Consider the following 57,671-nt stretch of genomic DNA (forward strand, 5'->3'; position numbering starts at 1 on the left):
AATTTCTTTTCTCCCTGCTCCAAAACCCATTCCTGCATGGTTTGACGTGTTAAACTATAAATTGACGGTTTCATTTCTTCTCCTTATTCTCTACTCACTTCTGACGAATGACAAAATGACGTTGTCCCTTGTCCTCTTTCTGAGAATGCTGGTCTTTCTGACGACGTCTATTTTTCTTATCTGCATTCGGTTTTCGTTTGGTTTGAGTCGGTTTCTTTCCTTTTTTAGAAGGTGTTTCTTCTTCCTTCTTACGCATTTTCTTGTCAAATGATGCTCGCTTAGGGGCTTCATTTTCTAGGACAAAATAGGCACAACCATAACTACAATACTCTAAAAGGTAGTCTTGTAAACGACTGATTTTTTCAAGTTTTTCTTCTGTTCGGTCATCCTTGTAAAAACCTCGTAGGCGAAGCTGTTCATTGCTCCAATCTCCCACGATATAATCAAACTTGGTTAAGACTTCTGAAAAACGCTGATTAAAAGCCGTCACATCAAAGGCATCCTTGATATTTTCCACCAAGGAAAAAGCTATCCCTTCCGTTTCAACCTTGTCCCCGTGTAAATGGAACTCAGGACCAGGAAACTTGTTATAGTTGTATAATTCAGGTGCAATTTCTTTTCGCATAGATATCCTTTTTTCACGATTACTTAATACTTTATTCTACCATAATTTCTAGCACTTAGCACGTTTCTCATAAAAATGAAAAAAGTCTGACGATTTTGTCAGACCAAAATAATATAACCTTAAAAAGAGAAGAACAATTCTTCCCTCCAACTATCATTATTTAGCAGCTGCGTACAATTCATCTACTTTGTTCCAGTTGATTACTGAGAAGAAAGCTTTGATGTAGTCAGGACGCACGTTGCGGTATTTCACGTAGTAAGCATGTTCCCAAACGTCCAAGCCCAAGATTGGTTTTTTGCCTTCTGAGATTGGTGTGTCTTGGTTTGCTGTTGAAGTCACTTCAAGCTTCCCTTCTTTGTTGACAACCAACCATGCCCATCCTGAACCGAAACGAGTTGTTGCTGCTGCAGTGAAGGCTGCTTGGAATTCTTCAAATGAACCAAATGTTGCATCGATTGCTGCTGCCAGTTCTGCTGAAGGAGCTGTTTTCTCAGGAGTCATCAATTCCCAGAAAAGAGCATGGTTCAAGTGTCCACCACCATTGTTAATAAGTGCTTGACGGATATCAGCTGGGATAGATTCTACATCAGCAAGCAAGGCTTCAAGGTCTTCACCGATTTCAGGGTGTTTTTCAAGAGCTGCATTGGCATTGTTGACATAAGTTTGATGGTGTTTGTCATGGTGCAAATGCATTGTTTCCGCATCGATGTATGGTTCCAAAGCGTCGTATGCATATGGAAGATCTGGTAAGATAATAGCCATCTGTAATACCTCTTTTTCTTTCTATATGAAAATGATAACGCAAACATTCACTTTTTTCAAGTTTTTTGCTTATAGATAAGGAAATCACTGAAATACTTTCTAATAAAACAAGCAAATCAGCAAGAAACCCACGACAAGATAATTTTGACGCGGGTTAAAAAAATTTTCAGATAGGATTAATTTGCCTGACTAGCAATCTGTAAGAGTGCCTTTTCAAAAAGGAAACTCTTTTCATAAAGACCTGTTTTAATCTGATAGTCTGTCTCAATCAAATAGGAAATAGCTTGCTTCAAAAAGCTCAAGGAAAGTCCTCGTGAATCCCTAAGCGCAAACTTAATCTGATAGGGATTTGGATTGCGTCCTAGATAACTGCCTAAACTATTTGCAATCTGCGCTTCTGTTTGACCAGACTCTGCCAAAATCTTCACCTGAGTAAAAGTCCGAAATTGTCCCAGCATGACTGCAATCAGTTTGATTTCATCTTCTCCTTGCAAGGTTAAGTCTCTAACCAAATCGCGCGCCTGGTCCATCTTTTTAGTCAGAATAAACTGAGTTAAATCAAAAATATTATCCTGTATGGTCTTAGGAATAGCATTGACAATATCTTCTTCCTCGATAATAGAATCTGCCTTATAAGATTGTAAAAAGAGGAGATTTTTCTGGATTTCGCTAAATTGAAAACCAGATTTGATAAGGAGATTTTCAAAAGAATGATTGGCAAACTGCAGACCTTGTTTCTGACTCCACTTTTGGAAATACTGGCGCAATTCTTGCTCTTTAGCTTCTACTGCATCAAAAACCTTGGCATCACGCTTAAGTAATTTAACCAACCGTCTTTTGCTATCCAGTTTTCCTTCTGCAAAGATTAACAACTTGGTTGTTGGAGAAGGATTGTCAAGGTATTCCTCAAATGACTTGAGCTCATCATCTGTCAAAAAGCGTTTCTTGGCAGTTGTGATATCGACAAAATGGTCTAATATCACGATTTTCTCATCCGCAAAGAAAGGAAGGCTGACCAGCTCCAGTTCAACATCCTTGTAAACTACTTCTTTCATATCAAAGTAGGCAAAGTTGAGGTCAGCAGAATCATAGCCAATCTGTTTCAACACTTGACTCTTCATCACTTCAAACTGACCCTGGTCTGTCCCTGTAAAAAGGCTCAGGCTCGATAAATTTGATAAAGTCAACTTCTGGCTTTCTTCAATGGCTAGCATCTTCTCTCCTTTCTTCTGATTTTTTAATGAATTTAGTCGATATAGCGTAATTTCCCACGGAAATCTTCTAGGCTTTCGTACCCTTTTTCCGCCATGATTGCTTTCAGTTCATTGGTAATACGATCAAAAGCACCAACTCCTTCTTTGTGAAGGGTGGTCCCCACCTGCACCATACTTGCTCCACAGAGGATATGTTCAAAGGCATCACGACCAGTCAAAACGCCACCTGTTCCGATGATTTGGATTTGAGGATTTAAGCGTTGATAAAAGGCATGAACATTAGCTAGAGCAGTCGGTTTGATGTACTCTCCACCAATCCCACCGAAACCATTTTTAGGACGAATAACGACGGACTCATCTTCTAAATATAGGCCGTTTCCGATAGAGTTAACGCAGTTGACAAACTTGAGCGGATATTTGTTGAAAATAGCTGCCGCTTGGTCAAAGTGAACAATGTCAAAATATGGTGGCAATTTAATTCCAAGAGGTTTGGTGAAGTAGGCAAACACCTCTGCCAAAATCCGGTCGGTTGTCTCAAAATCATAGGCAATCTGAGGTTTTCCTGGCACATTTGGACAAGAAAGGTTTAGCTCAGTCAGACCACAAAATTCACTCTCTTGGACTTTTTTCAAGATAGTATGGGTTTCCTCTGGAGACATACCGACCAGAGATAAGAAGAAAGTTCGGTTTGGCTCCTTTTCCTGCAAATCCAAAAGGTAGTCCAAATAATAGTCTAAGCCATTATTCGGCAAGCCCATAGAGTTGATAGAACCAAGTGGAACATCTTGATAACGTGGTTCAGGATTTCCCTGACGAAAGTCCAAGGTCGCTGTCTTTGTGACAAAGGTTCCTGCAACTGAGTTTTTAACCCCTTCTAGCTCCTCTATCGTCATACAAGCCACACCCGCCGCATTCATCAAGCAGTTGTCAAACTCAAAACCAGCAATTTGTGTTTTCGTTGATACCATGATTCTGATCCTCCAGATTCCTTTTATTGCTAATATTATACCATATTTTCAGATTTTCTCTTTAAGAAAGGCATTTATAAGAAAAACGTTCGTTTTTTATCTACTTTCAAAAAATCCCAAAAACTAAATTGAAAGAATTTTTAGAAAATTTTTGTTTTTTCTCTTTACAGTTAAAAAAAATTCTGCTATAATGACACACATAATTAAATTAGAATTTAAGGAGAACGATATGACATCTGCTAAAGAATATATCCAAAGCGTGTTTGAAACTGTAAAAGCTCGTAACGGGCACGAGGCTGAATTCCTCCAAGCTGTTGAAGAATTTTTCAACACTTTAGAACCTGTATTTGAAAAACACCCTGAGTATATCGAAGAAAATATCTTGGCACGTATCACTGAGCCAGAACGCGTGATTTCTTTCCGTGTTCCTTGGGTTGACCGTGATGGAAACATTCAAGTAAACCGTGGTTACCGTGTTCAATTCAACTCAGCTGTTGGACCATACAAAGGCGGACTTCGTTTCCACCCAACTGTTAACCAAGGGATTTTGAAATTCCTCGGATTTGAACAAATCTTCAAAAACGTCTTAACTGGACTTCCTATCGGTGGAGGTAAAGGTGGATCAGACTTCGATCCTAAAGGTAAAACAGATGCAGAAGTGATGCGCTTCTGCCAAAGCTTCATGACTGAATTGCAAAAACACATCGGACCATCACTTGACGTACCTGCTGGTGATATCGGTGTTGGTGGACGTGAAATTGGTTACCTTTACGGTCAATACAAACGCCTTAACCAATTTGATGCTGGTGTCTTGACTGGTAAACCTCTTGGATTTGGTGGTAGCTTGATTCGTCCAGAAGCAACTGGTTATGGTTTGGTTTACTACACTGAAGAAATGCTCAAAGCTAACGGTAATAGCTTTGCTGGTAAGAAAGTCGTTATTTCAGGTTCTGGTAACGTAGCTCAATACGCTCTTCAAAAAGCGACTGAACTTGGTGCAACTGTTATCTCTGTATCTGACTCAAATGGTTATGTCATCGATGAAAATGGTATCGACTTCGATCTTTTGGTTGATGTTAAAGAAAAACGTCGCGCTCGTTTGACTGAGTATGCAGCTGAGAAAGCAACCGCTACTTATCATGAAGGTTCTGTATGGACTTACGCTGGAAACTATGATATCGCGCTTCCATGTGCGACTCAAAACGAAATCAACGGTGAAGCAGCTAAACGTTTGGTTGCTCAAGGCGTTATCTGTGTATCTGAAGGTGCCAACATGCCAAGCGACCTTGAGGCCATCAAAGTTTACAAAGAAAATGGTATCTTCTATGGACCTGCCAAAGCTGCCAACGCTGGTGGTGTAGCCGTTTCAGCTCTTGAAATGAGCCAAAATAGCCTTCGCCTTTCATGGACTCGTGAAGAAGTTGATGGCCGTCTCAAAGACATCATGACAAACATCTTCAACACAGCTAAAACAACTTCAGAAACATACGGTCTTGATAAAGACTACCTTGCAGGAGCTAACATTGCTGCCTTTGAAAATGTAGCAAACGCTATGATTGCACAAGGTATTGTTTAAGATTCATTTGCTTAATCCTCAATCGCTTCGATTGGGGATTTTTATGTTGAGTTAAACGGTTGGGAATTTCTAATTAAATGAAATAAAACCTGGATAAATTGATTGCGGAATTCAAACCAATTTCTAACATATTTCTAGAAATTAATTTGACTTTCCTAATCGATTTGTACACATTTATTTCAATTTACTATACTTACTTGACCCTTTTTATACTCAATGAAAATCAAAGAGCAAACTAGGAAGCGAGCCGCAGGCTGTACTTGAGTACGGCAAGGCGAAGCTGACGTGGTTTGAATTTGATTTTCAAAGAGTATTAAACAAAAAGAAAAACCGCTAATCCTAAAAATAGCGGTTTAATCATGTTTTTAAGCTACTAATGTAGTCACTCTAATATCTAGTTTTTTTAATACCTTATACTATACGTTTTATTGATTTTAAAGATTTTTTACCCAACCTCTCTAATTCTAATAAAAATTAGTTTGTGTTTATATATTTAATATCATCAAAAATACTTTCAATATTTTCTAATATACTTTCTTGTAAACTACAAATATAAATTACATGAAGATTTAATTTAGCTCTGGAACAAGCAACGTAAAGCAAATTACGAACTTCACTAAAGCGTTTATCCAAGCAATCTGGATTCCCATAATTTTCAAAATAATATTTACAATAATCATTTTTTCTAGCAAAATTATCTTGTAATACAACAACTACATTATCAAATTCTAATCCCTTAGAACCATGCAAGGTATAGTAACTAATACTCTCTTGTTTCGTATCATCAAAAATATAATTATACCACTTGATAAATTGAGAAATATCTAGATTAAAAAATTCATCAATAACTGTCATTTCTCTTTCTGATTCCTCCGAATCTTGAGAATAGTAAAAATAATCATAAGCACGATTCTTTATATTCAAAAAAATGTTCTCAGCAATATCATCTAATGAAAATATTTTTTTAGAATATCATTACCTGAGATTGGTTCCTGAATATTTGCAATTTCATCAATGCATCTATCAATTGTTAATGTAGATAGGTTAGGCTCTCTCAAATTACCAATAAATTGCTTCATTACTGCAAATGTTAGTTTTGGTTTATTCGATGTTATAAACTGAATAATCTCCCTAACCGTTGAATTATCATCCCTTACCTTTTGAATGAAGTCTATGAAAGTTAAAATCTCTCTCAAAAACCATCCCATATGCTGTAAATTTTTCTGTAAAAATTCATTAGACACATTCTCAAAGTTAACACCACTAAATCGAGGGAACTTTTTCAATACTGATAATATTTCATCAAAACCTCTTGCTTTGGAAATATCATCATTTTTCATAAGAAGACAGGCCGTATTATTAATCAGGTGATTTTCCTGTAAAAAAGTATCTATATTAAAATCATCACCTGAGATATAAAAATTATAAGATCCATTATCAAAATCAGTATATATAGATTGCTGCCCAAAATTGTCGTTTCTAATTTTTTCAATCAACTCTACTATTTGCATAGAAGAACGCCGATTGAAGACTTTCTCAATACTCTTATACTCTTCTTTTTTGGGAAGAATCCCCACTCCCGAACCATAAATATTTTGCAAGGAGTCGCCAAAAAATCCTACTACTAACTTTTTCCTAGAATTTGAATATTCCCTGATACTATCAATAATAGCAACAACTTTTTCATCTGTATCTTGGTACTCATCGATTAAAATATATGGATACCTATCCGAAAATAATCTCTTTAATATATCTTTATTAGTAATTATATTTTTACAGTAAAGTAATAATGTGTCATGACTAATGACATAATTTTCAAGTTTATCACGGTTTTGAACTGGATTATAAATAATTTTTTTAGATTCTTTATCCTCAATATCCTTCAATGTTTTTGATAATCTACTCTTTTTATTAATGTCCTTAACCAGATTTTTAAAATTAGAAATATTACTGAGATAAGTCTCAAAGTAAGTATCATAATTTTTCATTGCATCTCTAAAATCTCTAGCAGAAATACCGTAATAACTATAAAAAGTTTTTATAAAATCATCCTTACAAACAACATTTTGAAATTCAGGCAGAACCACATTACTAGAAAGAGAATTTTCATTTATTTTACAATCAATAGCATGGAGTTCATCAATTATTTTATTCTTATGTTCTATAGTTAGTGACTCTTGCTGAATAGAAATAAATTCCCATAGAAATTCATGAATTGTAGAGACCAGTATAGCAGAATTTTTACCAAGCCGACTAAGAATCTCATCTTTTGCGGCATTAGTGTAAGTGATACATAAGATTTTTTGATTTCGTAATTTTAAATTTTCTCCCTCCGTCTTCAAAATATGTTCAATTGACTTTTGTAATGCATAGGTTTTCCCTGCACCAGCACCGGCATCAAAACAAAAACTCTCAAAGTTATCTAAACATTTATTAATTTTTTCCTGAATATCTAACTCTAGTTGTTTATTTTCTGGACTAATCGTATATGTCATAGTTTACTCCTTAAAATAACTACAAAGTGAGTTCAAACCTGATTCAATATACTGAGGTTGTTTGAGGCTAAAGTCGTCATCAGTTTCAGATAAATATACAATCCCAGTAGAAAATCTTGATTTTCCATCAGATAATTTAACTTGATACATATAAGATTTATCGGCTATTTCTGATGTTTCATCAATATCACCAAAATACTTCATATTAGGATGGACATATTGTAGTGCTTTAATCAAGGATTTCTTGTATTTATTTTCATCTTCGTTTCCTGCATTTGTTAAAACAATTGCCTCCTCAAAACTAGTCGCGTAATATCCATTTATTTTACCTTGAGAATACATTGAAATATTTTCACAAATAATAACTAACTCATCTTTATCAGCAAGCATTTCAATTAACTTTGGATTAATTTTGTCATATTTTGCCTTTTTATCATTTAGTTCTTTTTTTATAAAATATTGTAGAGTACCATTTGTAGTCAAACACTCCGTTGAATTTGCATATTGAATATTTAAATCATTAATATTGTATGAAAGGATCTCAATCTTTTCCCCGTCTTCATCTTTCTCTTTTCTTTTCAAATCCATATCTGTAAAAATAACAGTTTTGATTCCTAACAAATCTAATAAACTCACGAACTGATGAGCATAGGCGCCATCAATTCTATAAACTTTAATATGATGATTTTTTAATATTGGATGTTTATCAATTTCATATCTTAAATAGGTTTCTTCTGAAACACCTTCAACTAAAATGGCTGCATCAGCAAAGAAAATGTCTGACACCTCTAGCCTTAAATATTTCTTGATATATTCATAAGCTTTTTTGTCAATATCTACACCAGATACTATTGCGTCATCACTTATGTTTTTTATAATATTATTTACACCTGCTTGACCTAGATAACTAATATTATTTAGAGTGTTTCCTGATTGAATCTTACTGTTTAAAATATGGGTTGAGTGAGTTGTGATGATAATTTGAAAGGTATCTAGTTGTTGTTTTTTGCCTAGTAATGTCGCAATTGCTTTTGAAATATTTTTTATAAATAACTCTTGCATCTGTGGATGCATAAATGACTCTGGTTCTTCAATACAAAGAATATTTACTGAACCATTAATATCTTTCTCACTGTATAGCTCAATATAATCAACAATCTTTGCGATAATTACCATCAAATTTGTATACCCCATACCAAACTGGCTCTCAGGTATGTTGTTATTTCCCTCTTGGTACTCATAAATAATACTATTTGCAAAAATTTTCTCTAAAGTTACATCTGGATGTAAATTCATCTTTAGATTCTTAGTTGATTCAATACTAGACACGGCGCTTTGAAGAATATCCTTTATATTGGCATCAACCATCCCCTTTACTAGATAATTAATACCACCAACTAAACTATTAATCTCTTCAATATCATTATTTTTTATATAAGTTGAAACTATTTTGTTGTAAGCTTGCGAAAGTGTCTTGTCATTTTTAACCGTATTCGCTTCTATTGTATCCACCTTAAACAATGAAGATAGAGAAAACTCTTTAGCTGGCTCCTCTCTTCCTATAGGATAAAAATTTAATACAAAGTAATTACTGCTAAATAAAGCTAAAAATTGTCGATATTGAAGCTCTTTTTTATATAGTTCATCGTACTGTTGACTATCATTAAAATAGCTAGTCTTAATTTTAACCAGATCTTCTAAAAAAGCTACTTCATCCACAACTTCATACTTAACATCGATAGTCACTTCAGAGATCTCTTGATTTTCATGAGTTTCAACTGCCTCTATACCACTTAAAATTAATATATCTTCAAAATTTGAAATCAAATCATTGCCATCATCAATTCCTAATATCAACTGAAATTCTAGTTTAGGAAAATGAGATTTATCAATATTTTTTATCTCTTCTTCAGATTTATTGACAATATTTTCATGATACCAATCTGATAATATTTTTAAATTAAAATCGGTGTATTTGAAAATACTACGACTACCTGACTTGCTATTTTGTAGTGTATTTAATAATTTGACAATTGTACTTTTACCAGAATTATTTTTACCTACAATTAATGATGAACTTTTTGATATATACTCTTCTGTTATATTTAACTTTTGCATTTCATCTTCATCGCCTGACATTTCTGGCCATTTGCTATGAGCGAAGTTAATTACCTGAACCTCTTCGCCATATTTTCTATAATTTTTTATTGATAAACTTTTTAAATACATAAAAATTCTCTCCTATTTTGGGGTTCTCATACTTAACTCTCTCAACCGTTCCTGTCCCACCTTCAACATCTCTTCCTCAACTTTACTCCATTTACCGAAGAGAGATTCTTGAAGTACTTCTGCTGCGGAGCCTTTAGCCATTTCGAAATCGTAGATACAAGTCCTATCTCTTTGATAAATTTGAATACGGTCAAAGAGATGTTCGCCTTCTAACTCTCTTAGGTTATCAACCAAATGCTCTACAATACCATCATGATGTTCTTTTGGAGTTGCGCGTGCTTGAGTTGGATTGATAGAGTACAGTTCTTCGTACCGGATAAGGGTACTCAGATAAGACAGCTCAGGCTTTGTCGCAATTAAGGCTAATTGTACTTCATATCCCTTATTTTTCAATAGTTGTGCTGTTTTCTTTGGAACATCAATAGTACGTAAAGTTCCCTCAATCAAAAGATTGTATCTCAAATGACTCAATTCTCTTACTAAAGACTCCACCATTTTTCCTGCAAAATCTTTGGTGTATTCAACACTGTCTTTGCCATATTCTTGCTGAAGTTCTAAATAGTGTGGATGCTGAGAACGAAAACTATCGCCATCTATGATAACAATATTTCCTTGAAATTCTTTCTGTTTAATACGATGAATTGTAGTCTTGCCAGCACCACTTTGCCCTCCAAGCAAAATCGCTACAGGTTTCTTACTGGACTTTTTTCCTCTTGTCAGAGAACGAAGATTCCGTGCTAAAGCATGTTTGAATTCACTATCAGTATAATCTTGGATTTCCATTAAGCTACCATCCGCTTTTCAGATATCTCTAACATACGTTCAATTCCATCCAAATAGCCGCTATATCTCTCTATTTCATCAAAAGTTTCTACTAAATAGATATTCGTATGAATCAAGTCAGATAGATCATCACTCATTAAAATCCAAGGATTAGATTCATCATCAACGCTAATTCCCTGACTATCTTGATAACGATAGAGTCGAGATAATAGATTAGCACCTCTTTCTTTCACAATTTCAATTTTTAAAGTCAATTCATAATCTTCAACAGGATTGAGCATTTTATCTTCTCCTACGATATCGACATAAGATACATTAAACTTCTGACAAATGATGTCTATTAGTTCCGTAGAGACTGAACTCGTTCCATTTTCATACCGACTCAAACTATTACGTGAAATACCTACAATCCGTGCAAATTCGGGTTGGGTTAAGTCATGTGTTTTACGTAAGGATTTTATGTTCTTTCCAATCATAGCAAACTCCTTTATTTTCATAAATCCATTATAGCATAAAAAAGCAAAACGCACCAAAAATGGTGCGTTATTTCTTGTTTTTCTAGCCTAAACTTTACTTCTAAAAAAGCCACCTTAAAGAGTAATTCCTTTTTCGGTGGCTTTTCAAAATACTATACATTAAAATACTCTTGTTTAATTTTTGTAAGCAAATTGTTAGCAACAGAAGTTACACCAACATGCATCAGTTCAGGATCAGAATAATCTAGATTACGAGCATAGCCTTCTGCAACAGTCTGAGCAATACGCTCATCCAATTTATAATTGGAGTCTTCTAATAGCGCTTGAAATAATTCTGAACTATATAGTTTAATACTATTTTCCAATGATACTACTGCCATTTTTGTAACTCCTCTCCTATTTTTGATTGATAAACCTTCTTTATTTTCATTATATCACAAAAAGATTGGTTGTGAATGGATAATTGTTTAAAAGAATAGGGTTTTCTAAACTCAGCAAGCATTTCTTCTTTTGTAATTTCATTCTGACGAAAACGAGCTAAAGCTTGGGTTGTATTGTCATCAGTCTGGACACCATAGATAAAAGAAAAACCCTGCCAAATTAATTTTTGGTAGGGTTTTTGGTAGGAAACTAAATTAATTTATCAGTTTCTAAAATGTGTTCACGATTCTAAAAGGCTGATACTATAGTATTCCGAATGCTAATTGGTATATGCCTCTTATTATTTAAGAGTAACTGAAGCTCCAGCTTCTTCCAATTTAGCTTTGATTTCTTCAGCTTCTGCAGTTGCAACACCTTCTTTAACAAGTGCTGGTGCACCGTCAACAAGTTCTTTAGCTTCTTTAAGACCAAGACCTGTGATTTCACGTACAACTTTGATAACGCCAACTTTTTTGTCGCCTGCAGATGTCAATTCAACGTCGAATGAATCTTTAGCAGCACCAGCGTCAGCAGCACCAGCTGCAGCAACAGCTACAGGAGCAGCTGCAGTTACACCAAATTCTTCTTCGATAGCTTTTACAAGGTCGTTCAATTCAAGGATTGAAGCTTCTTTAATTTCAGCAATAATGTTTTCAATGTTCAATGCCATTGTTATTTCCTCCAAATATGTTTTAAATTTATAATAGATTTTCGTAGCTAGGCTACGCTGCGTAGCTTAAGATTAAGCTGCGTCTTCTTTGTTGTCTGCAACCGCTTTGACTGCAAGAGCAACGTTGCGCACTGGCGCTTGAAGTACAGAAAGGAGCATAGAAAGAAGTCCTTCGCGGTTTGGAAGAGTTGCAAGTGCAAGAATCTCTTCTTTAGATGCGACAGCGCCTTCGATTGCACCACCTTTGATTTCAAGTGCTTCAGCGTTTTTAGAAAAGTCGTTTAAGATTTTCGCTGGTGCGATAACATCTTCGTTAGAAAATGCTACTGCAGATGGTCCAACAAATACTGATGCAAGTTCTTCAAGACCAGCTTTTTCAGCTGCACGACGCAAAATTGAGTTTTTAATGACTTTATACTCAACTTCGCTTCCACGAAGCTCACGACGAAGAACTGTATCTTGCTCAACTGTTAAACCACGAGCGTCTACAACGACGATAGATGCAGCAGCTTTCATTTTTTCAGCTACTACGTCAACTAGTTCCGCTTTTTTAGCAATAATTGCTTCACTCATTAGTGTGTTCACCTCCGTTATTATTTTGCTTGGGGAAATTTTTCAAAAGAAAAACGCGCCCAAACCTAGACACGAAAGTACAATACGCTTCTTTTTACATGATACGTTTTGTCCTCGGTAGGATATTTATGAGTCGAGCTCCCCTACTGTCTTAGGCAGTTTTTTCAAACCGTATATAAGTATAGCATAGTCAAAAAAAGAATGCAAGATTTTTGCAAACTTTTTTAAACTTTTTTCGTAATTTTTCTTTTAAAGTTCTACTGTCAGTACTTGGCCTTGCTTAACAACCTGTTCTCCAGCGATATAAACATCATCAACATCACTGGATTTAACAGCATAGACTAGGTGAGAGAGCATATTTTCCTGAGGTTGGAGATGAATTTTGCCTTGTGGTTGAATAACGAGAAAATCTGCTTGCTTGCCGACTTCTAGACTTCCTATCTGATTTTCCATTCCTAGGATCTTAGCCCCTTCGATTGTCAGAGCCTTGAGGGCTGTTTCGATTGGGAATTGGCTGGCATCCCCACTTTTCATCTTCTGAAGAAGGGCTGCAGTCCGTCCTTCCTCAAACATATCTAGATTGTTATTGGAGGCAACCGAATCCGTCGCAATTCCGACTGCTACTCCTGCTTTTTGCAGTTGAATGATAGGAGCAATCCCTGATGCCAGTTTGAGGTTACTAATAGGATTGTGGGCAATAGACACTTGAGAAGTTGCCAAGCGTTCAATTTCTCTCTCGTTTAATTCGACCCCGTGAGCAAAGACAGACGGATGATCTAAGTAACCCAGTTCTTCAAGAAAGGCGAGGGGGCGTTTGCCGTATCGTTTCAGGATAATGCCTGACTCCTCCTTGGTCTCCGCCACATGGATATGGATTGGAATAGCAAGCTCTTTTGCCATTTCCATGCTCTCTTCCAGCAAATCTTTACTACAGCTGTAGGGAGAATGTGGGGCTACCATCACCTTGAAATTTGGATTTTCATATCCTATGATTATCTCAATAATAGCTCGTGTTCTGCTTATAGTTTCAGCAGTCGTCTCTGCCTCTGAAGAAAAAAGAGTCGGTGAGAAATAACAACGCATCTTGGAATCTTTCACGGCCTGATAAATCCTCTCAATATCCACACCATTGGGATTATACATATCATTAAAGGTTGTTGTTCCTGACTGGAGCATCTCTGTCAGAGCTTCTTTAACCGCCTTAGTAGTCATGTCGGGAGTAAACTCAGCTTCTGCTGGCCAGATATAGTCATTGAGCCATTCATGAAGATTACTATCATCTCGGACTCCTCTCAATCCTGTCATAGCAGAATGGGTATGGCAATTAACCAAACCAGGCATAATCCAGGCTCCCTGATAGTCTATAATCTGCTCAGCTTGCTCTAAAATCTCTGACTTCTCTTGACCGACATAGACGATTTGAGAATCCTTAACTGCTAAGATTCCATTCAGATAAACATGGAAATCTTTGTCACAAGTCACGATATTTACATGCTGAAAGACTTTCATTATAGGCTCCTTTTCTAAAAGACAATTTACAGTGAATAATTTTTCTAGCTATTGTAACAAAAAAGTCACCCGAAGGCAACTTTTTTCGTCCATAAACTTTCAAAAGAGAATGGCTTATTCAGAGATAAAAACTGCAGCTTGCTGCATTTGGTAATACTTGCCCTTCTTAGCCATAAGGGCATGATGGTTCCCATACTCAACAATGTCGCCATCCACCAAGACAAGAATCAAATCTGCATCCTGAATGGTTGACAAGCGGTGGGCAATGATAAAGCTTGTACGCCCCTTCATGAGTTTAGCAAAGGCATCCTGAACCAGCACTTCTGTCCGCGTATCGATGGAAGAGGTTGCTTCGTCTAAGATAAGAATCTTAGGGATAGCTAGAAAGACTCGGGCTATGGTCAAAAGCTGGGTTTGACCGACAGAGAGAGATTCTCCAGCATTTTCCAACTTGGTATCGTAACCCTGCGGTAACTGTTGGATGAAAAAGTCTGCATTGGCTGCTTTGGCAGCAGCAATCACTTGCTCCCGACTGGCATCAGGATTGCCAAAGGTAATATTGTCATGTATAGTCCCTTGCTTGAGCCAGGTTTCTTGAAGCACCATGCCAAACTGCTGGCGTAAGGAGACACGACTATAGTCATAAATGGATTTCCCATCTAGCAAGATATCTCCTGAGTTAATAGGATAAAAACGCATGAGGAGATTGATAAGGGTTGACTTGCCAGCACCTGTCGGACCAACAATAGCCACCTTGCTACCAGCTGGAATATCAATAGATAAATCCTTAATCAAAATCTTTTCAGGATGGTAGCCAAAAGAAACCTGGTTAAAGGAAATAGCTCCCCTAACTTGGTCACTGGTCAAGACTTCCTTACCACTTTCAGCCACCTCAGGACTTTCTAAGACAGCATAAACACGCTCTGCGCAAGCGAGAGCACTTTGCAACTCAGCTAGCACTGAAGAAATATCGTTAAATGGCTTAGTGTACTGTTGGACATAGTTCAAAAAAGTCACTAAACGCCCAATGGTCAAGGTGGACCCCATCATGATACGATAAGCTCCTACTCCAGCTAGAAGGGCATAAATGAGCGCATTGACAAAGCGAGTCGAAGGATTAACCGTTGAAGAATAAAAGATAGCTGACTGCGAATAACCTGCGTAGTTGTCATTAGCCTCACGCAGCCTTTGGATAAAATCTTCTTGAGCATTGAAGGACTGGATAATGGTCTGCTGGCTAAGCGATTCTTCAATCAACTGTGTCTGAATTCCCCTAGTCTCTGTTTGCTTTTGGAAGAGATGATAGGATCTCTTGGCAATAAAGCGTGAGATGACCATGGATAGTGGAGTCAACAGCAAGACCAAAAGAGTCATGAGGAGATGAATTTGAAGCATGGCTAGAATGCTGACTAAAATCATCAAGACACCAATGAAAAATTGGTTAAAAATCATGGTCAAACCAGCTGATAACTGTTCTATATCCGTAGTTACACGACTAACCATCTCTCCACTGCCTTGCTGATCCACAAAAGCAATCGGTAACCGATGGAGCTTCTGGATGATTTGCTCTCGCAAGTCTCTGGTATAAGAGAAGATTAGGCGATTATAGAGAAGAGGATTGACCCACTGTACAAGGGTATTTCCTATGACCACCAAGATCATTTGGAGAAAAATCTGCCAAAAAACTGGTGAAGAGCCCGTCACTAGGACTTGGTCGATGACCTGCCCAATCAGAATAGGTAGATAGATCGATAAGCCAACTTGGGCAATAGTTCCTAGAAAGGCTAGGAAAAGGAGGAAAGGATGACTTGCTAAATCTATGGCTAAACGTTTGAGCGTCTGGTTTGCGTTTTGTCGTCTCATATTAGTCCTCCTTTCCATGTTGGGATGCATTGATTTCACGATAGACTTGACTGGATTTCATCAAGTCCTCGTGCTTGCCGATAGCTAATAGATCACCTTTTTCTAAGAGGAGAATCTGGTCAGCCATCTGTAAAGTCGAGGTTCGTTGAGAAATCAAAATTAAGCTCGTATTTGGCAGGTTCTCTCGAATAGCTTTCAAGAGTTTGGACTCAGTGATAGTGTCCAGTGCCGAGGTAGCATCATCTAAGATGAGAAACGGAGCCTGGCGCAAGACTGCCCGTGCGATAGACAGCCTTTGTTTTTGACCTCCCGAGAAATTTCGCCCTCCTGCCTCAACTAGAGCATCCAAGAGTTCTTCCTTATCACTAACAAAATCCTTTGCTTGCGCAATTTCCAAGGCCTGCCAAAGTTCTTGGTCCGTTACTTCGTGATTGAAACCTAGAGTCAAGTTGGAACGAATGCTTCCCTTAAAGAGTTCGACTTTTTGAGGCACATAGGCAATCCAAGACCGCCACTGCTCCAAATTAAGAGGACTACGTCCATTTCGATAAAGGTCAATGCTCCCCTTGTCTGCTGGGTAAAGTCCAAGTAAGACTTGCACCAAGCTTGATTTACCAGAACCTGTTCCCCCAATGATACCAAGGATTTGCCCTTGCTGCACATCAAAGGAAATGTCTCTCAAAGAAGGCTGGGCTGCATCAGGATAGGTAAAGGTCAGTTCTTGGACTTGTAAAACCTGATCACTGCTAGCTTGCTTTTGTTCTAATTCTGAATGGATGTCTTCTGGAGCTTCGGCAAAGACTTCCTCGATTCGCTTGGCTGAGATGTAGGACTGGTTGAGGGAATTGATCAGCATGGCGAGCTTGACCAATTCCACCAAGATCTGCAAGAGGTAGTTGATAAGGGCAATAAGAGCACCTTGACTGAGTAAACCTCCTTGAATTGAAATATAGCCTTGCCAGATAATGACGAGGAGAGTTCCATTGACAATCAGATAGGTCAGAGGTGTTAATAAACTAGACCAGAAACCTGTCTTTTCTTGTAATCTAGCATAGACTTGGTTAAGGGTTTGAAAAATTTGTAACTCTCGTTTTTCTTGACCAAAAGCACGGATAACTCGCATCCCTTGTAATTGCTGGCGTGTTTCCTGAACTAGTTGGTCCGTTTTCTTTCTGAGACTACTGTAGAGAGGATTGACTAGTCGAGAGAGCCCTACAATGACAATGGTCAAAATGGCAACCATGACTAAAAACCAGAAAGTCAGCTCAGCTGAGATTCGATAAGCCATAAAGATAGCCCCAAAAACGATAATAGGCGCTCGCAAAAAGAGACGCAGGAATTGATTGATACCAGTCTGAATCTGGTAAGTGTCCGAAGTCAAGCGAGTCACCAAACTAGAAGTTGTCAAACGGTCTCTACTGTCCTTAGGTAAGGAAAGAATATGACGATAGAGATCATCTGTCAGTCCTTTGGCAAATCCAACCGCAGCCTTAGCTGAGTAGAACTGGGCTATTAAAGCCACTACAACACCAATTACTGCAAAGATAAGGAGCAGGCCAATCTGCATCCAGAGATGACCTTGATTTCTTTGGGGCAAGGATTGGTCAACAATCCCAGCAATCACCATAGGAACTAAGAGCTCAAACACAGCTTCTAGTAGCTTGAACAAGGGTGCTAAAATTGATTCCTTGATGTAGGGTTTAAAGTAAGATAATAGGTGTTTCATAAATCCCTTCTATTCGTATTCTAGAAATGAAGAAAGTGGGAAGCACCCACCATCTCTGTTTTATTTGTTTAAGTAAGGTAATAGATAGCCATATCCTGCTTCTTCCATCTCATCCTTGGCCACAAAGCGCAAGGAAGCAGAATTGATACAGTAACGGAGGCCACCAAACTCACGCGGTCCATCTGTGAAAACATGACCCAAGTGAGCATTGCCTGACCGAGAACGAACCTCGATTCGCTCCATTCCATGGCTCATATCCTTGTAATAATGAATCAATTCCTTGGAAATCGGACGGCTAAAACTTGGCCAACCACAACCTGAGGCAAACTTATCCTTGGCAAAAAAGAGTGGCTCACCTGTCGTGATGTCTACATAAATTCCCTCTTCAAAGGTTTGGTCATAGGCATTGGTAAATGGAGCCTCTGTAGCAGCTTCTTGGGTAACACGATAGGATTCTTCAGATAAACTGCCCTTTAACACCTCTTGACTAGGCTTTTCATAGTTAGAGGCATCAATAAATGGCTTCTCAGCATCGGTCACATCGATATGACAGTAACCTGAAGGATTCTTCTTAAGATAGTCTTGGTGGTAATCTTCAGCCAGAATATAGTGGCGAAGTTTCTCCACTTCTACTGCAATCTTTCGACCTAGCATGCGCTCCTGCTCCTGCACCACTGTGTAGATAGCTGGCAAGTCTGCTTCATCTTGGTAATAAATCCCAGTACGATATTGACGACCACGGTCATTCCCTTGTTGATTGATGGATAAAGGGTCGATAACTCGAAAATAATAGAGCAAAATTTCTCTAAGTGACACTGCTTTCTCATCGTAAATCACTTGAACCGTTTCTGCATGGTCTGTTTCCTTGAGCAGCTGGTAATTGGTTATTTCGACTTGCCCATTAGCGTAGCCGACACTGGTTGCTAGCACTCCAGAAATTCGTGAAAAATACTCCTCTAAGCCCCAAAAACAACCTCCTGCTAGATAAATTTCTGCCATCTTTATTTCTCCTTTATCAAGTTTTTAACTAATACTCTTCGAAAATCTCTTCAAACCACGTCAGCTTACATCTGCAACCTCAAAACAGTATTTTGAGCTAACTTCGTCAGTTCTATCCACAACCTCAAAACACTGTTGTGAGCTGACTTCGTCAGTCTTATCTACAACCTCAAAGCAGTGCTTTGAGCAACCTGCGGCTAGCTTCCTAGTTTGCTCTTTGATTTTCATTGAGTATAAACTTCTTTTCAAAAAAAGGATAGGAAGCCCTCTGGTCAAGAGTTTCCCCATCCTATCTTCTATTCTTTATTTTGCTTCGACACGGACACCTTGGGTATCAACCTTCAAGTCATGAAGTTTTCCTTTGAAGGGTTGCTTTTCCAATTCTGCCTTAATCGTTGGCATCTTGTCATGAGAAGCCAAAACCATAACTGTCGGCCCAGCACCAGAGAGGTAGGTTGCATAGGCACCATTGTCTTTGGCTACTTGCTTAATCGTCTCAAACTCTCTCACTAAGTCCTGACGATAGCGCTCGTGGAAGAGATCCCCCTCGATTGCTTGCCCAGCTGTCACCATATCTCCTGCCAACAAGGCCGCAACCGCCACATTGGCGATAGAACTAGCTGCAACAGCTTCCTTGTAAGACAATTTCTTAGGCAAGACGCCACGGCTGTCTCGAGTACGCAATTCATAGTTTGGAATGTAGGCTAGGAAATCACATTCTGGGAAGTCTGCTACGATAGCAGAAACTTGTCCATCAACGGAACTTGCAATAACGAGATTACCATAAATGGCCGGAGCTACATTGTCAGGGTGTCCTTCAATCTTAGTCGCCAACTGCAATTTTTCATGATCAGACAGGTTGAGCTGACCCAGTTGGTTGGCTAGTTCAATCCCAGCTACAATAACCGAGCTGGAAGAACCCAAACCACGCGCCAAGGGAACATCACTGGTCATTTTCAAGCGTCTTGGCTGCAAATCTGGTACAATTTGCAAGGCAATTTTTAGTAAGAGATTACGCTCATCGTGTGGAATCCATTTGCCAATCTGGTGTTCAATCAACCACTCATCTCGTTCTTCACATACCTCAATTTGAAGATACTTGGTTACAGCTACACCGACCGAGTCAAAACCTGGCCCGATATTGGCACTGGTTGCAGGTACAATAATCTTCATCTTATTCTCCTAGCACCTTGAAGGTATTTAAGAGGTCGAATTCTGAAACCTTCTTCAATTCAGCTGAGACATTTTCAAGCTGGGCTTTATTAATCTTGTGTGTGATGATCACAACACGCGCCTTGTCACCTTCTTTTCCATCTTGGAGGATTTGCTTGAAGGAAATATCTTGAGCATTGAAGATTTCAGCCAATTTCAAGACCTGACCTTTTGAGTCTGGCGCCAAGATTGAGAAGTAGTAATTTGCTTTGACATCTTCTGGATTTGCCAAGACCAAGTCACGGCTGTATTCGTTGAAGTCTTTACCGATGGTACCGTCATTTAAGCGACGAACGATACGAACAATATCCGCTACAACACTTGTTGCAGTTGGTTTTTGACCCGCACCTGGTCCGTAGTACATAGACTCGCCGATACCGATAGATTCTACAAAAACAGCGTTCATTACGCCATTCACACTGGCAAGTGGATGCGCTTTAGGAAGGAAGGTTGGAGTCACTTCTGCAGCAATTCCTGAAGGAGTTTCCTCAATAGAACCAACCAATTTCACTACATAGCCAAGGTCTTGAGCCACAGCTACGTCTTCTGGTGTGATGTTGCGGATTCCCTTGTGGGCCACGTCGTCAAAAGCGACCTTCATGCCAAAGGCAAATTGGCTCAAAATCACCATCTTGTAGGCTGCATCAATCCCATCTACGTCATTTGTCGGGTCACTTTCTGCAAATCCTAGACGTTGCGCTTCCGCAAGAGCATCATCGTAAGACCAGCCTTCTTCCACCATCTTGGTCATCATGAAGTTAGAAGTTCCATTGACTACACCAAGCACGCGCGTAATTTTATCAGAAGCCAAGGAATTTGCCAAGGTACGAAGAATTGGAATCCCACCAGCTACTGCTGCTTCGTAGTAAAGTGCTACCTTATTAGCTTGAGCGATTTCTAACAATTCTGCCCCATGGACAGCCAAAAGGTCCTTGTTTGCAGTAACAACGTGTTTGCCAGCCTCCAAGGCACGAGTGATAAAGGTTTTAGCTGGTTCGATACGCCCCATCAATTCCACTACGATGGTAATGTCTTGGTCTGACAAAATGTCATCCACATTGGTTACAAAGTTAAAGTCATTCCCTGCTGCAAGCAAGCGATTCTTTTCATCTTCATCCTTGACCAATACCTTGGCAACTTCAATCTCTGAATGTGCTGATTGATTGATTTTTTCTCCATTTTCCTTTAGGAGGAAAGGCACACCACTTGCAACGGTACCAAATCCTAGTAAAGCAATTTTAACTGTCATGTTTGTCTCCTCGAAATTTTCTAATATAGCCATTATAACAGAATTTTGTGAAAATTCCTATTATAGTAAATCACTATTTCAGTCTAGAAAAGAAAAAACGAATCTGATGATTCGCTCTTCTTAAAATCTAGAAATAGCTTTCCAGAAATGATTATCCAATCTTTTGCAGATTAATCACCGCATCGTGATTCATCAACACTTGACCATACTCCTGCAAGACTGAACGACTGATGTCACTATCGTCTGCAAACTCTCGCATACGAGCCAACAGCCAAGCTGGATATGGACTTGGATGATTTTCAATATCCACTAAAATGGTCAAATAATAGCGCTCATTCATCTTGTAGAGTTCAGAAGTTTCCATCTCAAAAGTCACTGTCTGGGCAAAAGCAACCAAGTCAGCTAATTTTTCAAAAGAAAGGATGTAGTAGATGTACGGCTCTTTCTTGCTTTCAGCTTCTTGTTCAGTCTGTTCCTGCTCTTCTTCCTTGGCTTCGACTTGCTCTAGAGATTGAATGGCTTCGATATCATCTTTGGTTTTGTCTGCGATGCTTTTTTCTAAAGTTTTAATAAACTCATCCGGCGACATTTGAGCCAATTCTTCCATATCTGGTAAATCCGATAAGTCTTCAAAATCTAGATTTTGGTCAATCTTTGATTTGGTTACAAAGACATCGACCTTATCAGGTTTTGGAGTCACACGGAAGCTCAACATACCTGTATCCAAAAAGCTTTCAGGCATCTCTAACTCATCCAAGATAGCATAAAAGAACTCTTCTGTTTTTTCTTGAGGAACGAGAAAGTCAGCAATCTCCATGCCACGATCCATCAAATCCTCTAAAGACATCGTGATTTTCAAAGTTGTATCACTAATTTGTTTCATTTTCATTGCTAGTAACCTCATACTTTCAGTTCTATCTATTATACTAGATTTTTACGATTTTATCAAAAGAAGGCTCCTCTGTCGGGATAGATTTTCCCTAGGGTAACTTCTGTAGAAGACTCTAATACTCTTCGAAAATCTCTTCAAACCACGTCAGCTTTATCTACAACCTCAAAGCGGTGCTTTGAGCAACCTGCGGCTAGCTTCCTAGTTTGCTTTGTGATTTTCATTGAGTATAAGAGAAAATTTCTGCAAACAAATAGAAAAAGCCTCCAAAATCGGCTCTTGTCCGACTTTGAAGACCTAATACATCAGAAAGCTTATAGTTTAAAGGTTGCTACACCGAGGATTGAGCGATTTAAGTTTCGAAGAATTTGAAGACTTTGCTCAAACTTCTTATAACGAGTCACTCCGTACTCTTCAACAAGAAGGACTGTATCTCTTTCCAAAAGCGATGGCACATCTTGTAAATCGACAAAATGCATTCCTTTTAAAGACTCTTGATTTTGTTTCAATTTATCTAGGATAGCTTTGTTTGAGCTAACGATGGTCAATTCCTGTCCAGCATTTTTGTATGACAAGACATCTGCTAGGTTGGCAATTGTTGTAATCTCTGTTACAAAATCAATTTGATACTGAGAAAAATCACCTGCTCTATTGATTGTTGGATTAAAGAGATAAACCAATACATTTCCCATCACAACCAAAATCACACATATTACTCCAATAACAGCTAAACGGAGAATCAAATTCTTCACATTTAATCCAAGCGCTGTCTCACCATTTGCATTCAATTCTTTAGAGTTGATGGTTTCCAATTTTTCAATTTTTACATTTGCATAAGTGTGTTTAAATTTCTCAATCAATCCATCAAATTTTTTCTCCAACAAATCATTGACATCTTTACTTGGTGTCAAAATTTTCACACCAACCCCTGCATCGTCAATCATATAGTAGACCGTCAATTTTTTCCACCAATAGTCATTAGTTGAATTTTTCAAGGTTGTTTCTGTCGTATCCAATTCACTGGCCATTTTTTTCAACTCACTGGGCTCTACATCATTGAAAAGATAAGCTCCATTCAAATTCCCATCAATCAATTTCCCATAAAAATCACTATAACCACCAATTTGATGATTCAAAATCGTTTTGGCTGAGTCTTCTGGAGGAGTGATTTTATAGCTAAGATAAGTTGAATAACTTGTTGTATCTTTGACAGTATTTTTATTCCTAACTGCTTTAATTGTAAATGGTACAGCAATAAGAGCAAATAAAGCGATGAGAGCTAAAATATTTGCTTTTCGTTTTTTGTAAAGATTTGCAAACAAATCAGCTACTGAATAATGTTCAAACATGATTTTTTTCTCCTTTGTTTAGTAGATACTGGTTCTCTTTTGTAAGCATTTTCGCTACAAATATAATCACAAGAACAATTCCCCAGAATTGCATTGTAAATAGATTGAAGAAACTTTCTGAAAAGCTACTTCTAGGCATAAAGAATAGATTATTCAAGATGAGTAGGGACAAGGCAAATAGGATTGTTCTTGAACGATAGGCTACTTGCAGCATGGCTATGAATAACATACCGAGTAAGAGACTAAGTAGAAAGACTCCTATCATACCATAGTCTGTATACAACTCCATGATATAACTACTTCCGATACCATGTCCTTTCAAGTATTCCTTGTTCAAAACAAGATAGGATAAATTGTGGGCATAACTATTACTATCAATAGCTAGTTCCACACTATTGGTTGTATGTTCAAATGCTTTTCCTCCAAAAATGGCCCCCAAACTCCCCCTTGCAAAATAATCAAGAACAGGACCAAAAGTAAAATTACGGAAATCTCGGTAAGGGAGGCTACTGTTAAATAGAAAACCTCGAGCCAAAACACCAAAACTGGTTCCTTGTTTATAGATAAAGTCAAGTAAGATATCCCAGAAACCTGTATGGGAAACTTGAACATTATCCCGTACATAATTGAGCACTCCCATCGCTAACATGAGAATAGGAGAACCTACAAAAATCGCTAACTTTTCTTTAAATCCAATCCATTTTCCTTTTTCGGTTTGCTCCCGCATAAAGTAATAAACAAAAGCAAATAAAATACTTAAAATAAAAGGATTTCGCGTCCCAATTGCCAAATGAATGGTATTAGCTGCAATAAAGGAGACAAGCACTGCTGTGGCCTGCCATTTCTTTGGTTTGGTTGCCAGATACATACACATTGCGTAGACCGTAAAGGTAGACAAGATGTAGGTAATATAAGGCAGTTTACTTTCAAAATTTGCATAGTAGGCATAGTAGGAAGTCTGCAAACGATACAGGAGTCGTTCAAATAACCGAATGAAATAGAAAGGATAGGTTAGAAGAAAAACTCCTAGTGATACAAAGCGCAACCGCTTGATGTAAACATCTTTTAGAGAACTTCCTATCTTGGGTACTTGTATCTTCTTTCTAGCTATAAAATAGCGAGCTAGGAGCCCTCCTGTGGTCAAGCCCAGAATCGAAACCATGACGACTATAAAGGCAAAACGATAGGCTATGGGATGATAGGTATCCAAAGCACCATCCCTAAAGTAATCAATGGTCGGCCTTGATACCAGAAATACAAAAATAGTTAAAAAGAAAATAAAATGGATTAAGTAATACTTGATATCATTCCAACAAGCAATTAAGCTACTAACCAGTAAGAACAATAAAGTAGAAAGCAAGCTAACATTGTTATTATTAAACAGATACACAATTCCACTTACTAGCGTCAAGGCATAGCTGACTATGGTCAAACTAAATAATAATCGTTTCCCATCAATCACTTGCTCACCCCCGTTCTAATGTAATTTTTTAGATTTTTCAATATTTTTTAGTAATAAGAATCGGTATAAGGAAATATTTATGAATAGAGCCAAAGCACTAATTCTTCTCCCCTTACGGAAAATTGGATTCCTAGCAATAGTAAAGGCATGGCCTTTTAAAAAACGATGAATCTGAGAATAGGCTTCAAATTGTTTATACTGATCATCTAGTAACATCTTATCCAGAATAAAAAAGTAGGCATAGGCCAATCTGAAAAAAGCAACCTCTTTCAAATCCGGATAGTTTTTCACAACTTCATTGTAAAACTTTTGGTAGATATCAATATAGGCTAAATCCTTCTCTGCATAGGGTTTAGTCGTAATACTATCCCCTCTATGGAAATAGTAATAATAGGGTTTGGTATTAACAACGTACTTCTTAGCCAACTTGATTAAATCAAAATGATAATAAGCATCTTCATAAATCAATCCCTTTGGAAAGGATAGGGCAGTTGCAATCTGTCTCTTGATTAGCTTATTGCAAATCGTTCCAGGGATTTTTTCACCTATGAGGTATTCCTTTAGAAATGTTTGAGAATCACAGACAAAATAGTCATCCTGATTGGCTGATTGTGGACTTTCATCATTAGCATAGACATTCATGACACCACAGCTTGAGACATCCGCATCTTCTTGAATTAATTGCTCATATAAGCTCTGAATCATTTCTGGATGGATATAATCATCTGAATCAATAAAAATCAGATAATCCCCGTGAGCCTGCTTCATTCCATCATTTCGCGCTTGCGACAAGCCTTCGTTCTTTTTATGAAGAACTGACACCCTATCATCTTGTTTAGCGATTGCATCACACAAGCCACCACTCTCATCTGTTGCACCATCATCAACAAGAATAATTTCCAGATTTTGATAGGTCTGCTTCTGAATGGAAGCTATCGATTTTTCTAGGTACTGCGCCACATTATAGACTGGCACAATCACACTGATTAATGCAGTTTCCATGCTACTCCTCTAATAGTTTTTCTACTTGTTCGATTTGTTTGGCAATTGTGAATTGTTGAATGAATTGACTAGCCTCATTGACATCGAAGTTTGAAGCAGAGGTCATGTAGTCAGTAATTGCCTGAGCTGCCTCTTGATTGCTCTCAATGATTTGTCCAAATTGTCCGTCTTGGGATAATTCCTCAGCCCCTCCAACATCCGTAGAGACAAAAGGAAGTCCTAAACTCAAGGCCTCCACATACACTCCAGGAAAACCTTCTTGTTTAGACATAGACAAGAGAACTTTCATCTGAGATAAATACTGATAAGGATTTTTTTGATAACCAAGGAAATGTACATAGTCTTCAAGCTCATATTCTTTGACGCATTTTTTCAGTTCCTCTTCCATATCACCAGCCCCTATGAAATAGAGATGATAGTTTTTTCCCTCTTGGTGTAATAAGCGTATCACTTCCACCACACGGTCAGAACCCTTATTTTCCTCAATCCGTCCGATAGTACAGATACTTTGAGGCGCAATCTCGATATCGATCTTCTCTTGAGATTTTTCTAAAATAGTCTTAAAGTCATATCCATTGTAAACTGTCCGTAATTTCGAAGCATAATCTGGATAAACTTCCTTGATAGAATTGCTGGTTTTATTCGAAATTCCTACAATGGTATCCGCAGCATCCAACTGGCATCTATGTGATTCTCTTTTTGAGCTATCCTTAAGAAATTCTTCGATACTTCCATGAATCCAGGAGATTTTCTTGACTTCTTCTCTTTTAGAGAACAAAAGTGGAGGATTCATAATGGTAAAGGAAACTTCAACATCATAGTCATCTTTCACCAGTAAGCGACGTGTCAATCTTGGGAAATAAATTCTCATTCTCCATAAAAGAGCTCGAATCCATCTGGCTTGGCGATAATCCTGAAGGGATTTTAAAATGCGTACATGCTTGGGAACAGATTCGTATCCCTTGTCAAAGTGCTCCATTTCAAGAATATCAATATCATATTTTTCTGGATCCAGATTTGAAACAATTGTCGACAGAATCTTCTCTGCTCCACCTCCGAGAGAAAAAGACCACATAAAAAATAATATTTTTTTCTTAGCCACCATATTCTCCCTTGTATTCTGTATAAGACTTATCCATATCAGCGATGACAGCATCATGATGCGGTACTTGCTTGTCTGCTGGCGGAGGAGTCATATAATCCCCAAAAGCTGTGCTGAGATAGGCATCGTAGCCAACTGGAATAGGCATCTCTGTTCCTTCAAATGGTAAGAAAAGATTGTCTTCAAAAGATGCGATTGGGTACTTGTTTCTCATGTAGCCAGGACCTGAGCATAATTCTGTGATGCCATCGCTCTCATCCAGACTATACTTGGTCATTTCTTTCTCAGCTTTTTTCCAAATACGATAACGGAGAGATTTTGGCGTCACGCCCAGTAAAATACGGCTTCCCCATTTCATAAGTGCACCATGCTTTTCTGGAATAGTTTGGGCACAAAAGAGTGAATAAATCAAGGCCCAGCGAACCTGTTTCTTCCGCTCAGCTGGATTTTTCGGATAATAATCCAAAGGCAACACATCCAAGGCCAAACCATGTGGCAATTCTAAATCCTGCTGATAAGGCTTAATACAGGTAGTTTCCTTGTCACGAATGGTAATAAAAAGATTGCGGTCGACAAAATCCTTGTTACTCTTCGACAAGAAATAACGCTCATCTGCATAACGAGGCCATAATTCTGCTAATTTCTCATAATCTTTACGGGGCATAAAAAAATCTAGATCATCATCCCAAGGAATAAAACCCTTGTTTCGAAGGGCACCAATAGCACCTCCACCACAAAGATAACAAAGCAAATCATGTTCTTTACAAAAGGCCACAAAATATTCAGCCATCTCCAGACTTCGAGCCTGAATTGCTTTTAAATCAGTCATATTGTTCATTATTCTTTCTATTGTATCGTTCCATTATACCACAAATAGGGGGTGAAAATCTATTGTAGACTGTAAAAAATCAAAGCCTGACTACTATCCAAATAGCTATCAAACTTTGATTTTTCTGTCTTATCTTATCTCAAGCCCATCTGAGACAATTTATTCTGATATTTGTTTTGATCGACAAGCAAGCCCAAGCCTCCATAAACATCATAGGCATCTACCCAGTCACCCAGTTCTGGAATCGTCAATTTTTCAATGCCATTTTGAGCTCCGTCTAGGAAAGACAAGCCATTTGTTAACAGGAAGGTATAAGGAACATTCGTTGAGGTCATTGCGAATACCTTGCCAAGTGCCTCTGAGCCTGTAAAGAGCTTGGTTGGATCCTTGATTTGCTGAAAAACTGCTGTCAGTACTTGTTGCTGTCTTTTGGTACGGCCGTAATCCGCCTCATCATCATCACGGAAACGAGCATAATTGAGCAAGGTCGAGCCATTCATCTGCTGTTTTCCGACTTTGATGGTTTGGGTTGGAGACTCAGTCTCAGTCGCGTGTAAATCATCGCCGACTGTAGCTTCTGTTAGTGGACGCCCATTCAATGTTGAAAATTGAGCATCAATTGTCACCCCATCAGGGAAAAGTGTGTCAATCGCTGTAGCAAAGGCCTGAAAATCGACCAAGGCATAGTACTTAATATCCAAATCAAAATTATCTTTCAAAACTTGACGAACCATTTCTGCCCCTTTTTGCCCCTCTTGTTCTCCTAACTCATAGGCTACGTTTAACTTGTTATCCGTCTGTTTTCTACCGTTAATGACTTGGCTATAACCGTCTATATAAACCAAATTGTCACGCATGAAGCTGACCAGCTTAATTTTCTTATCCGAACCGCCAACATTTAATACCATAATAGAGTCCGTTCGCGTCTCAGCACTATTTTGACCAATTCGCCCATCTGTACCCATAATCAAAATATTAACACCATCTCTGGTATCCTGACCATTAAAGACTTCTACTTGAGCTGCCCTGGCATTGGCAATTTTATCTGGATTAACATTGGTATAACCTTTTAAGAACATAAAAATCATACCCAATGCTAGACAAGCTAAGATAGCCAGTAATCCTGCGAAAATGCGCCCCCACCGTAGCTTCCGCTTTTTAGTTTTTTCTTTGGAAGAGAATTGATTTTCTGGTATCTCTCAGAACGACTACGGCTATTATAAGAAGGAATCGAAGTGGTAGCACTTGTCTTTCTATAATCCTCGGTCAATTCTTGACTTTCTGAGGGAGCGTCACTACTTGCCTTACTTAATTTATCTTGCAGGTAAGCAAACTCTTTTTTTCTCGCTCATTGAGGTAATGAATATTCTTAAAAAGATAGTCATAACGCAACTGCTCATGATGGCTTAAGGGATTTTCTTTACTCATCTTCTCTCCTTTCCATGGTCTGATATTGGATAAATAGGATAGGCGCCCAGTACTTTATACTGGATTCCTATGGCTTCTAATTCTTTTTGGGCAAAGTGGACCAAGTCCTTATCAGCATAGTCCACATCGATAATGAAAAAGTATTCGCCCAACGCTGTCTTGAGTGGACGACTTTCAATTTTTGTCAGGTCAATTCCTCGCCAAGCAAAGGTCGAAAGAGCCTTGTAGAGTGCACCTGGAAGGTTGTCAGGTAAGGTCAGGGCCAAACTCATTTTTTCAGTTTGTGCTTGCAAGGGAATACTAGGCTTTTCAGCTCCTAGAACCCAGAATCGTGTGAAATTGGCTTCCATTTCCTGAATATCCTCGGCAATCAGTTCCAAGCCATATTCTTCAGCAGAACTTCTAGGTGCAATGGCTGCATAAGGCTGGTCTGGATGTTCGGAAATAAAGCGGGCCGCATAAGCTGTACTAGCTGTCACCTCAATTTGAGCCTCTGGATACTGTTCATCGATGAATTTCTTTCCTTGAGCCAAGGCCTGTGGATGTGAAAAAATCTTTTCAATCTTAGTATGACCTGGAACCACCATCAACTGCTGATGAATAGGCTGAACGATTTCTGCCACTGCTTGAATGCGAGCCTGATGAAAAAGGTAGTCCAAGGTTTCATGAACACTACCCTCAATAGAATTTTCAACTGGCACCACAGAATAGTTCACCAAGCCTTGCTCATAGGCCTTGATGACATCTGTAATATTGGCAAAGGCCTGCAATTCCTCATGAGGAAAAGCTGTCTGCACAACGTGGTGTGAAAATGATCCCTTGGGACCTAGATAAGCAATTTTCATCTCAGTTCCTCTATAATTTCATCTGGGCTTAGCTTGGTCACATCCAAAACCCGACTGGCTACTTCCTCATACCAAGCCTGTCTTTCTTGGAAAATAGCTGCTAGTTCTTCCTTGCTATTATTTAGAAAAAGCGGACGCTGATTGTCCTTATCAGCTGCGATACGTTGGTAGAGGGTTTCAAAATCTGATTTCAGGTAGATGTTATCTGTATTAGTCTTTAGTAAGTCACGATTTCTCTGAGAAATAACCACTCCTCCTCCAGTTGACACGACTCGGTCTCTTTGTAGTAACTCAGCTAGGACTTCAGACTCTATCTGACGAAAAGCTTCTTCCCCATTTTCCGAGAAAAATTCCGCAATGGACATACCTAGGCGTTTCTCTATCATAGCATCCATATCAAGGTAATTAGGGTCCAAGCCTCTTGCAATAGTCGATTTGCCAGCCCCCATAAATCCTAGTAATACCTTAGCCATGAATCAAGTTCTCCAAATCATCAAAGAAGCTAGGATAGCTGGTATTGATGGCTTCTGCACGGTCAAGCTCCACCTCTCCATCAGCAACCAAGAGGGCCGCGATAGCCGTCATCATGCCGATTCGGTGGTCTCCAAAAGTATTGACTCTAGCACAGTGAAGGGCTGATTTTCCTTTGATAATCATTCCATCAGCTGTAGGAGTAATATCTGCTCCCATGCTATTTAAGGCGTCTGCCACAACCTGAATGCGGTCTGTTTCCTTGACCTTGAGCTCCTCAGCATCCTTGATAACTGTTACACCTTGGGCTTGAGTCGCAAGCAGGGCAATAATGGGCAATTCATCAATCAAACGTGGAATCAAAGCGCCACCAATCTCTGTTCCTTTCAAGTCAGAAGACTCAACAGTCAAAGTAGCAGATTTAGCGACTGGATCGATTTCAGTTATTTCCAATTTTCCACCCATGGCACGAATGACATCAATGATACCTGTACGCGTTTCGTTAATACCAACATTCTTCAGCACTAGACGAGAATTTGGAACAATCAAACCTGCTACCAGCCAAAAGGCTGCACTGGAAATATCTCCTGGAACAACCACCTTTTGTCCTGTCAATTTTTGTGGTCCTTGGACTGTGATTTTCTTACCGTCCACACTTAAATGACCACCAAATTGTTGCAGCATATCTTCAGTATGATTACGGGTACACTCTTTTTCGATAATTACGGACTCTCCCTGAGCCTGCAAGGCCGCAAACATCAAGGCTGACTTGACTTGGGCAGAGGCAATTGGCAACTCATATTGAATAGGTCTTAGGTTTTTCGTCCCTTTTAAATGAAGGGGAGGAAGGTCTCGCTCAGTTTGTCCCGAAATGCTGACGCCCATTTTTTTCAGTGGAATAGTCACACGATCCATAGGACGTTTGGAAAGACTGTCATCGCCAAACATCTCTACTTCAAAATCTGCACCAGCAAGGACACCTGAAATCAGGCGAATCGAGGTTCCAGAATTTCCCATATCAAGGGCATTTTGCGGAGCTTTTAAGCCATCCATACCGACACCTTGAATGGTAATAACCTCATCTTTATCCTCAATCTCAACACCAAGGTCACGAAAAACTTTAATAGTTGAGAGCACGTCCTCGCCCCTTAAAATATCATAAACCTTTGTCTCACCCTCAGCCAAACTTCCAAAGATAATGGAACGGTGACTGATAGACTTGTCACCTGGAACGCGGATACTGCCATGTAAGTGGCTAATGTTTGTTTTTAGTTTCATACTGGACCTCATACTTGCAATACTTTTACCTATTTTATCATAAAAAGCCAGAAATTCCTTAAAAATTCCTGACTTTAGGATTGTTATTTTATTATTTTAGCAATTCTGAAACTGGTTCAAAAACAATTTTTTCAATGTCAGAAAGGTAAATGGCCAATTGTTGTTGCTTGGTAAAGAATTCTGACAAGAGGCTGTTCCCCTGAATCTGCTTGCCAAAGCCTTCCATCTTAGCTTGGAAGGACGCATCTGGCATTTGCCCTGTCTGTGCCAGTTTTTGAATTTCCTCTTGAAAGGCAACATATTCTGTAAAGATTTTGCTTGCCTCAGCATCTGCTGAAATAGCATCTTTAGCTGCTTTGACAGCCTTGTATTCTGGTAATTCGCGTAGACCGCGACTGAGTTCATTTGCACTATCGTAAATATTTGACATGATTTTCTCCTTATTTGACAACGACTGTGTAGTCGGTATTTTCTGTTATGAGATGCTCAGCTCGTTCCAAGTCTTGAGCGTTTTTAAATGAAATTTGTAGGATCCCGTGAATATCTTCACGGTTTTCCTCATTGATGTGAATATTAACCAAGGAAGTTCCACGTAGCAATTCCAAAATCCTCAAGATGACATCTTCTTCATCGGGAACATCGACATAGAGGTCGTAAGAACTGTCCACTCCACCACGCTTATGGATTTCCATGGCCTGACGTTGCTCACGCGCTTTATTGAAAAAGTTCCAAACCTGCTCCTCATCTCCCTTGCTGATGGCTTGTCCAACCTCATCTAAACGTCCCTTGAAATCCTCAATTCGGTCTAGAATAGTCTCACGATTGGACAAGAGAATGGATGTCCACATACCTGGCTCGCTTTCCGCAATTCGAGTCATATCTCGAAAACCACCGGCCGCAAAATGCCTTGCCATCTCATGTTCTTGAGCATAGACCGCGGTCTGCTCCATGAGACTAGAAGCTAGAATATGAGGGAAATGGCTAATCTGAGAAGTGACTCGATCATGCTCCTTGGCATCAATCTCGATAAAGCGAGCATGAAGACCTGAAAGCAAGTCCTTCATTTCCTCAAGCGTGTCTTGACCTGTCAGACTCGAAGGTGTAAAGATATAATAGGCATTTTCAAAGAGATTGACATCCGCAGAGGCGGCCCCTGTCTTGTGACTACCAGCCATAGGATGAGCACCGACAAAGCGAACAGGCTTACCAGCTAAATACTGCTCCGCCGCATCCACAATAGCTGACTTGGTCGAACCGGCATCTGAAATAATCACTCCTTCTTTCAAGTCCAAGTCGGCCAACTCCTTAATGAAAGCAATGGTTTGTTTGATTGGCAAACTGAGGATGATGATATCTGCCAAAGGAGCAAAACTGGCAAAATCATCCGTTGCACGGTCAATCATGCCTTCTTTCAAGGCAATATCTCTCGAAGCTTGACTGCGATTATAACCTAAAATTTCATAATCTGGATGATCACGTTTGATACCAAGTGCCATAGAGGCACCAATCAATCCAAGACCTGCGATATAGACTGTTTTTGCCATAGGAACTCCTTAATAGTTCTTTGTATAGTCTCGGTGTTTAGCTACCGCTTCTTTTAATTCCTCAAGATTATCTGATGAGAATTTTTCAAGGATTTCTTGTGCCAGAACCGTTGCTACAACAGCTTCCATGACCACTCCTGCAGCTGGAAGAGCGGTCGGATCACTTCTCTCCACGGTTGCCTTGTAGGGTTCGTGGGTTTCGATATCCACACTCATAAGTGGTTTATAAAGAGTAGGAATAGGTTTCATGACTCCACGAACAACGATGGGTTGCCCATTGGTCATACCACCTTCAAAGCCCCCTAGATTGTTGGTACGGCGAGTATAGCCATCTTCTTTAGACCAGAGAATTTCGTCCATAACTTGGCTGCCTTTGCGGTAACCAGCTTCAAAGCCAAGACCAAATTCCACCCCTTTAAAAGCATTGATAGAAACAACGGCTTGGGCCAATCTCGCATCCAATTTTCTGTCCCATTGAACATAGGAACCAAGTCCTACTGGTACGCCTCCGACGACTGTCTCCACAACTCCACCGATGGTATCACCGTCACGTTTGATTTGGTCAATATAGTCCTTGATTTCCTGTTCTCGTTCTTTGTTGACAATAGAAACTTCAGACTGGGCAGCTTGTTGCTTGATTTCAGCGACTGTCAGATTTTCAGGTACATCGATTTCCTTGCCACCAAAGACCACAACATGGTTAGCAATCTCCATATCCAGTTCAGCTAAGAGACGTTTGGCTACAGCCCCAACTGCCACTCGCATGGTGGTTTCACGAGCTGATGAACGTTCCAAAGAATTCCGTAAATCATCAAAACGGTACTTGATGCCTCCAACCAAATCGGCATGACCTGGGCGAGGATGGGTGATTTTTCGTTTGCTTTTAAGGCGGTCTTCAATGTCCTCCGCAGACATGATGTCCAGCCATTTTTGGTGGTCCTTATTGATGACATCCATAGTAATGGGAGCCCCTGTCGTTTTCCCATGGCGAACGCCCGATGTAAAGACAACCTGGTCACTCTCAATCTTCATACGACCACCACGACCGTAGCCACCCTGACGGCGTTTAAGATCCACATTAATATCCTCAGCTGTCAAAGGAAGTCCAGCTGGAATTCCTTCAATGATAGCCGTCAGACGGGGGCCGTGTGATTCTCCTGCAGTTAAATATCTCATACACTCTCCTTATTTTACCAAGTAGTCTTTCATCTCTTCCAGAGAAACTGGGTGAATGGTTGCCGAACCAAGCTCTGGCACCAAGACCAATTTCAAGGTATTGCCACGCGCTTTCTTATCATGAGTCAAAGCTTGATAAAGCTTATCAACATCCCAGTTTTCATAGTCAACAGGTAGTCCAAATTTCTGACACATCTCTGTGATAGATTGGGTAATGCCAGCCGGCATGAGGCCTTTTTCCTCAGCAACCTTGGATATCTGCACCATTCCCATGGCCACAGCCTCTCCATGCATGACTTTGCCATAGCCGGCCGTCGCTTCAATAGCATGACCAATAGTGTGGCCAAAATTGAGGTAAAGACGAACACCATTATCCAACTCATCCTCAACTACCATCTTGCGCTTAACCTGACAAGAATGTTCAATCAAGGTCTCTGCATGCTCAAAAATGCTCTCTACAGTACCATCTAGCTCCGTCAATAGAGTCCATAGTTCTGGATCCTCAATCAAGCCATATTTGATAACTTCACCCATCCCTTCAATCAACTCTCTTTTTCCGAGCGTTTCAAGGACAAGTGGATCGATCAGAACCCCATCTGGTTGGGCAAAAGTTCCTACCATATTCTTAGCAAATGGAGTATTGACGCCTGTCTTTCCACCGATAGAAGAATCCACCTGTGCTGTCAAACTAGTCGGAATCTGAACAAAGTGAATACCTCGCATATAGGTAGAGGCCACAAAACCAGCCAGGTCCCCAACGACACCACCACCAAGAGCCACAATTCCATCGCTACGAGTTAGCCCCTGCTTAACTAGGAATTCATAGACTTTCTGAACAGTGGTTAAATTCTTTCTTTCTTCACCTTCTAAAAAGTCAAAAACAGCTACCTGAAAACCAGCATCTTCTAGGCTGAGCTTGACCTTCTCTGCATAAAGAGAAGCTACATGGTTGTCTGTTACAATGACCACTTTTTGTGGTTGCCAGAGTTCTCGCAACCACTGACCAGCTTGAGCCAGACAACCTTTTTCAATCTGAATATCATAAGGATGATGAGGAATATCGATTCTGATTTTCATAGGAGAATCTCCCTTTCTTTATTGGTATTTTTCTGTTAAAGACTGCCAAATTTCTTCTGTTGGCATTTCCTTGCCTGTCCACAGTTGAAAGGCTTCTGCAGCTTGATAGAGCAACATTCCTAGACCATTGACCGCTGGATTGCCCTGCCTCCTAGCCCATTTCAAAAATGGAGTTTCAAAGGGTTGGTAAATGATATCTGCTACTAAGATAGTTTCTGGCAAATTGATGCTTTCTGGAACTGGAGAGGATTTGCCATCCATGCCCACACTGGTGGCATTGATCAGTAAATCCGAGTCAGTAATCCTTTCCTGCAAGACAGGAACATCTTCTAAAGCATACAAGTCCACTTTAAAGCCTGTTTGCTCCTGTAACTTGTCTAGGTAGGGTCTTGTTTTTTCCATAGAAACTGAACGAACAAAGACCGAAATCTGACTGACGCCGTCCAAAATAGCTTGTGCCAAAATGGACTTGGCCGCACCACCTGCACCCAGCAGGGTCATCTTCTTACCTGTAATTGTAAAAGAAGGCAAGCTCTTAAAAAATCCCTTGCCATCTGTATTATATCCAATTAAATTGCCATTATGATTGACAACCGTATTGACCGCACCGATCAAGCGCGCTTCGTCACTCAGCTCATCCAAATAGGGAATTACCTGTTCCTTATAGGGCATGGACAGGTTGATGCCAAACATCTGGTAGCGAAGAATATTGGCCACTGTTTCTGCCAAATCACCCGCTTCAATCTCCCAAGCCACATAAGCACCATTGGTAGCTGTCGCCTCAAAGGCACTATTGTGAATAAAAGGGGAAATAGAATGTTTAATAGGATTGGCAACAACTGCAGCTAAACGTGTATAGCCATCAAGCTTCATCCAAAATCTCCCTGATTTTTTTCATGTTAGCTAGAGAAATCTGACCAGGGGCACTAGCCTCATCCAGACTGGCAAAAGACCAACTCGAACCTGTCACATCCGCAGTGATACGAGAGACCTTGCCCACCTTGCCCATAGAAATAGTTACATACTCTTGCTCAGGATTGAGGGTTTTAAAGCCTCGTGTATAGTTCATCAAGTCTAGCACATCCTGCTCCGTGTGAGCCATCACCGCGACCTTAACAAGTTTTGGATTTAGGCTCGTCAACTCTGACAAGATTTCCATCATATTTTCAGGTGTTTCTTGGAAATTGTGGTAACTCAAAACGAGATTTGGAAAGTCCAGCATTTCCTCAAAAACATCCTTGTAGCTATAGTACTCAAAATCAATATAGTCTGGTTGATAGAGTTGCGCCACTTCCTTGATGAGATGGATATATTCTTCTGGAGAAAGGTCGATTTCTCCCCCTTCAGAGCGAGTTCGTAGCGTGAAAACCAACTCACGACCTGCGAATTTTTCAAAAATCGCTGGAGCCACCTGCAAAATCGCTTCTTTAGGCAGATAGTCGGCACGCCATTCAATGATGTCGGCATCCAGGTACCTCGTGGCGTCCAGAGCCTGGGCCTCCTCTAAACTTCTTGGCATTACTGAAACGATTAATTTCATTTACTAACCTTCATACTAATCACCTTGAGGTAATTACTACTTTCATCTTTTTTATTATAGGCAAAATCTGCTGGAAGACCGTATTTGTTTAAAATCTGGTAACTTCTTCCTGCAAAGCCTTTATCAATTTGTTCTGTAAATTTCTGACGGGAAACATTGGCAGCATTGGTACTGGCAATGATAATCCCTCCCGGATTTAAAATCTCAAGACTCTGGGATATCAACTTGTGATAATCCTTGGCCACAGAGAAGGTCTGTTTTTTGTTCCGAGCAAAGCTAGGAGGATCTAGTACAATCACATCGTAGGTCAAGCCTTTTCGCTTGGCATACTTGAAATATTCAAAGACATCCATGACTATAAAACGATGGTCGCCTGTGCTGATTCCATTTGCCTGAAAATGCGCTTGAGACAATTCTCGTGAACGTTTAGCTAGGTCAACCGAAGTAGTCTGGCTTGCTCCTCCCATGGCCGCAGCTACTGAAAAGGCTGCTGTGTAGGAAAACATATTGAGCAAGGATTTACCCATAGCCAATCCATCCACTAAACTACCGCGGACTTCATGCTGGTCTAGGAAAATTCCTGTCATCAAGCCATCATTCATAAAGACTTGATACAGAACACCATTTTCTAAAACAGTGAAAAAGTCAGGTGCTTCTTGACCATAAACATGGGCTGATTCATAGTCCAACCCCTTAAAGCGTATCTTCTCATATGTCCCTAAGACCTCAGGAAAAACCTGTCTAAAAGCTTCTGAGATAACCTTGCGAATCTGATAAACATAAGAGTTATACCAAGAAAAGACAGCATAGTCGCCATAAAGGTCCACTGTCAGACCGCCAAAGCCATCTCCCTCTTGGTTGAAGAGACGAAAGGCAGTTGTCAAATCATCTTGATAGTAGGCGCTTCTCTTTTCTTTAGCTTGTCTAAACAGCATTTCAAAGAAAGCTTGATTGAAGGTCACCTTGTCCTTACTAACAAACCAGCCCAAGCCCTTGTTTTGCTGGGAAAGGTAGGCAGTCCCAAGAAAGTTTCCTTCTTGACTCTGCACTTCTACTTCCTGATCCTTAAGATTGACATTCTCAAGATCACTGGCTTCTAGTAAAACCAGACCTTTGGCGAGCTTCTTTTCAACCCTTTTACTAACTCTTATTCTATTCATAACTACCATTATATCAAACTTTTAGCCAATTCTCAAAAAAGAAACTACCCTTGCTTTTTTACTCTTCTTTTAAAAAATGGTATACTAATACTAATAAAAAATTAGGAAGTAAATGTGTGAAAAGCAATTTTAACAAAATCCAAAAAGCCATCGGTACCAGACTGGGTTTTGTCCTAACCCTTTTAATCCTCTATTGGCTCAAAACCTTATTAGCCTATACCGTTGACTTTAATTTAGATATTCAAGTTGGCAAGTTGCAGGGAAATTACCTTGCCTTTATCGCCTTTTTCAATCCTCTTCCTTTGGGACTCCTCCTGCTGGCTCTAGCCCTCTATGCTCGGTCAACCAAGATCTTTTATGGCCTGAGTATAGCTATTTATAGCCTTTTATTCATTTGGCTCTATTCCAATGTCTTTTACTATCGAGAATTTAGCGACTTTATCACGGCTAATACCATGAAGGTGGTCAGCAAGGTGTCTGTCGGCACTGCGGAATTAGAGTTACTGCGTCCTTGGGATTTCATCTATTTTATGGATTTCCCATTGCTGGCTTTCCTTTTCTATAAAAAACTCATCAAGCTGGACAGGAGACCTTTCAAATTCCGCTCCAGTGTTGCTATCACTGCACTCTCAGCCTTGCTCTTTTCTGCTAATCTTTTCTTGGCTGAAATTGAGCGTCCCGATCTCCTATCGCGAGGATTTTCGAATTATTATGTTGTTCGCGCCCTCAGTTTGCCAGCCTTTTTAGGCTATAGTGCCAACCAATCCTACAGTGCAAACAAAGAACGTGCCAAGGCCTCTGAGACTGATCTTCAACCTATTACAGATTATATTCAAGAACATTCTGCTAAACCCAATCCAGACTATTTCGGCTTAGCCAAAGGGAAAAATGTGATTTATCTCCACTTGGAGAGTTTTCAGCAGTTCCTACTGGACTATAAACTCAACATAGATGGAACTGAGCATGAAGTCACTCCCTTCCTCAACTCCCTCTACCATTCGCAATCTACACTAGCCTTTTCGAATATCTTTAACCAAGTCAAGGCTGGTAAGACCTCAGATGCAGAAACTATGCTGGAGACCGGTTTATTTGGCCTTGACCAAGGTTCCTTTATGGTCAACTACGGTGGCACCAATACCCAGCAGGCAGCACCTTTTATCCTATCAAAAAATGGATACCAATCAAGTGCTGTCTTTCACGGTAATATCGGGACCTTCTGGAACCGAAATACGACCTACAAACAATGGGGCTACCAATACTTCTTTGATGCTTCCTATTTTACCAAGCAAAACAGTAGCAATTCTTTCCAATATGGTTTAAATGATAAAATCATGATGAAAGATTCTATCCAATATCTGGAACACTTACAGCAACCTTTTTACGCTAAGTATATCACGGTGTCCAACCACTATCCTTATGCTAGCAATCTGACGGGCGATGAGCTTGGTTTCCCCTTGGCCAAGACCAAAGATGAAACTATCAATGGCTACTTCCAAACAGCCAACTATCTGGACAGTGCCATCAAGGCCTTCTTTGACTATCTCAAAGAAAGTGGCCTCTATGAAAAATCCATCATCGTCATTTACGGAGACCACTATGGCATTTCCAACTCCCGCAATCCTGAACTAGCACCTTTGATTGGAAAAATTTCTGAGAACTGGTCGAATTATGACAATGCCATGTTGCAACGAGTGCCTTTTATGGTGGTCATGCCTGGCTATGAAAAGGGGCAAATCATCAATACCTACGGTGGGCAAATCGATATCTTACCGACTCTCGAACACCTCCTTGGTATTGAGTCCAATTCCTTCCTTCAAGTCGGCCAAGACCTCCTATCACCAGACCACCAAGAAATCGTTGCCTTTCGAACTGCCAATTCCTTCGTCACACCAAAATATACCAACTACGACGGACGAACCTACTATACTGAGAGCGGTCTTGAAATCAGCAATCTTGATGAACAAGCTCAGACTGAACTAGAAATTGTTCGTCAAGCAGCTAGTCAACAGCTAAAAATCAGCGATCAGATTCAAACTGGCGATTTGATACGTTTCTACCAAGCAGATCATCTTGGAAAAGTTGATACAGAAAGTATTTCTTACCTCAATTCTTTACCAATTCTGCAAAAGATTGAGCAGGAAAAAGGTAGTCAATCAACCAGTCTCTTTAGCCAACGAAAAGGTAAAACCAGTGCTGACCTTTTCAAGGCACCAAGTTACCAAGAACTCCATCCAGAGTCGGCAGAAACCGAATCAAAATCACAATAAAAAATGCTCTTCCGCCTTGGAGGAGCATTTCTTTTTATCAAATAAAATTCAACTAAAATCAAAGAGCAAACTAAGAAACTAGCCTCAGATTAACTGTAAGATTGTAGGTAGAGAGGCTGTATCAGTAATATATGTCTGTCAAGTTTAGTGACAAATATAGTAGAAGAAATATGAGGATATAAATCAGATTCAGTAGATATCTAGAAAATTTGATTCTATAGAGAAGCCTTTTGTTACAAATTCAATATACTATCAACAAATAATATTATAGAAGCAACAACAATTATAATTTCACCTATCTGCATAATCCTATTTCGAACTCTAAATATATGTTCTATCAAAAATACTTGTATCACACACATTAAAGGAATTAACGTTTTTGAAATTGAAAAATATCCAAATAAATAAACTATAAACAACAAAAATAGAAACTTGTTATATTTCTTATTCATGACATTCCCCTCTTTATTTTTTGATTACCAATCTTAATCATTTACAACTACATTATAACAAACGACAAAATTCTTGTTAACAAATATTGCCATTTTTTAAAATTTTTTGTGATTCGAATGTGATAAACTACTTTGATATTGATTTTAGATAACTTTTCGTCTATACTTAGGGGTGAACACAAAGTGATACTTTGTGTGCGATAAACTATGAGCCTTTTGTACCATATTTTTCTCCTTTCGCTTTACAATTGGCTTGAACACCTTTATTGTATCGCGTTTGGAGTTTTTTTGGTATAACCTTCGACGCACACCCGCATAGCGGGTGGTTTTTTGTCTCGCACCTAACGGAGTGAGACGGACTGAAAGTCACATAATTAAAAAAGTTGGAGCTCATTACTCCAACAATTACTATTAAAATGTTTGGCGTTTTGCTTTACGCTCTGCACGGCCGCGAGCACGATTTTCAGCACGCTTGGTTTTGCGGCGCTTTTCATCAACCGCCCATTGAATTTTCTTCTTATAACCCGGTTTGACTTTTTTCTTTTCTTTTTAACCAAACCAATCATTTCGATATCGAGCTTATCTTGTTTTTTCTCACGGTTTGCACGACGATCACGGTCATAGGTATCTTGGAATTCCCCGTCTTTGACCATCTTAGGAGTAAACTTGATTCCCAATTTCTCCAACTCACGGATATCCGAGTCATCGCTTGGCTGATATAGGGTAATAGCTGTACCTGGTAGGCCATTGCGTCCGGTACGACCAACACGGTGCACAAAGAAGGATAAGTCTTGCGGAATGGCATCATTGATGACATGGCTGACACCTTCAATGTCAATCCCACGCGCTGCCAAATCTGTTGCGACAATGTACTCAAAATCCAGATTTTTCACCTGATTCATGATACGCTTGCGCTCACGAGGTGCAATATCCCCATGGATTTTTGCCACCTTTAAGCCTTGAGCAGTCAGATATGAATGCAATTCATCAGCACGCGTTTTAGTGTTAACAAAAATCATTGCCAAATACGGTTGCATCAACTGAGTCAACTGATAAATTTGAGCATTCTTATCACGTCCCTTAGTAGAAATCAACCAATTATCAATGGTATCAGAAATGACCGTTTTGGTCTTGATTTTCTCCATGACAGGATTTGACAAGTATTTTTTCAAGAATGGTTGCAGTTTTTGTGGAATAGTCGCTGAGAAAACCATGAATTGCAAGTCTTTTGGAAGGCTTCCAGCAATCTTATCAACAGTTTCTAAGAATCCCATATCCAAGGTCATGTCTGCCTCATCGACCACAAAGGTCTTGGCCTTGTGAATAGCCAAATCACCAGATTTAACCAAGTCGTAGATACGGCCTGGTGTTCCGATAACAATATGAGGCTGATTGCTTGCCAATTTTTCAATCTGGCGAGCCTTATCTGTCCCTCCCACATAATTAACCACACGAACTTCGACATCTGAGTGAGCTGAAATCTGACGCGCTGCTTGGTAAATTTGAGTAGCCAACTCACGGCTCGGTGCAGTAATGACTGCTTGAACACTATCGTTGGTTTCATCTAATTGCTGGAAAATCGGCAATAGGAAAGTGTGAGTCTTACCCGAACCTGTTTTTGATTCACCGACTAGGTCACGACCTGCCAAAACAATCGGAATCAACTTGTCTTGCACCTCTGTTGGAGTTGTAAATTTCAACTCCTCCAAGGCTTCTCTAATATAGTTTTTAAATTGAAATTTCGTAAATGACATAATATCCTCGATTCTATCTATCTTACCAATTATACCATATTTTATTCCATTTCAGTATCCTCACTTATTTATACTCAATGAAAATCAAAGATCAAACTAGGAAGCTAGCCGCAGGCTGTACTTGAGTACAGCAAGGTGAAGCTGACGTGGTTTGAATTTGATTTTCGAAGAGTATTAGGCTATTTCCAGTACCTTTTCTAGTCAGAAAAAGGCTGGAACTTCATGATTCCAACCTCTTTTCAATCTTTATTTCCAGTTTAAAGTAGCATTCAAGCCATAGTGATCACTCACTTGTGGACTCTTGTTACCATCAAATACGACATGTAAATTTTCCACCGCTAACTCTTTGGTAGTAAAGACATAATCGATTCGAAGAGGTTCAGTGTTCCCTTTCCAGCCATCAATTTCTGGTGGAACGGTATAGCTACCGCTTTTCTCTTGAGCAACTTCAAATGCGTCTTGTAAACCCAATGGACTAGCTAAAATAGCTTGGTAGCCTTCCTGTCCAGCCGGATTGTTAAAATCTCCAGCTAGCAAAAGCGGCTTGTTCAATTCTTTCAAGACAGCCTCAAATCGTGCCCATTCTTCTTGGAAACCTTTATCCCACCAAGAAAGGTGGACACTTGCAACTGCAAGCTCCTTACCATCAACTACAGTTTCAGCCAAGGCAACACGGCGAGTATGATAGTCTGTTGGATCATCCACATCTGAAACCAAAATTTCTCTGGCTTCAATAGGTGTTTTAGACAAGATAGCCACACCTTCGTGGTAGCGATCATAACCGATATGGTTATAGGCCCAAGTCCAGTAGTAATCTTTCCCTTGCTCAGACAACTTTTCAACCAAGAGTCTAACATAGTGGTCTTGATGAATAGGCTCAGCAGCTGGCAAAGCTTGATAAAGATCATTAACCTCCACCACTGGCGAAGTGATTTCCTGATTGATTTCTTGGAAACAAATCAAATCATAGTCCTTTTCAAGAATATCCTCAAGCAAAATCTGGAATTTTTCCTCAGCTTCTTTTTCCATCCAACTATGAGTATTGAGTGTTAAAAATTTCATTCTTTTCTCCCAAAATAAGAGGTTGGAATACAGCTTCCAACCTCAAGTATATTACAATTCTACTTTAGCAACTGCTGTTTTAGCTGCAAGAGAACCTGTTTTTTCTAATTTAACTGATTTAATTGCATCACCATTTGTGAAGACAACTACTGTTGAAGTTTCACGTCCTGCTGCACGGATAGCATCCAAGTCAGCTGTGACAAGGAGATCTCCTGCTGCAACTTTTTGTCCTTCAGCAACATGAACTGTAAATGGTTTACCTTCAAGACTTACTGTGTCCAAACCAATGTGAACCAATACTTCAAGACCTGCTTCAGTCACAATACCAAGAGCATGTTTTGTTGGGAAGATGCTTGATACAGTACCTGAAACTGGAGATACAATGTTTCCATTTGCAGGTTCTACTGCAAATCCATCACCCATCATTTTTTGAGCAAACACTGGATCTTTTACTTGTTCCAAAGCAACAACTTGACCGTCTGCTACTGAGTAAACTTCCTCAGTAAGACCTTTGAAGTGAACAGTGTTTTGTTGTGCTTCAGTCATTTGGCTTGGAAGAGTTTCAGGAATGATTTCACCTGAATCAAGGATATCTTGGATATCAGATTTCAATACGTCAGCTTTTGGTCCGTAGATAGCCTGAACCCCTTGTCCTTTCATGACAAGACCCATAGCTCCTTCTGCTTTCCATTGTTCTGCGTTTCCTACTTTATCTGCATCTTTAACAGTTACACGAAGACGAGTCATACATGCGTCAACATCAACGATGTTTGCACGTCCACCAAGAAGGTTAATAATGTTTACAGCTTGAGAACCTGCTGCAACTTTCACTTCGCTGCTAGATTCTTCTGAACCTTCAGCAGTTTCGTAGTTTCCGTTACGCCCTGGAGTTGCGTAGTTGAATTTTTGAATCATGAAGTTTGCGATAAAGTACATGATTACAGCAAAGAGAACAGTTACCCAAATGAAGTTAATGATATCCATACCGATACCAGCACTGATTGCAATAGGTGTACGAGTCAAGAACTCGATTGAACCGAATGAGTGCATACGTAGGTTTACAACGTCAGCCATAGCGAAGGCAGCACCTTGAACAAGTGAGTAAACAAGATACATAGGTGTTGCTACAAACATGAACATGTATTCGATTGGTTCAGTAACCCCTGTCAAGAATGTTGCAAGAGCTGTTGCAATCATCATACCTTTGTATTTATGTTTCTTGTCAGCATCAACATTACGGTAGATAGCCACAACTACACCCATCAAGATACCGAATGAACCGATCATTTGTCCAACTTTGAAACGAGCTGGATGTACTGTATCTAACAAGTGTTGGTATTGACTAGCATCAGTACCTTTAAGGTTTACAAGGTCTGTTACCCATGCAAGCCAAAGTGGATCTTGACCAAATACTTGACTACCTTTAGCTGCACCAGTTAAGACATCATAAGTACCACCAAGAGCTGTGTAGTTCATTGGGATAGTCAACATGTGGTGAAGACCAAATGGCAAGAGCAAACGTTCCAATGTACCATACAAGAATGGTGCAAGGATTGGAGCAGTTTCTTGTGAGTTGGCAATCCAGATACCAAAGCTATTGATACCTGTTTGAACTACTGGCCAGAAAGCAGCAAGTACAATTGCAGCAATTATTGAACGAAGAATAACTACAAACGGTACAAAACGTTTTCCGTTAAAGAATGAAAGTGCATCAGGAAGCTTACGGAAGTTATAGTATTTATTGTAAGCAGTTGCTCCAATAAAACCAGAAATAATCCCTACGAATACACCCATGTTAAGTGCTGGAGCTTCAAGAACACTGATAAAGTAATCAGCAACTTTGATTGATCCACCGAAGAGAGTAGTTACCATAGCATCTGGATTTTTCAACATATCGCCTGATACACCAAAGATTGTACCAGTGATACGGTTAATCAAGATGAAGGCAAGACCAGCGGCGAAAGCACCACCAGCACGTTCTTTAGCCCAGCTTCCTCCAATAGCGAGGGCGAACAAGATATGAAGGTTAACGATAACCCCCCAACCGATTTGCTCTAGTACACCACCAGTAATAACGAGCGGTGCAAAGGTTGGGTTAATCATCACGATAGACTTACCGATTGAAATCATCAAACCAGCAGCCGGCATAACCGCGATAACCACCATCAAAGCCTTACCGAATTTTTGCCAAAATTCGAAAGACAAGACATTTTTGAATGTATCTTTCATCATTCAAATCTCCTTTATTTTTATTTAGGCAAACGTTTTACGAAAACGTTTGCACCTTTTATGATTTAATTATACCACTTTAATTTTTTTGTAAAGGCTTTTACAAAAAAAATAGACTTTTTCTAAAATTTTTGTAGCAAAAAAAGGAGATCATTTAATCTCCTCATAAAAGTAGCTAGTTTCCCTAAATCTTCAAGAATCGGCGCATGGAAATTCCTGATCCCAGTGAACCGATGAAAATCCCAATCACAAATAATAGGGCAATCATCAGAGGAGTAAATACCTCTGGCGCGATCATAGACAGATTTTGTCCGACCAACGACTTATTGACAGATTGGTAAACCATTCGATAAACAATAAAGACCAACACTGATGGTGCAGTTGCTCCAAGCAAACCAATGAAGGCACCTTCAAGTAAGAAAGGTCCACGAATATAACTGTTCTTAGCACCAACCAAGCGCATGATTTGAATTTCGCGACTGCGAGAAATAATGGTAATACGAATGGTATTTGAAATCAAGAAAACTGCAATGAAAATCAAAAGTCCTGCAATAACTAATCCCCAAACACGGATAAATGATGCTAGTTGGAATAGGCGTTCTGTATTGGCACCACCATCCTGAACCTCAGACACACCTTCAATTTTTTTAGCATCCTCGGCTACAGTTTTTACATCACTTGGCGTATTTGTATCAACGATATAGGCATCATAGAGTGGGTTGGCATCTCCTTCAAAAATTTTCCAGTTATCACCCATTGTCTCGGTTAATTTTTCATATTGTTCTTCTTTACTTGAAAAAGTAACACTCTTAACCGTAGACATCCCCTTCAAAGCATTGTATACCTTGTGGTAGTCATTATTTGTAACAGTTTGACCTTCTTTTTCAATAGTCTCGCTATTATCAGCTACATCCTTTCGAATATAAACCATCACTCGAACATTATTTTCAATATCTGTAGCTAGTTTCGCTGTATTGAAAATAACAGAAGCAAATATGGCAACCAAGGTCAAAGTAATCATGACTGAGCTGACAGCAGCCACTGTCATCCAACCATTTCGTTTCAAACTTTTTAGTGATTCAAATAAATGGCGAAAAAATCTACTAATCATCGTATCCATACTCTCCTTTTGATTCGTCACGAACGACACGGCCATTTTCAATGGCAATGACACGGTGGCGCAAGGTATTTACAATCTGGCTATTATGAGTCGCCATCAAAATAGTTGTTCCTTGTAGGTTAATCCGTTCCAAGAGATTCATAATTTCCCATGAATTATCCGGGTCCAGGTTTCCTGTTGGTTCATCGGCTATCAATACTTTGGGATTATTTACAATGGCACGTGCAATCGCAATCCGCTGTTGCTCTCCACCTGAGAGCTCATTTGGGAAAGAACGAACCTTATGCTTCAACCCAACCAAGTCTAAAACTTCCATCACACGTTTTTTGATATTACGGCGATTTTCCCCGATTACTTCCATAGCGTAAGCAATATTTTCATAGACCGTTTTCTTTGGCAACAATTTATAATCCTGGAAGACAACCCCAACACTACGACGTAGAAGCGGGACATCTTTCTTTTTAATCTTAACCAGATTAAAACCAGCAACTGATAGGCTTCCTTTATCGATTTTTACTTCACGATATAGAGAACGAATGAAGGTTGACTTCCCTGCTCCTGAAGGTCCTACAATGTAAGCAAATTCTCCCGGTTGAACGCTGACCGAAACACCGCGTAGGGCAGTCGTTCCGTTGTCGTATTTTTTGACGACATCTCTCATTTCAATGATTGACATGTGAGTTCCTTTCTTTCTTAGCTGATTCGCCACTTAAGGTAGGCATCGATAAAACCATCTAGGTCTCCGTCCATAACCTTATCTACCTGAGCAACTTCAAAGCTAGTTCGATGATCTTTTACCATAGTATAAGGCGTGAAGACATAAGAACGGATTTGGCTTCCCCATGTGATTTCTTTTTTCTCACCCTTGAGGGAATCTACCTCCGCAGCTTTCTTTTCCTGCTCCATTTGATAGAGCTTAGCCTGCAACATCTTCATAGCTCGATCTCTATTTCCATACTGGGTACGATCCACTGTTGATTGGACAACAATTCCAGTTGGAATGTGGGTTAAACGTACACCTGTTGAAACCTTGTTGACGTTTTGTCCACCGGCACCACCTGAACGGAAGGTATCCATCTTGATGTCATCTTCCCGGATTTCCACTTCAATGGTATCGTCCAACTCAGGCATCACTTCTACAGATGTGAAAGAGGTATGGCGACGTTTAGCAGAGTCAAATGGTGAAATTCGCACCAAACGGTGCACACCCATTTCTGACTTGAGAAGGCCATAGGCATTAGGACCTTCAAATGATAAAGTTACCGACTTAATACCAGCTTCATCTCCTGCTTGGTAATCCAATACTTCCACTTTAAAGCCTTTAGCATTACCATAACGAGTATACATACGAAGCAACATATCGCCCCAGTCCTGCGCCTCAGTACCACCAGAACCTGGATGGATTTCCAAGATGGCATTATTATGGTCATAAGGTTCTGACAAGAGCAAGGTCATCTCATAACTGGTCATCATCTTATCAAGTTCTGATAACTGCTCAACCAATTCTTCATGCACCGACTCATCTTCAGCTAAAAAGTCTAATAAAATTTCGACTTCATCCTGCAACTCTTCCATTTTGTGGAAGGTGTTGTAGGTGTTTTTTAATTCATTTAATTCTTGCGACGTTTTTTGGGCCGCGATATTATCGTTCCAAAAATCAGGTTCTGTCATCTTATTTTCCAAGATGGCAATCTCTTCCTCTAGACCTTCTAGGTCAAAGAGACCCCCTGAAAGAAGCTAATTTTTCACGATTTGCGTCAATTTTCTGACGAATTACTGAAATGTCCATAAATACTCCTTTTTTACATCGTTTCATTATAGCATATTTTATCATTTCTTTCCATCTTTTGCTCTAATCTCTTATTACACGTAAAAAGAAGCCTTTCGGCTTCCCTTCTTACAAGACTTTTGCTGAAGTACGAGTAATTTCTTCTACTTGAATATTCTCTGATTCAAATTTTTCTTTCAAGGCTGGTAAATCAATTGAGCCATCGATTTGAACTTCGATAATGACCTTACCATCCTTACGCGGAATATTGACTGTATGCGAGATATTCAAATTTTCTTCTGCAATCAAAGAAACAATCTTTCCGAGGACACCAACTTCATCTTCTGTAACAAAGCGCACACGAATTCCTTCTTCTCCATAACCAGCAATTTCAAGAAAGGCTTGGAAAACATCACGATCCGTAATAACCCCATAGACTTGATGGTTATCTACGACAGGAAGAATACCAATCTTGTTTTTCAACATCAGATAAGTTGCATCCTCTAGACTCGCATAGCCTGAAACAGTGACAACATCGCGAATCATGACATCTTTTACTTTTGTCTTATTCAGAAGATAATTCATCTCATAGATAGAAAGACTTGTTGCCTTGGATGGACTTGCTTGGGCAATGGTGCCCTCAGTCACCAAACCAACCAATTGATCATTTTCGATAACAGGCAAGCGGTGCAACCCTTGCTCTCTCATCAAATCTGCTGCATGAGATACTGTTGTATCTGGACTAATATACACTACCTTGCGGGTCATAAAATCTTTAACTGCCATGAGACTTCTCCTTTTCTATTCTTATCCCTATTATACAATCTTTTTGTAAATCTATCAAACGCTTACATTTCTTTTTCAAAATTCAGAAAAGTATGAATAAGCTAGCAAAAAGAGCTCTGAAATCGAGCTCTGTGAATGAAGGTAAGAAACGTTTCATTCGATTTTTTCAATTATTAGAAATTAACCTTTTAATGTAGATGAAGATTGCTTTGCAATCTTCATCTGCCGACTAAAACAATCCACTGGATTCGGATGATTGCTTCGCAATCTCTATTCACCGACTAAAAAGGTCCCCCGGACTATAATGATGATTACTTCGCAATCTTCATCTGCCGGCTAAAACAATCCACTGGATTGTTTTAGCCACCTAGATATGCTTTTCTGACTTCTTCTGATGAGGCGAGTTCTTTTCCTGTTCCTGATAGGACGATTTTCCCTGTTTCCAGTACATAGCCTCGGTCAGAGATTGCGAGTGCTTTATTGGCATTTTGTTCAATCAAGAGGACAGTTGTCCCTTGCTTCTGGATATCTTGAATGATATCAAAAATCTCTTGGATAAAGATTGGGGCAAGTCCCATTGATGGTTCATCTAAAAGAAGAAGTTTTGGTGTTGACATAAGAGCGCGTCCCATGGCAAGCATTTGTTGTTCTCCTCCTGAAAGAGTGGCTGCGTCCTGGTTCTTGCGTTCTTCAAGACGTGGGAAGCGTGAAAAGACCTTCTTCAAGTTAGCTTGATTTTCTTCACGATTTTTCTTTAAGAAAGCTCCCATTTCAAGATTTTCCATAACAGTCAAGCCAGGAAAGACGTGGCGTCCTTCTGGAACTTGCGAAAGACCACCTGCCACGATTTTCTGAGCCGGCATTTTTTGGATTTCTTGACCTAAAAACTCAATCTTTCCTGAACTCGGTCTAACCAAACCAGACAAGGTACGGAGAATGGTTGTCTTACCTGCACCATTGGCACCGATAAGGGAAACAACTTCTCCTTCATTCACTTCAAAGCTTACATCACGGACTGCTTGGATCATACCGTAATGTACAGAAAGATTATCAACTTTTAACATAGACATTAGGCTTCACCTCCTAAATAAGCTTCGATAACGCGTTTATTGGTCTTAATTTCGTCTGGAGTTCCCTGAGCAATCAAACGACCATATTCAAGTACGTAGATACGTTCTGTTACTTCCATGACCAGATTCATATCGTGTTCAATCAGCATGATCGTAATCTTAAATTCATCTTTGATACGACGAATTAACTCAGTCAATTCAGCTGTTTCCTGTGGGTTCATACCTGCTGCTGGTTCATCTAAGAAGAGAATTTTAGGTTCCGTAGCGAGGGCACGAACAATTTCCAAACGACGTTGTTGTCCGTAGGCAAGATTTTTAGCAAGCGTTTCTGCATCACCATCTAAATCAAAGATTTTAAGCAATTCCAAAGCCTTAGCCTTTAATTCTTTTTCACTCTTGTAAAAAGCTGGTAGGCGTAAGAAACTAGCAAAAACATGTTGTTTGTGATGGTTGCCAAAGGCAATCAAAACATTGTCCAAAACGGTTAAATCTTTAAAAAGACGGATATTTTGAAAAGTACGTCCAAGTCCCAAAGAAGCAATCTTATAAGGTGACTTCCCATTTAAAAGGTGACCATCTAGGGTCACTGTTCCCTCGCTTGGTTCATAAACACCCGTCAAGAGGTTGAAAAGAGTGGTTTTCCCAGCTCCGTTTGGACCGATTAGTCCAACCAGTTCCCCTTCGTTCAATTCAAGAGTCACATCTCCAACAGCTGTTAGACCGCCAAAATGTTTGGTTAACTGTTTTACTTCAAGTAATGCCATTAGTTTTGTTCCTCCTTCTTAGATTTTTTAAAGAAACGTGATAGACTCAATTCCCATGTTCCAAGGAGTCCACCTGGTCTGAAAATCATTACCAATACCAAGGCCAAAGCGTAAATAATCATACGCACACTAGCAACATCTTGGAGAAGCATATTCAAAATTCCCAAAACAATAGCTGAAACGATGGCACCTGTAATGGAACCAAGTCCACCAAAGACAACAATAATCAAAACGTTGATTGAGTTGATGAAGGTGTAATCTTTCGGTACAACTGAACCGATAAATCCTGCCTGAAGTGACCCTGCAATACTTGCAGTAATAGCACCAAAGACAAAAGCGATAATTTTAATTTTAGTCGTATTAACCCCAACTGACTCAGCAGCAATTTCATCCTCACGAACGGAGAGGGTTGAACGACCAATTGGACTACGCAAGAAGTTCAATGTTGCAATGGTTGTGATCACGACAAAGAAGTAAACCATTTGCCAAGTTGTAAAGTTAGGAATTCCCAAGATACCTGCTGCACCATTTGTAAGGCTTCCACCATTGATGATAAAGATACGGATAATTTCAGAAACACCAAGAGTCGCTACCGCAAGATAGTCCCCCTTCAAGCGTAAGGTTGGAATTCCGACAAGCAAGGCAACTGCCCCTGAAAGTAAAGCCCCTACAATCATAGCTCCAAAGAAGGCACCGTAGGTTGGTGATTTAGAACCAATAATAGCTGCTGCATAGGCACCAATCGCCATGAAACCAGCATGACCAAGTGAAAATTGTCCTGAAAAACCAACGATTAAGTTGAGACCAACAGCCAGAATAATATTAATTCCGATTTGTTGTAAAATCTGTACATAGAATAGATTGAGTACTCCAACTGAAACCAATACACTAATCAAGCCATAGCCAGCTAACAAAAGGAGTAACCATAGAATATTAACTTTTAAATTTTCTTTCATCGTTTACACCTTCTCTTTCACATTTTTACCAAGGATACCAGCTGGGCGGACAATCAAGATCAACAACAGGATTCCATAAACAATGGCATCACGGAAGTCTGACATTCCAAAGGCTGTCGCAAAGGTTTCCAATAGACCAATCACAAAACCACCAAGAGCCGCACCAGGAATAATTCCGATACCACCAAGTACTGCGGCAACGAAAGATTTAAGACCTGGAGTAACCCCCATCAAAGGCTCAAGAGAGTTATAATAGAGGGCAATCAGAACACCAGCTGCACCCGCAAGAGCAGAACCCAAAGCAAAGGTAAAGCTGATAGTACGGTTTACATTGATCCCCATCAATTGCGCTGCATCGCTATCTACGGATACTGCACGCATGGCTTTCCCCATCTTTGTCTTTTGAACAATGACTTGTAACAAAATCATCAAAATCAAGGAAATGGCCAAAATCATTAACTGCACATTTGTTAAGCTAATTGGTCCCAAATCATAGCGAACTGTTTGAATCGCTTGAGGGAAGGCACGGGTATTGGCACCAACCAGATAGACCATTCCATACTCCAATAGGAAGGAAACCCCAATAGCTGTGATCAAAACAGCAATACGAGTAGAGTGGCGCAAAGGTCGATAAGCAAGAAACTCAATCACGACACCAAGGACAGCTGTAGCTAGCATCGCTACGATAAGCGCTACAAAGAAATTCATTTGGAAAGAATTAATCAAGAAATAACCAATAAAGGCTCCCATCATATAAATATCACCGTGGGCGAAGTTGATGAGCTTGATAATTCCGTAAACCATGGTATATCCTAGGGCTAATAGCGCATAAACACTACCTAGAATCAAACCATTTACTAGTTGTTGGAGCATAAGATTCACTCTTTCTATATATAATTTCGAGGGTTCTCCCTCACTTTTTGATAGGTTCTTATACTCAATGAAAATCAAAGAGCAAACTAGGAAACTAGCCGCAGGCTGTACTTGAGTACGGCAAGGCGACGTTGACGCAGTTTGAATTTGATTTTCAAAGAGTATTAAACATCGAAACAGGGAGTGAGTCCGAGGCTCATTCCCTATTTCAACATTTTTCTATTATGGTTTTACAACTTCTGCTGCTTCAACCTTACCATTGTTCATGGTCATCATGTAAGCAGTTTTAACTGTGTTGTGGTCCGCATCGAAGCTTGTTTGACCAGTTACACCTTCAAAATCTTTTGTTTTAGCAAGGTTGTCCTTAATCTCACCTGAGTTTTTAGCACCTTTTGCTGCGTTTGCTACAAGGTGAACTGAATCATAAGCCAAGGCTGCAAATGTTGAAGGCTCTTCATTGTACTTAGCACGGTAAGCGTCAAGGAAGGCTTTTGCTTTAGCTGAAACTTCTACAGTAGTTGAGAAGCCTGAGATAAAGTAGATGTTTGATGCTTTTTCAGGAGTTGCTTGTTGTACAAACTCTTCACCGTTGAATCCATCACCACCAACGATTGGCTTGTCAATTCCCATACCACGCGCTTGGTTTACAATTTTACCAGCTTCAGTGTAGTAACCAGGAACAACGATGGCATCAAAGTCTTTCCCTTTCATTTTTGTAAGGGCTGCTTGGAAGTCTGTATCACCTGCTACGAAAGTTTCATCTGCAACGATTTCACCTTTGTAAGCTTCACGGAAGGCTTTGGCAATACCTTTAGCATAGTCACTGGCATTGTCAGTGTAAAGAACAACTTTCTTAGCATTTAATTTTTCAGAAACATAGTTTGAGATAATTTTTCCTTGGAAGCTATCTTGGAAAGTTCCGATAAAGAGGTAATCTTGACCTTTAGTCAATCCATCTTGAGTCGCACTTGGCGAAATCAATGGAACACCTGCTTTTGTAGCGTTCGCTACAGCAGCTGCAGTTGCACCAGATGTCGCAGGTCCTACGATTGCTGATACTTTAGATTGGGTTACAAGGTTAGTTGTTACTGAAGCAGCCTCTGCTGTTTCAGACTTGTTATCTTTATCGACTACTTCGATTTGTTTTCCATCGATACCACCTGCTGCATTGATTTCATCAACGGCCAATTGGGCACCTTTTTGTTCAGATGTACCGTAGGCTGCTACAGCACCAGTTTCTTCAAAGTTAAATCCAATTTTGATTGTCTTTTCATCTACTGAGTTACCAGCAGCGTTTGACGCTCCAGACTTCACTTCTCCACAGGCTGCAAGAAGTGCTACACTTGCAAGCGCCACAAACGATAGGGCAAATTTTTTCTTCATCTTTTTTGTCTCCTTATTTCTTAAATAAATAGCATGTTAAGAATATACCGAATTATCAGAAAATTGTCAACACTTTTCTTTAACTTTTTCAATGATAACGTTTTCCTCTCGATAAAGATTGCCCACAAAGGGTGTTTCCAGCTCTTGGATATGACAAACTCTGACTTTTTTTATAAATTTTTCCTTGCTCAAGCGCCCGACCAATTGCTCCACTTCTTGAGTTGGAACATAAAGCTGTAAGTAACGATGTTTCTTGGAATGATAGGTAATATCTCCATAATCCTGCAGTTTTTTGGCATCACGATTATAGTAAAGATAGATAATCAAGCCAGATCGATTGACTTTTTCAAACATGATAAATCCTCTTTCTAAGAAATCTCTCCCTATTATACCAAAAAAAGCAAACCCAGTCGAGTTTGCCTTCTTTGATTATTAGTTCAATGAATTGTTGGCCATGATTTCATCAATGAAGCCATATTCAAGTGTTTCTTGGGCACTCATCCAGTTATCACGTTCTGCATCTGCATGGACTTTTTCGATTGACTGACCTGAATTTTCAGCCAAGATTTTTTCCAAGATGTTACGAGTTTTGAGCAAGTGTTCTGCAGCAATCGCCATATCGGTTTGTTGAGTACCACCACCTGTACCACCCATTGGTTGGTGGATCATATACTCTGCATTTGGAAGCATGAAACGTTTGCCTTTTGCTCCACTTGACGCGATGACTGTTCCCATAGATGCAGCCATTCCCATAACGATAGTTTGGACATCTGCCTTGATAAAGTTCATAGTATCAACGATTGCCAAACCAGCTGAAACAGAACCACCAGGTGTATTGACATAAAGGTAAATATCTTTTGTACTATCTTGGGCATCCAAGAAAAGCAATTGGGCAATAACAGAGTTAGCCATATTGTCTTCAACTGGACCTGTCAGCATAATGATGCGGTCTTTAAGAAGACGTGAGTAAATATCGTAGGAACGTTCTCCACGGCTTGTTTGTTCAATAACTACAGGAATCATTCAATTCTCCTTTTGAGTTTTAATTTTGTTGGTCAAATGACTGAAGATAAGACTATTATAATATCTAGGTCAAAAAAGGTCAAATTTTTGCTCTGTTTTCATTAGACAGAAACAAAAATTCAACCTCCTTTCACGACTGGAAATTCTTTTCCAATTCATTCTTCTTTTCGATTTTATTTCGTACCGAACAAGCGGTCCCCAGCATCTCCAAGACCTGGAACGATATAACCGTGTTCGTTCAAGCGTTCATCCAAGGCTGCTGTAAAGATTTCTACATCTGGATGAGCTTCTTGAAGAGCTTTTACACCTTCTGGTGCAGATACAAGGCAGACAAATTTGATATTTGATGCGCCACGTTTTTTAAGCGAGTCAACAGCTAAGATTGCTGATCCACCTGTTGCCAACATTGGGTCTACTACAAAAATTTGACGTTGGTCAATATCCTCAGGCAATTTCACCAAGTACTCAACTGGTTGAAGCGTTTCTTCATCACGGTACATACCGATGTGACCAACTTTAGCAGCTGGAACCAAGCTCAAGAGACCATCAACCATCCCGATACCTGCACGCAAGATTGGAACGATAGCCAATTTCTTACCTGCCAATTGTTTTTGAACTGTTTTTGTGATTGGTGTTTCGATTTCCACATCTTCTAGTGGAAGATCACGAAGTACTTCATACCCCATCAACATTGCAATCTCATCTACTAGCTCACGGAAAGCTTTTGTAGAAGTATCTGTACGACGCAAGATTGACAATTTGTGTTGAATCAGTGGATGATTAATAACTTCAATTTTTCCCATTTTTGGAATTCCTTCTTTCAATTTATTCTTCTTATTATACCAAAAAACGGTTTAAAAATCTTTCTAAACCATTTATTTTTGATAATTTTTACATTAAATCTGCCTCTTTAAGAGCTGCCTGTACTGTCTCAAGTGGTAGATGGGTCAATTCTGTCCCTTTTTCTTGATAAAGGTATTGGGCATAGTCATCCATTCGATACTGGTTGATATAAACCACGCGCTTGCAGCCGACCTGAAGCAATTGTTTGGTACAGTTGAGACAAGGAAAATGGGTTACATAGGCTGTAAAGCCTTTAGGAACACCACGTTCTGCACCTTGGAGAATAGCATTAACCTCAGCGTGAAGAGTGCGAACACAGTGGCCTTCAATGACCAGACATTCGTGGTCAATACAATGCTCAGTCCCTGACACCGAACCATTGTAACCAGTGGAAATAACCTTATTATCTTTTACCAGAATCGCGCCTACTTTGGCACGTTTACAAGTGGAACGATTAGCAATTAGTAAGGCTTGGGCTGCAAAATACTCATCCCAGGCCAGTCTTTTTTCAGTCATCTCTTTTCTCCTTTTTCTCTATTTTTTAAAAAATGGTAACCGTAAATCCGCTATCTTTTCAGCTGGTACCTTCATGCCATCCTTGATCCATTTTAGAAGGACAGAGACGATGGCCGAGCTCCAGAAGGAATGAAGATAAGAACTGACACCTTTTGATTTTCCATGGTATTTTTCCAGAAACTCCAGCATGGCTTGGACAAAGATTTTTTCCAGATGGTAATCTAAGGCCAGTTGAATCACTCTGGCTTCCTTTCTTGCTTCTCGGAAAAGGTGAACCCAGACCAGATAAAGGTCTGTCTTTAAA

General features: G+C 39.6%; 55 protein-coding genes, 2 pseudogenes and 1 other annotated feature (2 of these 58 cut by a window edge). Of the genes and pseudogenes, 2 read left to right on the plus strand and 55 right to left on the minus strand.

The features are described 5' to 3' along the window. The 5 genes from rlmN to SK608_RS06600 all read right to left on the minus strand — a co-directional run. A protein-coding gene (gene rlmN / locus SK608_RS06580; RefSeq protein ID WP_000804760.1) for a dual-specificity RNA methyltransferase RlmN crosses the window boundary here: on the minus strand, window positions 1-74 show its start. It extends 1,012 nt beyond the left edge of the window; 74 of the gene's 1,086 nt are visible here — the first part of the coding sequence; it begins with the start codon at window positions 72-74; its stop codon lies beyond the left edge, outside the window. Window positions 75-94: 20 nt separating this feature from the next. Next, window positions 95-625 (minus strand): YutD family protein, encoded by a 531-nt coding sequence (locus SK608_RS06585; protein ID WP_033677505.1) that lies wholly within the window; start codon window positions 623-625, stop codon window positions 95-97. Window positions 626-781: 156 nt separating this feature from the next. Next, window positions 782-1,387, minus strand: a complete 606-nt coding sequence (gene sodA, locus SK608_RS06590) for a superoxide dismutase SodA (protein ID WP_000974733.1) — start codon at window positions 1,385-1,387, stop codon at window positions 782-784. A 176-nt stretch (window positions 1,388-1,563) separates the two neighbouring features. After that, window positions 1,564-2,601, minus strand: coding sequence for a DNA polymerase III subunit delta (holA, locus tag SK608_RS06595; RefSeq protein ID WP_033677507.1), 1,038 nt, complete (start codon window positions 2,599-2,601; stop codon window positions 1,564-1,566). A 32-nt stretch (window positions 2,602-2,633) separates the two neighbouring features. After that, entirely contained in the window at window positions 2,634-3,569 is a 936-nt protein-coding gene (locus SK608_RS06600; protein WP_033677509.1) for a dihydroorotate oxidase, read from the minus strand. Between the two features lie 229 nt (window positions 3,570-3,798). Here SK608_RS06600 and gdhA point away from each other — a divergent pair, with 229 nt between their 5' ends. Beyond that, window positions 3,799-5,145: an NADP-specific glutamate dehydrogenase gene (gdhA, locus tag SK608_RS06605; RefSeq protein WP_000199546.1), complete on the plus strand. Its 1,347-nt coding sequence runs from the start codon at window positions 3,799-3,801 to the stop codon at window positions 5,143-5,145. A 474-nt stretch (window positions 5,146-5,619) separates the two neighbouring features. Here the strand turns inward: gdhA and SK608_RS11730 are convergent, their stop codons facing one another. The 32 genes and pseudogenes from SK608_RS11730 to SK608_RS06760 all read right to left on the minus strand — a co-directional run bounded on the left by SK608_RS11730 (window position 5,620) and on the right by SK608_RS06760 (window position 38,501). Further along, window positions 5,620-6,000 (minus strand): 3'-5' exonuclease, encoded by a 381-nt coding sequence (locus SK608_RS11730; RefSeq protein ID WP_235202156.1) that lies wholly within the window; start codon window positions 5,998-6,000, stop codon window positions 5,620-5,622. A 92-nt stretch (window positions 6,001-6,092) separates the two neighbouring features. Next, window positions 6,093-7,640, minus strand: coding sequence for a UvrD-helicase domain-containing protein (locus SK608_RS06610; protein ID WP_235202157.1), 1,548 nt, complete (start codon window positions 7,638-7,640; stop codon window positions 6,093-6,095). Between the two features lie 3 nt (window positions 7,641-7,643). Next, entirely contained in the window at window positions 7,644-9,869 is a 2,226-nt protein-coding gene (locus tag SK608_RS06615) for an AAA family ATPase (protein WP_033677514.1), read from the minus strand. Between the two features lie 12 nt (window positions 9,870-9,881). Continuing rightward, window positions 9,882-10,652: a type II toxin-antitoxin system toxin PezT gene (gene pezT / locus SK608_RS06620; RefSeq protein ID WP_033677515.1), complete on the minus strand. Its 771-nt coding sequence runs from the start codon at window positions 10,650-10,652 to the stop codon at window positions 9,882-9,884. Continuing rightward, the gene (pezA, locus tag SK608_RS06625) at window positions 10,652-11,128 is read right to left on the minus strand and encodes a type II toxin-antitoxin system antitoxin PezA (RefSeq protein WP_005590082.1); all 477 of its coding nucleotides are present in this window, start codon (window positions 11,126-11,128) and stop codon (window positions 10,652-10,654) included. Before pezA ends, pezT begins: the two co-directional genes overlap by 1 nt. 152 nt (window positions 11,129-11,280) lie before the next feature. Further along, window positions 11,281-11,508, minus strand: coding sequence for a hypothetical protein (locus SK608_RS06630; protein ID WP_033677519.1), 228 nt, complete (start codon window positions 11,506-11,508; stop codon window positions 11,281-11,283). Between the two features lie 341 nt (window positions 11,509-11,849). Then, on the minus strand, window positions 11,850-12,218 hold the full coding sequence (gene rplL / locus SK608_RS06635; protein ID WP_001196965.1) for a 50S ribosomal protein L7/L12: 369 nt from the start codon (window positions 12,216-12,218) through the stop codon (window positions 11,850-11,852). A gap of 72 nt (window positions 12,219-12,290) precedes the next feature. Further along, window positions 12,291-12,791: a 50S ribosomal protein L10 gene (gene rplJ / locus SK608_RS06640; RefSeq protein ID WP_004259693.1), complete on the minus strand. Its 501-nt coding sequence runs from the start codon at window positions 12,789-12,791 to the stop codon at window positions 12,291-12,293. Between the two features lie 38 nt (window positions 12,792-12,829). Beyond that, window positions 12,830-12,965 (minus strand) — a sequence feature (ribosomal protein L10 leader region). A gap of 75 nt (window positions 12,966-13,040) precedes the next feature. Next, a complete protein-coding gene (locus SK608_RS06645; RefSeq protein ID WP_033677522.1) occupies window positions 13,041-14,300 on the minus strand; it encodes a TRZ/ATZ family protein in 1,260 nt (419 codons plus the stop codon). Window positions 14,301-14,414: 114 nt separating this feature from the next. Further along, window positions 14,415-16,163, minus strand: a complete 1,749-nt coding sequence (locus tag SK608_RS06650; RefSeq protein ID WP_033677524.1) for an ABC transporter ATP-binding protein — start codon at window positions 16,161-16,163, stop codon at window positions 14,415-14,417. Window position 16,164: 1 nt separating this feature from the next. Beyond that, on the minus strand, window positions 16,165-17,889 hold the full coding sequence (locus SK608_RS06655) for an ABC transporter ATP-binding protein (protein WP_033677526.1): 1,725 nt from the start codon (window positions 17,887-17,889) through the stop codon (window positions 16,165-16,167). Between the two features lie 60 nt (window positions 17,890-17,949). Continuing rightward, complete coding sequence (gene msrB / locus SK608_RS06660) at window positions 17,950-18,888, minus strand: peptide-methionine (R)-S-oxide reductase MsrB (RefSeq protein ID WP_033677528.1); 939 nt, start codon at window positions 18,886-18,888, stop codon at window positions 17,950-17,952. A 60-nt stretch (window positions 18,889-18,948) separates the two neighbouring features. Further along, the gene (locus SK608_RS11735; RefSeq protein WP_050489923.1) at window positions 18,949-19,116 is read right to left on the minus strand and encodes a hypothetical protein; all 168 of its coding nucleotides are present in this window, start codon (window positions 19,114-19,116) and stop codon (window positions 18,949-18,951) included. 75 nt (window positions 19,117-19,191) lie between these two features. Continuing rightward, the gene (gene thrB, locus SK608_RS06670; protein ID WP_033677532.1) at window positions 19,192-20,061 is read right to left on the minus strand and encodes a homoserine kinase; all 870 of its coding nucleotides are present in this window, start codon (window positions 20,059-20,061) and stop codon (window positions 19,192-19,194) included. Window position 20,062: 1 nt separating this feature from the next. Then, complete coding sequence (locus SK608_RS06675) at window positions 20,063-21,349, minus strand: homoserine dehydrogenase (protein WP_033677534.1); 1,287 nt, start codon at window positions 21,347-21,349, stop codon at window positions 20,063-20,065. Between the two features lie 151 nt (window positions 21,350-21,500). Further along, window positions 21,501-22,238, minus strand: coding sequence for an adaptor protein MecA (mecA, locus tag SK608_RS06680; RefSeq protein WP_033677536.1), 738 nt, complete (start codon window positions 22,236-22,238; stop codon window positions 21,501-21,503). Between the two features lie 314 nt (window positions 22,239-22,552). Continuing rightward, on the minus strand, window positions 22,553-23,587 hold the full coding sequence (tarQ, locus tag SK608_RS06685) for a teichoic acid biosynthesis protein TarQ (protein WP_033677538.1): 1,035 nt from the start codon (window positions 23,585-23,587) through the stop codon (window positions 22,553-22,555). After that, window positions 23,580-25,049, minus strand: a complete 1,470-nt coding sequence (locus SK608_RS06690) for an O-antigen polysaccharide polymerase Wzy family protein (RefSeq protein WP_033677541.1) — start codon at window positions 25,047-25,049, stop codon at window positions 23,580-23,582. The genes tarQ and SK608_RS06690 overlap by 8 nt, the downstream gene beginning before the upstream one ends. A gap of 15 nt (window positions 25,050-25,064) precedes the next feature. Then, window positions 25,065-26,051 (minus strand): glycosyltransferase family 2 protein, encoded by a 987-nt coding sequence (locus tag SK608_RS06695; RefSeq protein ID WP_033677545.1) that lies wholly within the window; start codon window positions 26,049-26,051, stop codon window positions 25,065-25,067. Window position 26,052: 1 nt separating this feature from the next. Next, window positions 26,053-27,156, minus strand: a complete 1,104-nt coding sequence (locus SK608_RS06700) for a glycosyltransferase (RefSeq protein WP_082242433.1) — start codon at window positions 27,154-27,156, stop codon at window positions 26,053-26,055. Beyond that, the gene (locus SK608_RS06705; RefSeq protein WP_082242435.1) at window positions 27,146-27,991 is read right to left on the minus strand and encodes a LicD family protein; all 846 of its coding nucleotides are present in this window, start codon (window positions 27,989-27,991) and stop codon (window positions 27,146-27,148) included. The genes SK608_RS06700 and SK608_RS06705 overlap by 11 nt, the downstream gene beginning before the upstream one ends. Before the next feature lie 125 nt (window positions 27,992-28,116). After that, window positions 28,117-29,410: pseudogene (locus SK608_RS06710) on the minus strand (LCP family protein). Continuing rightward, on the minus strand, window positions 29,407-30,255 hold the full coding sequence (gene pheA, locus SK608_RS06715; RefSeq protein WP_033677548.1) for a prephenate dehydratase: 849 nt from the start codon (window positions 30,253-30,255) through the stop codon (window positions 29,407-29,409). Before pheA ends, SK608_RS06710 begins: the two are co-directional and overlap by 4 nt. Further along, the gene (locus tag SK608_RS06720) at window positions 30,252-30,728 is read right to left on the minus strand and encodes a shikimate kinase (RefSeq protein WP_033677550.1); all 477 of its coding nucleotides are present in this window, start codon (window positions 30,726-30,728) and stop codon (window positions 30,252-30,254) included. The genes pheA and SK608_RS06720 overlap by 4 nt, the downstream gene beginning before the upstream one ends. Next, window positions 30,721-32,004 carry a 3-phosphoshikimate 1-carboxyvinyltransferase gene (gene aroA, locus SK608_RS06725; RefSeq protein WP_033677552.1) on the minus strand — a complete coding sequence of 428 codons (1,284 nt, stop codon included), beginning with the start codon at window positions 32,002-32,004 and terminating at the stop codon, window positions 30,721-30,723. Before aroA ends, SK608_RS06720 begins: the two co-directional genes overlap by 8 nt. A gap of 91 nt (window positions 32,005-32,095) precedes the next feature. Then, entirely contained in the window at window positions 32,096-32,434 is a 339-nt protein-coding gene (locus SK608_RS06730) for a YlbF/YmcA family competence regulator (protein ID WP_000065978.1), read from the minus strand. 10 nt (window positions 32,435-32,444) lie between these two features. Then, entirely contained in the window at window positions 32,445-33,548 is a 1,104-nt protein-coding gene (locus SK608_RS06735; RefSeq protein WP_001140854.1) for a prephenate dehydrogenase, read from the minus strand. A gap of 9 nt (window positions 33,549-33,557) precedes the next feature. Next, the gene (aroC, locus tag SK608_RS06740) at window positions 33,558-34,724 is read right to left on the minus strand and encodes a chorismate synthase (RefSeq protein ID WP_033677554.1); all 1,167 of its coding nucleotides are present in this window, start codon (window positions 34,722-34,724) and stop codon (window positions 33,558-33,560) included. Between the two features lie 9 nt (window positions 34,725-34,733). Beyond that, window positions 34,734-35,801 carry a 3-dehydroquinate synthase gene (aroB, locus tag SK608_RS06745; protein WP_033677556.1) on the minus strand — a complete coding sequence of 356 codons (1,068 nt, stop codon included), beginning with the start codon at window positions 35,799-35,801 and terminating at the stop codon, window positions 34,734-34,736. Between the two features lie 18 nt (window positions 35,802-35,819). After that, window positions 35,820-36,674, minus strand: coding sequence for a shikimate dehydrogenase (locus tag SK608_RS06750; protein ID WP_033677558.1), 855 nt, complete (start codon window positions 36,672-36,674; stop codon window positions 35,820-35,822). Next, window positions 36,664-37,341 carry a type I 3-dehydroquinate dehydratase gene (gene aroD / locus SK608_RS06755; protein ID WP_000767765.1) on the minus strand — a complete coding sequence of 226 codons (678 nt, stop codon included), beginning with the start codon at window positions 37,339-37,341 and terminating at the stop codon, window positions 36,664-36,666. The genes SK608_RS06750 and aroD overlap by 11 nt, the downstream gene beginning before the upstream one ends. Beyond that, the gene (locus SK608_RS06760; RefSeq protein WP_033677807.1) at window positions 37,338-38,501 is read right to left on the minus strand and encodes a class I SAM-dependent rRNA methyltransferase; all 1,164 of its coding nucleotides are present in this window, start codon (window positions 38,499-38,501) and stop codon (window positions 37,338-37,340) included. The genes aroD and SK608_RS06760 overlap by 4 nt, the downstream gene beginning before the upstream one ends. Window positions 38,502-38,617: 116 nt before the next feature. Between SK608_RS06760 and SK608_RS06765 the strand changes: the two genes are divergently transcribed. Then, on the plus strand, window positions 38,618-40,768 hold the full coding sequence (locus tag SK608_RS06765; RefSeq protein WP_033677561.1) for an LTA synthase family protein: 2,151 nt from the start codon (window positions 38,618-38,620) through the stop codon (window positions 40,766-40,768). 599 nt (window positions 40,769-41,367) lie between these two features. Here SK608_RS06765 and SK608_RS11195 read toward each other — a convergent pair. From SK608_RS11195 to SK608_RS06855, 18 genes and pseudogenes are all read right to left on the minus strand, one after another. Continuing rightward, a pseudogene (locus SK608_RS11195) lies at window positions 41,368-41,445 on the minus strand (IS200/IS605 family transposase); the annotation flags it as partial. A 149-nt stretch (window positions 41,446-41,594) separates the two neighbouring features. After that, window positions 41,595-42,974: a DEAD/DEAH box helicase gene (locus tag SK608_RS06775; RefSeq protein WP_033677565.1), complete on the minus strand. Its 1,380-nt coding sequence runs from the start codon at window positions 42,972-42,974 to the stop codon at window positions 41,595-41,597. 246 nt (window positions 42,975-43,220) lie between these two features. Then, window positions 43,221-44,036 carry an endonuclease/exonuclease/phosphatase family protein gene (locus SK608_RS06780; protein WP_033677568.1) on the minus strand — a complete coding sequence of 272 codons (816 nt, stop codon included), beginning with the start codon at window positions 44,034-44,036 and terminating at the stop codon, window positions 43,221-43,223. Between the two features lie 51 nt (window positions 44,037-44,087). Beyond that, window positions 44,088-46,268 carry a PTS transporter subunit IIBC gene (locus SK608_RS06785; protein WP_082242438.1) on the minus strand — a complete coding sequence of 727 codons (2,181 nt, stop codon included), beginning with the start codon at window positions 46,266-46,268 and terminating at the stop codon, window positions 44,088-44,090. Between the two features lie 181 nt (window positions 46,269-46,449). After that, the gene (gene ftsX / locus SK608_RS06790) at window positions 46,450-47,376 is read right to left on the minus strand and encodes a permease-like cell division protein FtsX (protein ID WP_000625550.1); all 927 of its coding nucleotides are present in this window, start codon (window positions 47,374-47,376) and stop codon (window positions 46,450-46,452) included. Then, window positions 47,369-48,061, minus strand: coding sequence for a cell division ATP-binding protein FtsE (gene ftsE / locus SK608_RS06795; RefSeq protein ID WP_000022265.1), 693 nt, complete (start codon window positions 48,059-48,061; stop codon window positions 47,369-47,371). Before ftsE ends, ftsX begins: the two co-directional genes overlap by 8 nt. A gap of 17 nt (window positions 48,062-48,078) precedes the next feature. Beyond that, a protein-coding gene (prfB, locus tag SK608_RS06800) for a peptide chain release factor 2 (RefSeq protein ID WP_100069222.1) occupies window positions 48,079-49,174 on the minus strand; the annotation gives its coding sequence in 2 pieces (ribosomal slippage) (window positions 48,079-49,101 and window positions 49,103-49,174; 1,095 coding nt in all). Between the two features lie 108 nt (window positions 49,175-49,282). Beyond that, window positions 49,283-49,939, minus strand: a complete 657-nt coding sequence (locus tag SK608_RS06805; protein WP_000268660.1) for a CBS domain-containing protein — start codon at window positions 49,937-49,939, stop codon at window positions 49,283-49,285. Between the two features lie 359 nt (window positions 49,940-50,298). Beyond that, entirely contained in the window at window positions 50,299-51,009 is a 711-nt protein-coding gene (locus SK608_RS06810) for an ABC transporter ATP-binding protein (RefSeq protein ID WP_000062200.1), read from the minus strand. After that, a complete protein-coding gene (locus SK608_RS06815) occupies window positions 51,009-51,773 on the minus strand; it encodes an ABC transporter ATP-binding protein (protein WP_001185997.1) in 765 nt (254 codons plus the stop codon). The genes SK608_RS06810 and SK608_RS06815 overlap by 1 nt, the downstream gene beginning before the upstream one ends. Beyond that, on the minus strand, window positions 51,773-52,729 hold the full coding sequence (locus tag SK608_RS06820) for a branched-chain amino acid ABC transporter permease (RefSeq protein WP_033677572.1): 957 nt from the start codon (window positions 52,727-52,729) through the stop codon (window positions 51,773-51,775). The genes SK608_RS06815 and SK608_RS06820 overlap by 1 nt, the downstream gene beginning before the upstream one ends. Window positions 52,730-52,732: 3 nt before the next feature. Then, window positions 52,733-53,602, minus strand: coding sequence for a branched-chain amino acid ABC transporter permease (locus SK608_RS06825; RefSeq protein ID WP_033677574.1), 870 nt, complete (start codon window positions 53,600-53,602; stop codon window positions 52,733-52,735). Window positions 53,603-53,824: 222 nt separating this feature from the next. Then, the gene (locus tag SK608_RS06830) at window positions 53,825-54,985 is read right to left on the minus strand and encodes an ABC transporter substrate-binding protein (protein WP_033677577.1); all 1,161 of its coding nucleotides are present in this window, start codon (window positions 54,983-54,985) and stop codon (window positions 53,825-53,827) included. 66 nt (window positions 54,986-55,051) lie between these two features. After that, complete coding sequence (locus SK608_RS06835) at window positions 55,052-55,339, minus strand: YlbG family protein (RefSeq protein WP_033677580.1); 288 nt, start codon at window positions 55,337-55,339, stop codon at window positions 55,052-55,054. A 78-nt stretch (window positions 55,340-55,417) separates the two neighbouring features. Continuing rightward, window positions 55,418-56,008, minus strand: coding sequence for an ATP-dependent Clp protease proteolytic subunit ClpP (gene clpP, locus SK608_RS06840; protein WP_000613471.1), 591 nt, complete (start codon window positions 56,006-56,008; stop codon window positions 55,418-55,420). A 173-nt stretch (window positions 56,009-56,181) separates the two neighbouring features. After that, entirely contained in the window at window positions 56,182-56,811 is a 630-nt protein-coding gene (gene upp / locus SK608_RS06845; protein ID WP_000515974.1) for a uracil phosphoribosyltransferase, read from the minus strand. Window positions 56,812-56,899: 88 nt separating this feature from the next. Further along, a complete protein-coding gene (locus SK608_RS06850) occupies window positions 56,900-57,367 on the minus strand; it encodes a deoxycytidylate deaminase (RefSeq protein WP_000136973.1) in 468 nt (155 codons plus the stop codon). 18 nt (window positions 57,368-57,385) lie between these two features. Continuing rightward, on the minus strand, window positions 57,386-57,671 hold the 3' portion of the coding sequence (locus tag SK608_RS06855; RefSeq protein WP_033677582.1) for a TetR/AcrR family transcriptional regulator. The gene runs 272 nt beyond the window's last position; 286 of the gene's 558 nt are visible here — the last part of the coding sequence; its start codon lies off the right edge, out of view — the gene reads right to left on this strand; its stop codon occupies window positions 57,386-57,388.

The organism is Streptococcus mitis subsp. hohhotensis (assembly GCF_000722775.1).
GTDB classification, from domain to species: Bacteria; Bacillota; Bacilli; order Lactobacillales; family Streptococcaceae; genus Streptococcus; species Streptococcus carlssonii.

Bases quoted from the DNA above. Each gene is read 5' to 3' on its own strand.
- gdhA (WP_000199546.1), top strand. From the start codon at position 3,799: ATGACATCTGCTAAAGAATATATCCAAAGCGTGTTTGAAACTGTAAAA.
- SK608_RS06610 (WP_235202157.1), bottom strand. From the start codon at position 7,640: ATGACATATACGATTAGTCCAGAAAATAAACAACTAGAGTTAGATATT.
- pezT (WP_033677515.1), bottom strand. From the start codon at position 10,652: ATGGAAATCCAAGATTATACTGATAGTGAATTCAAACATGCTTTAGCA.
- msrB (WP_033677528.1), bottom strand. From the start codon at position 18,888: ATGGCAGAAATTTATCTAGCAGGAGGTTGTTTTTGGGGCTTAGAGGAG.
- SK608_RS11735 (WP_050489923.1), bottom strand. From the start codon at position 19,116: ATGAAAATCAAAGAGCAAACTAGGAAGCTAGCCGCAGGTTGCTCAAAG.
- SK608_RS06805 (WP_000268660.1), bottom strand. From the start codon at position 49,939: ATGGCAGTTAAAGATTTTATGACCCGCAAGGTAGTGTATATTAGTCCA.
- pheA (WP_033677548.1), bottom strand. From the start codon at position 30,255: ATGAAAATTGCTTATCTAGGTCCCAAGGGATCATTTTCACACCACGTT.
- aroA (WP_033677552.1), bottom strand. From the start codon at position 32,004: ATGAAACTAAAAACAAACATTAGCCACTTACATGGCAGTATCCGCGTT.
- clpP (WP_000613471.1), bottom strand. From the start codon at position 56,008: ATGATTCCTGTAGTTATTGAACAAACAAGCCGTGGAGAACGTTCCTAC.
- SK608_RS06700 (WP_082242433.1), bottom strand. From the start codon at position 27,156: ATGGTGGCTAAGAAAAAAATATTATTTTTTATGTGGTCTTTTTCTCTC.
- SK608_RS06760 (WP_033677807.1), bottom strand. From the start codon at position 38,501: ATGAATAGAATAAGAGTTAGTAAAAGGGTTGAAAAGAAGCTCGCCAAA.
- SK608_RS06820 (WP_033677572.1), bottom strand. From the start codon at position 52,729: ATGAAAGAAAATTTAAAAGTTAATATTCTATGGTTACTCCTTTTGTTA.
- SK608_RS06775 (WP_033677565.1), bottom strand. From the start codon at position 42,974: ATGTCATTTACGAAATTTCAATTTAAAAACTATATTAGAGAAGCCTTG.
- SK608_RS06780 (WP_033677568.1), bottom strand. From the start codon at position 44,036: ATGAAATTTTTAACACTCAATACTCATAGTTGGATGGAAAAAGAAGCT.
- aroB (WP_033677556.1), bottom strand. From the start codon at position 35,801: ATGAAAATCAGAATCGATATTCCTCATCATCCTTATGATATTCAGATT.
- SK608_RS06735 (WP_001140854.1), bottom strand. From the start codon at position 33,548: ATGGCAAAAACAGTCTATATCGCAGGTCTTGGATTGATTGGTGCCTCT.
- SK608_RS06675 (WP_033677534.1), bottom strand. From the start codon at position 21,349: ATGACAGTTAAAATTGCTTTACTAGGATTTGGTACCGTTGCAAGTGGT.
- SK608_RS06750 (WP_033677558.1), bottom strand. From the start codon at position 36,674: ATGAAGCTTGATGGCTATACACGTTTAGCTGCAGTTGTTGCCAATCCT.
- SK608_RS06850 (WP_000136973.1), bottom strand. From the start codon at position 57,367: ATGACTGAAAAAAGACTGGCCTGGGATGAGTATTTTGCAGCCCAAGCC.
- sodA (WP_000974733.1), bottom strand. From the start codon at position 1,387: ATGGCTATTATCTTACCAGATCTTCCATATGCATACGACGCTTTGGAA.
- upp (WP_000515974.1), bottom strand. From the start codon at position 56,811: ATGGGAAAAATTGAAGTTATTAATCATCCACTGATTCAACACAAATTG.
- rplL (WP_001196965.1), bottom strand. From the start codon at position 12,218: ATGGCATTGAACATTGAAAACATTATTGCTGAAATTAAAGAAGCTTCA.
- SK608_RS06630 (WP_033677519.1), bottom strand. From the start codon at position 11,508: ATGGCAGTAGTATCATTGGAAAATAGTATTAAACTATATAGTTCAGAA.
- tarQ (WP_033677538.1), bottom strand. From the start codon at position 23,587: ATGTTTGAACATTATTCAGTAGCTGATTTGTTTGCAAATCTTTACAAA.
- SK608_RS06720 (WP_033677550.1), bottom strand. From the start codon at position 30,728: ATGGCTAAGGTATTACTAGGATTTATGGGGGCTGGCAAATCGACTATT.
- SK608_RS06730 (WP_000065978.1), bottom strand. From the start codon at position 32,434: ATGTCAAATATTTACGATAGTGCAAATGAACTCAGTCGCGGTCTACGC.
- SK608_RS06645 (WP_033677522.1), bottom strand. From the start codon at position 14,300: ATGAAAGTCTTTCAGCATGTAAATATCGTGACTTGTGACAAAGATTTC.
- SK608_RS06835 (WP_033677580.1), bottom strand. From the start codon at position 55,339: ATGTTTGAAAAAGTCAATCGATCTGGCTTGATTATCTATCTTTACTAT.
- SK608_RS06785 (WP_082242438.1), bottom strand. From the start codon at position 46,268: ATGATGAAAGATACATTCAAAAATGTCTTGTCTTTCGAATTTTGGCAA.
- aroD (WP_000767765.1), bottom strand. From the start codon at position 37,341: ATGAAATTAATCGTTTCAGTAATGCCAAGAAGTTTAGAGGAGGCCCAG.
- SK608_RS06825 (WP_033677574.1), bottom strand. From the start codon at position 53,602: ATGCTCCAACAACTAGTAAATGGTTTGATTCTAGGTAGTGTTTATGCG.
- SK608_RS11730 (WP_235202156.1), bottom strand. From the start codon at position 6,000: ATGACAGTTATTGATGAATTTTTTAATCTAGATATTTCTCAATTTATC.
- SK608_RS06810 (WP_000062200.1), bottom strand. From the start codon at position 51,009: ATGTCTATGTTAAAAGTTGATAATCTTTCTGTACATTACGGTATGATC.
- SK608_RS06705 (WP_082242435.1), bottom strand. From the start codon at position 27,991: ATGAACAATATGACTGATTTAAAAGCAATTCAGGCTCGAAGTCTGGAG.
- SK608_RS06600 (WP_033677509.1), bottom strand. From the start codon at position 3,569: ATGGTATCAACGAAAACACAAATTGCTGGTTTTGAGTTTGACAACTGC.
- aroC (WP_033677554.1), bottom strand. From the start codon at position 34,724: ATGAGATATTTAACTGCAGGAGAATCACACGGCCCCCGTCTGACGGCT.
- ftsX (WP_000625550.1), bottom strand. From the start codon at position 47,376: ATGATTAGTAGATTTTTTCGCCATTTATTTGAATCACTAAAAAGTTTG.
- SK608_RS06830 (WP_033677577.1), bottom strand. From the start codon at position 54,985: ATGAAGAAAAAATTTGCCCTATCGTTTGTGGCGCTTGCAAGTGTAGCA.
- SK608_RS06815 (WP_001185997.1), bottom strand. From the start codon at position 51,773: ATGGCATTACTTGAAGTAAAACAGTTAACCAAACATTTTGGCGGTCTA.
- ftsE (WP_000022265.1), bottom strand. From the start codon at position 48,061: ATGTCAATCATTGAAATGAGAGATGTCGTCAAAAAATACGACAACGGA.
- mecA (WP_033677536.1), bottom strand. From the start codon at position 22,238: ATGAAAATGAAACAAATTAGTGATACAACTTTGAAAATCACGATGTCT.
- SK608_RS06585 (WP_033677505.1), bottom strand. From the start codon at position 625: ATGCGAAAAGAAATTGCACCTGAATTATACAACTATAACAAGTTTCCT.
- rplJ (WP_004259693.1), bottom strand. From the start codon at position 12,791: ATGAGTGAAGCAATTATTGCTAAAAAAGCGGAACTAGTTGACGTAGTA.
- SK608_RS06655 (WP_033677526.1), bottom strand. From the start codon at position 17,889: ATGAAACACCTATTATCTTACTTTAAACCCTACATCAAGGAATCAATT.
- SK608_RS06650 (WP_033677524.1), bottom strand. From the start codon at position 16,163: ATGAGACGACAAAACGCAAACCAGACGCTCAAACGTTTAGCCATAGAT.
- SK608_RS06615 (WP_033677514.1), bottom strand. From the start codon at position 9,869: ATGTATTTAAAAAGTTTATCAATAAAAAATTATAGAAAATATGGCGAA.
- thrB (WP_033677532.1), bottom strand. From the start codon at position 20,061: ATGAAGATTATTGTACCTGCAACCAGTGCCAATATCGGGCCAGGTTTT.
- pezA (WP_005590082.1), bottom strand. From the start codon at position 11,128: ATGATTGGAAAGAACATAAAATCCTTACGTAAAACACATGACTTAACC.
- SK608_RS06695 (WP_033677545.1), bottom strand. From the start codon at position 26,051: ATGGAAACTGCATTAATCAGTGTGATTGTGCCAGTCTATAATGTGGCG.
- holA (WP_033677507.1), bottom strand. From the start codon at position 2,601: ATGCTAGCCATTGAAGAAAGCCAGAAGTTGACTTTATCAAATTTATCG.